A 49,174-nucleotide genomic window follows, 5' to 3' on the forward strand; every position below is an offset into this window, starting at 1 on the left:
TCGGCTTCCCTTGGGCAACAACGGGTCAGCGATACGGTCGATGCCATCGGCGCCTTGGCTAACGATGTGCAGGTGACCGGCGGCTTGGTGCAGTCTTTGGCCAACCAGTCGCAGGATATCGGCAAGGTACTGGACGTGATCCGCGCCATTGCCGAGCAAACCAACCTGCTGGCCCTCAATGCGGCCATCGAAGCCGCCCGTGCCGGCGAGAGCGGGCGCGGGTTTGCGGTGGTGGCTGACGAAGTTCGTGCGCTGGCTTATCGTACGCAACAATCGACCCAGGAAATCGAGCAGATGGTCCAAGGCATGCGCAGCGGCGCGACCCAGGCGCTGGACTCCATGCAGGCGAGCTCCACGCGCGCTGCCAGCACCTTGGCAATGGCGGAGCGGGCGGGGGAAGCGCTGCAGACGATCACGTCGTCGGTCAATGAAATCCACGAACGCAACCTGGTGATCGCCAGCGCCGCCGAAGAGCAGGCGCAGGTGGCCCGCGAGGTGGACCGCAACCTGGTCAATATTCGTGATTTGTCCGTGCGCTCGGCCACTGGCGCCGACCAGACCAGCGCGTCCAGCCATGAACTGTCGCAGTTGGCGAACTCGCTGCGCACGATGGTGCAGCGGTTTCAGGTTTGATCGGGCTGTGTTCCCACGCGCCGCGATGATCGCTCCCACGCAGAGCGTGGGAACGATCGTCAGTAAGGCTCAGTGCAGCTTCAACCGAGGCTCGGTCCCGCGCCCGATCTTGCTGCCAAGCATCAACATCGCCGTGCGGAACATGCCGTATAGCGCCATCTGGTGCATGCGGTACAGCGACACGTAGAACATCCGCGCCAGCCAACCTTCGAGCATCACGCTGCCGGTGAGGTTGCCCATCAGGTTGCCGACCGCCGAGAAACGCGACAGCGAGATCAGCGAGCCGTAGTCGGTGTACTTGTAGTGAGGCAGGGCCTTGCCCTCGATCCGCAGCTTCAGGGATTTGGCTAGCAGCGAGGCTTGCTGATGCGCGGCCTGGGCGCGGGGTGGGACGTTGCGGTCGCTGTCGGGTTGCGGGCAGGCGGCGCAATCGCCGAAGGCGAAAATGTTCTCGTCGCGGGTGGTCTGTAGCGTCGGCAGCACTTGCAGCTGATTGATCCGGTTGGTTTCCAGCCCGTCGATATCCTTGAGGAAGTCCGGCGCGCGGATCCCGGCGGCCCAGACCTTCAGGCTCGCATCGATCACCTTGCCATCCGCAGTGATCAGGCTGTCGGCGGTCACCTGGCTGACGGCGGCGTTGGTCATGACATTCACCCCGAGTTTTTCCAGGGTCTTGTGCACCGGCCCGCCGATCCGCTCCGGCAGCGCCGGCAGGACCCGTGGCCCAGCCTCGATCAGGGTGATTTGCATGTTTTCCGGCTTGATCCGGTCCAGGCCGTAAGCGTGCAATTCATGGGCGGCATTGTGCAGTTCCGCCGCCAGCTCGACGCCGGTAGCGCCCGCGCCGACAATCGCAACGCTGATGCGCTCGACGATATCGGTCTGCCCGGCGTGGGCACGCAGATAATGATGGAGCAATTGCTGATGGAAGCGCTCGGCCTGCTTGCGGGTGTCGAGGAACAGGCAGTGTTGCGCCGCGCCTTCGGTGCCGAAATCGTTGGTGGTACTGCCGACGGCAATCACCAGGCTGTCGTAGCCCAATTCCCGGGCCGGCAGCAGCTCGATGCCCGCCTCGTCATAGGTGGCGGCCAGTTGGATTCTCTTGCGCTCGCGATCCAGGCCGCTCATGCGCCCCAGTTGGAACTCGAAGTGGTTCCATTTCGCCTGGGCAACGTAGTTGAGTTCGTCTTCAGAAGAGTTCAGGGATCCGGCGGCCACTTCGTGCAGCAGGGGTTTCCAGATGTGGGTCAGGTTCGCGTCGACCAGCATTACGCTGGCCGTACCGCGCTTGCCCAGAGTCTTACCCAGACGGGTAGCCAACTCCAGACCGCCGGCGCCGCCGCCAACGATGACAATACGATGAGTCATGGGGATATCTCGCAAGGCTAAAGGAATTCGGTGCCGTTACCTGCGCGAGCATCAATCGGCTCACAGCGTCAGGTAACTGATCAGTCGGCTCAACAGGCCCAGGCCAATCGTGATGGCCAGTACCACCACCAGGAGCATCCACGGCCGGAAAGGCCGGCGCTCGACTCGGTGCTGGGACAGTTGCAGGTACTCTTCGACATGCTTCTGGTCATCTGGGTTCAGGCGGCTGGTCATAAAGGCCTCGTCAGGTAGACGTTGCGAAATGTGAAGACGTTACAGCGTCCGGCTATCCGGCATTGAAAGCAGAGTAGCCGCTCGTCAGTCCAACGTACACTGCGGGCTCACAAGCTGATCCCGACGTCGAAGACGATGCTGCGACCCAGATTGCCCCGCAGGAAATCCGGTGCGTCGGGATGGGCGAACAACACCCGGGCAAACGTCGGCCCTACCAAAGACAGCGAACGCCAGCCCTGGCGCAGATATTCGGTGGGCGGTGGAAAGTGGCTGTTGAGGTCCAGCACTTCGCGTTTGAGGCTGGCGAAGGCGATGATGTCCAGTTCCCCCAAGTCCATGCCGCGCTCGGTGTAGTTATGGGCTTTCTTGCGCAAGGTCGGTGCCAGTCTCAGCAGGAATTCATTGGCCGGGATGCGCCGGGGCTTGGCTTCACGGCGCACCAGTTGGCTCAGGGAAAAGGCGCTGCGGCGACGTTGCAACTCGTCGCGCCATTCATCGTTGAGGCGCCGGCCTTCATCGAGCACAAAAAATACCTCGAAATTGGCATCGCGAAACAACACGTCTGGAGGCTCCCCGGCGGGCGCGAACTCATCGGCGCGATAAGGCACGTTCAGCCCTTGCAACAGGCGCTGGCAGACCCAACGCTCACGCTCCCATTTGCGGGCGTTGGAGAGAAAGGCGTTGGCTTGCTCGGCCGCGATGGTCAGCAAGCGTAAATAATCGGAATCATCCATGGGCCCTAGCTTAGCGTTCAATTACGACAAGCCCAAAGCGTTGCGTTGATAAATGGCGGTCGGGTGGGGTGTAGACTGCCGGCTTGAATCCCAGGCTTATCACAGGGTCTTTTGATGCAAGGGCAAATCAAAGGAGTCGCTCAATGATCGGTGCCCAATTGCTCTCGTCCCAGACCCTGGCGGCCGGCTGGCTGATTTATCTGCCGGTTTTGGTCTGGGCCGTGCTGCGTGCGCCGTGGGTCGAGTTGTTTACCGACAGCCGTCGCCAGCATTTGCTGTTCGGCACGGTGTTCGCGCTGTTCATGTTGTGGCTGGTACGCCGCGACTTCGACACGGGTGTCTCGTATCACTTCATCGGCATGACGGCCGTGACCCTGCTGCTGGACTGGCCGCTGGCGATCCTCGGCGGGCTCCTGGCCCAGCTCGCGCTGGTGCTGCTGGGGCGTCAGGACTTGGCGGCGGTGGGGATCAATGGCGCGTTGCTGGTCTTGCTGCCGGTGCTGATCACCGAATGCTGCGCGATCCTGGTGGAGCGTGCCCAGCCGCGCAATCTGTTCGTGTACATCTTTTGTTCGGGGTTCCTCGCAGCTGCGCTTTCGGCCTTGATATGCCTGCTGGTGGGGCTCGGCCTGTTGTGGCACGACGGCCTGTTCGCGATGCCTTACTGGCTGGAGGATTTCATTGGCTACCTCTGGCTGATTATTTTTCCCGAGGCCTTCATCAACGGCATGGTGGTCAGCGCACTGGTGGTATTCAGTCCCGAATGGCTGGAGACCTTCAACCGCACGCGCTACCTGTCGGCTCCCTGGAATGACGACGACCAGCCTTGATTCACGTCAAGGCCGGCCCAGCGGGGCCCCGGCATGCTCTAAAAAATTTCCAGGAGTACCGTCATGAGTGTTTATGAGTGGGCGAGACAAGAGATTCGGCGCAGCCACGATGCCGCCATGGAAATCGGTTTCGACCCGGGCTTGAGCCTGCGGGCCTTGCTCAGTGCAATCGTGCAACAGAGCAAGACCGTGCGCAGCGTTGATGATTTGGCCGATGAGTTGAGTTTCCTGGCGGAAAATCTCGACGACAGCCAGGACTACGGTTTCATGCGTCCTTAACGACCTTAATGATGGGAGCGAGGATTGAAGTCTTCGCTGAACAGCTCATCCTCGGCGTCTGGGGCAACGGGAATCTTGTGCTCCTCCGACGCCCAGGCGCCCAGGTCGATCAGCTTGCAACGATCGGAACAGAACGGCCGGAATTTATTCTCCGGGGTCCATTCCACAGGGGCGCCACAAGTTGGGCAATCAACGGTTGGGGCTTGGCTCATGATTGGCCTCCACGCAAAGTCAGGTAAAAGTGATGCAGGCGCTCGACCTCGCTATGCAGCCATGCGAGGTCGCGGTCGTTGACCAATACGTCGTCGGCATGGCTCAGGCGGTCCTGGCGGCTGGATTGGGCCTTGAGAATCGCCTGGACCTGCTGCTCGCTGGTCTGGTCACGCTGCAAGGTGCGCTCGATCTGCAACTGCTCCGGCGCATCGATCACCAGGATCCGCTGGGTCATGGCGTACTGGCCTGACTCGATCAGCAGCGGCGAGACCAGGATCGCGTAGGACGATTTTGCCTGGGCTAGATGAAGGGCGATTTCCTCACCAATCAACGGGTGCAACAGCGCCTCGAGCCAGCGGCGCTCTTCGGCATTTTCAAAGATCAGTTTACGCAGCGCCGCGCGGTCCAGCGCGCCGTCTGCCTGCAATACGCCAGGGCCGAAGTGCTCGGCGATTTTTGCCAGTGCCGGGCGCCCGGGTTCGACGACCCAGCGCGCCGCGTGGTCGGCGTCGATGACGTGCACGCCCAGGTCGATGAAATGCTCGGCCGCCGCGCTCTTGCCGCTGCCGATGCCACCGGTCAGGCCGAGAATCCAGGGTTTTTGCGCAGAGCTTTTCATTAGAAACCGACTGACTGCCAATAGAAGTCGGTTATTTGACCACCCCAGAGCAAGGCAATCCAGCCGGCAATTGCCAGATAGGGGCCGAACGGTATTTGTGTCGACGTTGGCGCGTCGCGCAGGCGCAGCACAATGACCCCGATAACCGCGCCCACCAGCGAAGACAAGAGCAGCGTCAGCGGCAGGATTTGCCAGCCGCCCCAGGCCCCCAGCATCGCCAGCAACTTGAAATCGCCGTAGCCCATGCCTTCCTTGCCAGTGATCAATTTGAAGACCCAGAATACCGACCACAGGACCAGGTAACCGGCCACCGCGCCCCACAACGCCTGGTTCAGCGAGACGAACAGCTCGAAGCTGTTGACGATCAAGCCCAGCCACAGCAGCGGCAGTACCAGCGAATCGGGTAGCAGTTTATGTTCGGCGTCGATCAGGCTCATGGACAGCAAGCCCCAGCCCAGCACCATCACCATCGCGGCCTGCCAGCCGAAGCCGAAGTGCCAGGCGACGAATGCCGACAAGACGCCGCAAGCCAATTCGGTCAGCGGATAGCGTTTGCCGATGGGCGTGGCGCAACTGGAACAGCGGCCGCGCAACATCAGGTAGCTCAACAGTGGAATATTTTCCCAGGCCCGGATGCGATGGCCGCAGTGAGGACATTGGGAATGGGGCAGTATCAGGTTATAGGTCTGGCCGGGGGCTTCGGCAGGAAGACCAAGGAGGTCATGGGCCTGCAGGCGCCATTCGCGATCAAGCATCTTGGGCAGGCGCCACACCAGGACGTTGAGGAAACTGCCGATGACCAGCCCGAGCAACAGGGCCGTCAGCACGAAGGCTGCGGGGTAAAGCACGAAGAATTCGCTCAGGGGCATGTCAGATCGCAGAGCCGAGTTGGAAGATGGGCATGTACATCGCGACCACCAGGCCACCGACGACCACCCCCAGGACCACCATGATGAAGGGTTCCATCAGGCTGGTGAGGTTGTCCACCAGATTATCCACTTCGGCTTCATAAAAACTCGCCACTTTGTCGAGCATGTCGTCCAGCGCGCCGGATTCTTCGCCGATGGCGGTCATCTGGATCGCCAGGTTCGGGAAGATGCCGGACGTACGCATCGAGAAATTCAGCTGCATGCCGGTCGAGACATCCTGTCGAATGCGTTGCACCGCGCGCTTGAACACCACGTTGCCGGTGGCGCCCGACACCGAGTCGAGGGCTTCGACCAGCGGCACGCCGGCCGCGAAGGTGGTCGAGAGCGTGCGAGCGTAGCGGGCCACGGCGGACTTGTACATCAAGGTGCCAATCAGCGGAAGCTTGAGCAGCCATTTGTCTCGCCAGTCCCGAAACGCCTCGGAGCGCCTGAGGGCATATTTCACACCGAAGAATGCCCCCACCGCCCCGCCAACCAACATCCACCACCACTCTTGCATGAATTCCGACAGGCCGATGACCATCAGCGTGAAGGCCGGCAGTTCAGCGCCGAAGCCGGAGAACACCGATTCGAACTGCGGCACCACTTTGATCAGCAGGATGCTCGTGACCACGGCCGCGACGAGGATCACCGCCGCGGGGTAGGTCATGGCTTTCTTGATCTTGGCCTTGAGGGCTTCGCTCTTTTCCTTGTAGGTCGCGACTCGATCCAGCAACGTGTCCAAGGCACCGGCTTGCTCGCCGGCATCCACCAGGTTGCAGTACAACTCGTCGAAGTATTGCGGGCACTTGCGCAGCGAGGCGGCGAAGCTGTTGCCAGCGGCGACTTCCTGTTTCACCTCGTCTACCAGCTTGCGCATGTTGGCGTTGTCGAAGCCTTCGCCAATGATGTCGAACGCCTGCAGCAGGGGCACGCCGGCCTTGAGCATCGTCGCCATCTGCCGCGTGAAGAGGGCGATGTCCAGCGGCTTGATGCGCTTGCCTTTACTGAATATCGACGTGGACTTCTTGCGCACCTTGCCTGGATTGATGCCCTGTTTGCGTAACTGCGCCTTGACCAGCGCCGGGCTCTGGCCGGTCAGTTCGCCGGACATCTTCGTGCCTTTGCGGTCCTTGCCTTCCCACGTATAGACGTCGGTTTTTACTGCCTTGACCGCCATGTTCAATCCTTGGTGACCCGGTTGATTTCTTCGAGGCTAGTGATGCCTTGCATCACTTTGACCAGCCCCGAGGTGCGCAAGTCGTTGAAGCCGTCCTTGCGCATCTGCAGGTCGATTTCCAGGGAGTTGCCTTCGGCCATGATCAACCGTTGCAGCTCAGGCGTGTTCTTCACCACTTCGTAGACCCCCAGGCGACCTTTGTAGCCGTTGTTGCATTGCTCGCAACCGACCGGCTCATAGATCGTGAACGAGCCAATGCGTTCCCGAGGGAAGCCTTCCTTGAGCAAGGTTTCCTCGGGAATCTCGATGGCCCTCTTGCAGTGGGTGCACAGTTTGCGTGCCAGGCGCTGGGCAATGATCAGGTGCACTGCCGTGGCGATGTTGAAGCCGGGGATGCCCATGTTCTGCAAGCGGACCAGGGTTTCGGCGGCGCTGTTGGTGTGCAGCGTGGACAGCACCAAGTGCCCGGTCTGCGCCGCCTTGATGGCGATTTCGGCGGTTTCCAGGTCGCGGATCTCACCGACCATGATCACGTCCGGGTCCTGGCGCAGGAACGAGCGCAGGGCATGGGCAAAGTCCAGCCCCTGGCGCGGGTTGACGTTGACCTGGTTGATGCCTTCCATATTGATTTCCACCGGGTCCTCGGCAGTGGAAATATTGATGTCCACGGTGTTGAGGATGTTCAAGCCGGTATAGAGCGACACGGTCTTGCCCGAGCCGGTCGGCCCGGTCACCAGGATCAGGCCTTGCGGCTGCTTGAGGGCCGCCATGTACAGGTCTTTCTGTTCCGGTTCGTAGCCCAGGGCATCGATGCCCATTTGCGCGCTGGAGGGGTCGAGGATCCGGATGACTACTTTTTCGCCCCAGAGGGTGGGAAGCGTGTTGACCCGGAAATCGATGGACTTGGTTTTCGACAGGCGCATCTTCAGCCGGCCGTCCTGGGGTTTGCGTCGTTCGGAAATATCCAGACTGGCCATGACCTTGAGGCGTGCGGCGATGCGGTTGGCCAACTGGATGGGCGGCTTGGCGACCTCGCGGAGCATGCCGTCGGTGCGCACCCGCACCCGGTAGCTTTTTTCATAAGGCTCGAAGTGCAGGTCGGAAGAACCACCCTTGATCGCGTCCAGCAACATCTTGTTGACGAAGCGCACCACCGGTGCGTCGTCGCCGTCCTGTCCGGCGATGGCGTCTTGCTTGCGGTCGTCGATCGATTCGATGTCCAGGCCGTCGAGGTCGACATCCGCCATGCCTTCCAGGCCCGTGCTGCTGGATTCGAAGAATTTTTCGATGGCATCGCTGAGCTTGTCGTCCTCCACCAGGATGGCTTCGGTGGTCAGGCCGGTGCTGAACTGGATGTCATTGATGGCTTGGTGATTGGTCGGGTCGGAAATACCTACAAATAGCTTGTTGCCGCGCCGCCACAACGGCAGGGCGTGATGCTGGCGCACCAGTTTCTCGCTGACCAGTCCGGCGGGCTGGGTGTCCTTGTCCAGGCTGTTGAGGTCGAGCAGGGCGATGCCGAAATGCTCCGAAGCGATTTCTGCTACCTGGCGGCTTTGGACGAGTTTGTTCTGCACCAGGTAACTGACCAGGGGCAGGCGATTGCGCTGGGCCTGTTGATAGGCCTGCTGGGCACTTTGTTCGGTGATCAGTTCGGCCAGCACCAATTGCTTGGCCAGGCCACTGAGGGCGATGTCATTCATGGGGATACCGGACGCGGGCTGTTCATGTCTTATAGCCTAGTCAAGCCTCGGCGCCTAACCAGTGGGGGCAGGTGACAAAAAGCGTCAGATAGTGCGGTTGTTGGGGTAGGACGTTGCCGTTCGCTGGCCCGGATGCCAGCCGCGACGGGGGCGCGCGGGTTGGCATGTGCCGTGCAACGGCCGTTTCAGGTCATGAGATTTCGGCTCATGCAATGGGAGATCTATATGAATAAGCAGAAGGGTTTTACGCTGATCGAGCTGCTGATCGTGGTGGCGATCATTGGTATTTTGGCGACGTTCGCGTTGCCGCAGTATTCGAGGTATCAGGCGCGGGCGAAGGCGACGGCGGGCTTGGCGGAAATTTCTACCTTGAGGGTGGCGTTCGAAGATGTCATGAATCAAGGAACGGCCCCCACGCTGGCCAACATTGGCGGCACATCCCCTACCAGCAACTGCACTATTACGGCGGAAGGGGTGGCTAACACTGGAGTAGGCACGATCGTTTGCACTCTTGTTAACGCACCTGCTCCTGTACTCGGCAGGACTATTACGCTCAGTCGAGCGGCTACAGGGGTCTGGACCTGTACTTCAACCGCTGCTCAAGAATTCTTGCCAGCAGGTTGTGACGGCGCATAACCACGGCTGTTGACTTGGCCCCGATTAACCACCGGGGCTTTTTTATGGGCGTAAAAATATTCGGGAATTCAGGAGGTTAGTGGGCGGGGCGAAACCCGCAAGTTGCATGCGCGAAATCCTCAAGTCATGCAATTTGCATGATTGTGAAAAAAGCCGCTTCGCTTAACCGCATGATTTAAAAGAAAAAATTTATTGTTTCAAAACTGGCACAGCGTTCGCACTACTCCTGGCAACCTGCCGAGATGCATTTGCGGCAGTTTCTGAGAAAAACAGGAGTTACTCGTATGAAAAAGTTCGCTATCACTGCCGCTGCTGCCACTGCACTGACCCTGTCCATGGCTAGCGCTTTCGCCGAGACCACTCAAGCTACTCAGGCCCCGATGATGCTGGCTGCGGGCGAAGTGACAGAGGCTAAGGAAGACGTTTCCGATACCTGGATCACCACCAAGGTCAAAGCTGACCTGGTCACCGAAAAAGGCATTCCAGGCAGCGACATCAAAGTCGAAACCAACAAAGGTGTTGTGTCCCTATCTTCGATGACCAAGGTCACTGAGGCACAAAAAGACACCGCTGTGGCAATCACCAAGAAAATCAAAGGCGTCAAGGCCGTATCGGCTGACGGCCTGAAAGCCGAGTAAGGCTAAGGCTTCTCGCCTGGACTGGGAGAAGGCACGGCAAGCGGGCTGAGATATACGTTTGCCGTTGCTTTGGAGTTCATGCGAAAGGCCACACGGATGTGGCCATTACAGGCCCCCGGCATTCGTGCCGGGGGCCTGTTCTATTCTGGGGTGGGGCAAGGCGCTGATTGTGAAGTGACGGTCAGCGCCCACGCTTGCTGGTGATCTCCACCAGCCGATTGCCCTCGAAGCGCAGGTATTGATACATGCCGCTATGGGGTCCGTAGGTCCATTCCTCCACGGGGTATTCTTCCCGGCGATTGACGCTGCGCTTGTAGCCCAGGTCATCGCGCGCTGCGGGCTGACCGCACTTTTGCAGCACCTCGCTGGAGCGATCACCGACGCTGATCAACTGGCTGCCGCAGCGCAGCGTATTGGCAGCCGACACGTGGCCAGCGGCCAATAACAAACCCAGGCCAAGTCCGCACAGGCGCTTCATGTCATTCGGCATCCAGATGCATCGGTGTGATGACGGTACCGTCGCTCTCGGCTTGGCCGAGGCTGGCGTCGATGAAGTACACGCGGTCGTCGGCCAGCTTGCCCTTGTCCACCAGGAAATCCTTGATGCTGCTCGCCCGCTCCTGACCCAGTTCGCGCAGCAACGGGTCGCTGCCGCTCCAGAAATTGATGACGCCTTCACGGAGTTTGTCGATGCGGGCCTTTTTATCCAGTTGCGTCCATTCGGCTGGCGGTTGGGTCTTCAGGCGGGTGCGGTAGATTCCTTCCAGCAGCGGGGCCTTTTCATCCTCCGGCACTTCCAGCAACGAAGCCTTGGCCGGGACTTTGTCGCCCCGACGCTGGAGCATCTTGTAGTAGTTGTACTGGTATTCGCGTTCCAGGCGCTGGGCAGCGAGCAGCGGGCCATCGCTGCTTTGGGCGGCGGTGCCTTCGATCTCCAGCTTCAACTCCGGACGTTTGCCCAGGGCTTCGGCCAATTTGAGCAATACGCTTTCGTTTTCCTTGCTCAGCTCACTGGCCCCCGGCGCGAAAGCCACGCTGCCAAGGTCTTCCGAGCCACCGCCCGCCACCAACCCGCCGATGAGCTTGAACGGCGCCTGGGCCGCGCGCACCACCAGATTGCGCAGGGTCTGCCAGACAATCGGCATCACGCTGAACTGCGGGTCGTTGAGGTTGCCGGACACCGGCAGCTCGATGGTAATCCGGCCCTCGGAATCCTTGAGCAGGGCAACGGCCAGCTTGAGCGGCAGGCTCACGGCATCCGGGCTGTCGACCTTTTCCCCCAGCTGCAATTGCTCGACCACGACTTTGTTGTCGGCCTGTAGCTGGCCCTTGGTGATTCGATAATGCAGGTCGAGATTGAGCCGGCCCTTACGGATGCGATAGCCGGCAAATTTACCGGAGTAAGGCGTCAGGGTCGTCAACTCGACCCGCTTGAAGCTGGTGGCGATGTCGAGGCTGGCCATCGGGTCGAAGGGGTTGACCGCGCCCTTGATCGTCACAGGTGCGTAGCGGTCGACCTTGCCTTTCACGTCCACGGTGGCCGGCTTGGCCTGGCGGCTGTCGATGGTGCCGATCTCACCGTTGAGCTGCTGGATGGCCGTGGCGAAGTTGGGCGTCAGGCTGAAGTCGGCGAAATTGGCCGAGCCGTCATTGATGGCGATGCCGCCGATGTGGATACCCAGCGGCTTTTCCTTCGAGGCCGGTTTGGCTCCGGCGGTCTTGGTCGCGCCGTCGGCCGGTTGTGGTATGAGCAGATCATCGACGTTAGTGGTGCGGTCGTCGTTGATCATGAAGCGCGCATACGGCTGGAACAGGTTGACCTTGTTGATCGACAGGCTGTCGCCATGCTGGTAGTTGAGGCCCTGGATTTCCAGGCGCTGCCATTTGAGGAAGTCGCGGGTCTTGAGCGTGTCGAGGGTATGCAACTGGTCGACCTGGGCGCGGCCCGTGACGGCCAATGTCAGCGGCTCGGTGCTCTTGAGGTCTACTACCAGGTCGCTGCCGAGCATCCCGGAGCGCAGTTCCAGGCGAATGAACGGGTTGATATAGGACTGGGCAACCCGCAGGTCGATGTCCTGGGTCTTGACGTTGAGCTTCGCCGTGACCGGATTCAGGTTAACCACGCCGTCGGCCTGGATCTTGCCCTGCTTGCCCAGGCCGGTGTCGAGCTTGAGGTTGAAAGGCGAGTCGTTGAGCGTGTCGTAATTCTGCAAGTCGAGGTTCAGCGGGCCGACATCCAGCGCCACGGCCGGTTGTGCCTGGCGGTCGGCCAGATGCACGTGGTAATCGCGCAGTTGCACGTCCTTCAACAGCACCTGCCACGGTTTGCCTGGCGCTGTAGGCTCCGCTTTGGGCGAGTCGGCGGCTGCCGGGGCCGATGCCGGTTCAGCCTTGACCTCAGGCTTGGCCGGTTGGCTGGCGAAGAGTTTCTGCCAGTCCAATTGCCCGTCCGCTTCCCGTGCTGCCCAGGTGTCCAGTTTCTGGCTGCGGATCTTGCCGACGATCACTTGCTGCTTGGCCAAGTCCAGTGAGGTCTCGCTCACGTCCAGGCGCTCCAGCTTGACCAGCGGGCGACCATCAGGCGCCTTGATGGCGAAGGGCGCGACACTGACGGCGGCGTTGCTGAGCAGCAGTTCCGTGCCTTTGGCGAGGTTGAGCTTGTAGTCGGTGCTGAGGTCCAGTACACCGTTTTCCAACACCAGGGGCACCGCGTCACGCACGTAGGGCCAGAACGCTTTCATTTGGCCGCGAGTGATTTTCAGCGTGCCCTCGGAGGCAATCGGCGCGAGGCTGAAGTTACCGGTCCAATCGATCTGTCCGCCTTGGGGGCCTGCCGCCACCAGGGTCATGTCGGCGCTGTCATCGGGCAGGGTGCTGAGGTTCTTCAGCTCGAAATCGAGGGTGTCATACAGGAATTCGATGGGCTCGCTGGGACGCAGGTCCTGAAAGTGAACGTAGCCGCTGGCAAGTTTGATCCGGTCGACTCGCAACGGGAACGGCTTGGCGTCGGGATCTGCCGGGGTCGGCTCGCTGGGCGGCAGCTTGAACAGTCCCAGCAGGTTCAGCTGACCGTCCTTGGCGAACACGACTTCGGTCTTGGGCTTGTCCAACTCGATGTCGGCCAGATGCAGGGCGCCGGACCACAAGCTGTCGAGTTGCAGGTTTGCGTACAGCCGTTCGAAACCGAGCTGCTCCTTGCCGGGCTCGCCGACATTCAGGCCCCAGAGCGTTACTTCAAGGCTGAAGGGATTGAGTTCTATACGCTGGATCTGAGCGGGCACCGTCGCGTGGGCGGCCAATTGCTGGTTGGCGATGCGCAACGCAATGCCCGGCAGGATCAGGAAGCCCAACAGGCTGTAGAGGGCCAGTGCGGTCAACAGGGCGCCGATAGCGCGAATCAATCCTTTGGGCATGTGTGGCTTCATCTGGTGTGAATCGGAGTGCCTTGGAGTATGGCATGCGTTTACGGTTCCGAAGCCACTGTGTTTTATCAGATTTGTCCGTTTTTTCGTGGGATTGCCGAGGCGCGATCAGAACTGGAGGATCAGGGTTTTCAGCGGTGGCTGTTGATCGCGTGACGGAAAATCGTCACCGGGCGCCAATGTGCTCCACTCACGCACCGGGCGGCCGGCCTTTTGCGCGCAACGCAACACTTGTTCGCGCCAGTCATCCATGGACACTTTCGCCAGGTTGTTGCAGCAGATCAGCACGCCGTCTTCAGCGGTCGTGAGCAATGCCGGCTTGAGCAGGCTTTGATAGTCGCGCAACAGATCGACCGTGCCGAATGCGCTCTTGGCCCAGGCGGGCGGATCGAGTAGCACGAGGTCATATTGGCGTTGTTCCAGGCGCACGTAGGTGGGCAGTTTCTGTCCGCGCCGCTGACTGATGGGCAGGCCGGCCAGTTGGCGGATCGCCGGAAAATAATCCGATTGCACGAACTCCATCGCCGGCAGATCGGGGTTAAGCAGGCCGTTTTCGCGCCCCACCGCCAGGTTGCCCTCGGCAAAATCCAGATTGCACACCTCGCGCGCGCCACCTGCCGCCGCGCTGAGGCCCACGCCACAGGTATAGGCGAACAGGTTCAGGACACTTTTGTTCCGGCTATGGTCCTTGACCCAGCCACGGGCGTTGCGCAGGTCGAGGAACAGCAACGGATCCTGCCCGGCATGCCGCCCGCGGACGCGGTAATTGAGGCCCCATTCATGCCCGACCAAGTCTTGCAGCGCGGCCTCGTCAGCCTGATAGACGTTGTCCTGGCGATCGACGCGCGAGTTGCCCCGGGCGCGGTCGTTATAGACAAGCAGGGTGTCCAGGCCCAGCCGTTCGTTGACGATGGCGTGCAACTGCAGCAAGTCCTCTCGCGCCAGCGATTGGTGAAAACTTTGCACCAGCAGCTGCGGGCCGTAGCGGTCAACGGTCAGGCCGGGCGCGCCTTCCTGGCTGCCGTGGAACAGGCGATAGCAGTCGGTGCCTTGCTGGTGCAGTTGGCCGAGAAGCGGCTGACGCTGGTCGAGGGCGGCGCGCAGCGCCAGATTCAAGGAAGACATGCCGTGCGCGCCTTAAGGAAATGAGGCGCGGGAGTTTAGCAGTTATGCATACTCGGGTATTGCCTGAAGGTTTGAGTCAGGCAGCGCTTTTGTGGCGAGGGAGCTTGCTCCCGCTGGGGTGCGAAGCGCCCCCCCTGTTTTCCAAGGGCGACCGCGATTTTGCGTCTGCTGCGCAGCCGAGCGGGAGCAAGCTCCCTCGCCACGGGAGGTTTATGTTGTCTCAGCGGTTCAGGCGGGTGTCGATCAACCCCTCCACCACGCTCGGATCGGCCAGGGTCGAAGTGTCGCCGAGGCTGTCGAGTTCGTTGCAGGCGATCTTGCGCAAAATCCGTCGCATGATCTTGCCCGAACGGGTCTTGGGCAGGGCTGGCGCCCATTGGATGAGTTCCGGCTTGGCGAAACTGCCGATTTCCTTGCTGACATGGGCGAGCAGTTCCTTTTTCAGCTCATCGTTGGCTTCCACCCCATCCATTGGCGTGACAAAGGCATAGATGCCTTGACCCTTGAGGTCATGGGGATAGCCGACCACCGCCGCCTCGGCAATGTTGTCGTGCAGCACCAGCGCACTTTCCACCTCGGCGGTGCCGATGCGGTGGCCCGAAACGTTGATTACGTCGTCGATGCGCCCGGTGATCCAGTAATCGCCATCTTCGTCGCGACGGGCGCCGTCGCCGGTGAAGTAGTAGCCGGGGTAGGGCTTGAAGTACGTATCGACCATCCGTTGATGGTCGCCATAGACGCTGCGAATCTGCGCCGGCCAGCTGGATTTGATCGCCAGCACGCCGCTGCCGGCGCCGTTGATTTCCTTGCCCGTTTCATCCAGCAGCACAGGCTGCACGCCGAACATCGGGCGGGTGGCGCAGCCTGGCTTGAGCCGTGGAGCACTGACCAGGGGGCTGAGCATGATGCCGCCGGTTTCGGTCTGCCACCAGGTATCGACAATCGGGCAGCGCTGCTCGCCGACCACGTTGAAATACCATTCCCACGCCTCCGGGTTGATCGGCTCACCGACGCTGCCGAGCAATCGCAGGCTTTTGCGGGACGTATCCTGCAACGGCCCGGCCCCTTCGCGCATCAGCGCGCGCAGGGCGGTCGGAGCGGTGTAGAAGATATTGACCTGATGCTTGTCGATGACCTGCCAGAAGCGCGAACTGCTCGGATAGCTCGGTACGCCCTCGAAAATCAGCGTGGTGGCACCGTTGGCCAGCGGGCCGTAGACGATGTAGCTGTGGCCGGTGACCCAGCCGACGTCGGCGGTGCACCAGAACACTTCGTTGTCGCGATAGTCGAGTACGTATTTGAAGGTCATCGCTGCTTGCAGCAGATAACCGCCGGTGGTGTGCAGCACGCCCTTGGGCTTGCCGGTGCTGCCGGAGGTGTAGAGGATGAACAACGGGTCTTCGGCATCCATCGGCTCAGGCGGGCACTCGTCGCTGATATCGTGCATCGCCTCGTGATACCAGAGGTCACGGCCTTCGACCCAGTTCACCTCGCCCTGGGTGCGCTCGACCACCAGCACGGTACTGACGTTCGGGCAGCTTTCGAGCGCCTTGTCGACGTTACGCTTGAGCGGTATGAACCGCCCGCCGCGCACGCCTTCGTCGGCAGTGATGACGGTGCGGCAATCGGCGTCGAGGATCCGATCACGCAATGAATCCGGGGAAAAACCGCCGAACACCACAGAGTGCACCGCGCCAATGCGAGTGCAGGCAAGCATGGCGTAGGCAGCCTCAGGAATCATCGGCATGTAGATGCAGACCCGGTCGCCTTTCTTCACGCCACGGCTTTTCAACACGTTGGCCAACCGGCAAACGTGATGGTGAAGTTTTTTATAGGTGATTTCTGCTGATTCGGCGGGATCGTCGCCTTCCCAGACGATTGCGGTCTGGTCACCGCGCGTATCCAGATGGCGGTCGATGCAGTTGGCGCTGACGTTCAGCTTGCCGCCGGCGAACCAGTTGGCTTCACCGCTCTTGAGGTCGTAGCGCTGGACAGTCTGCCAGGGCGTCATCCAGTCGAGAAAACGCGTGGCTTGCTCAGCCCAGAACGTGCTGGGGTGTTCGATGGATTCTTTGTAGAGCCGCTTGTACTCGTCCTGACTCAGTTGCGCAGCCCGGCGGACGGCATCGGCGTGGGGGTACTGGCTGATATCGAACATGACGGTTCCTTATTCTTGTTTTGCGACAAGACATAAAGATGCGCCGAGTGAATAGCCAGTTCAAGTTGTACATGGAAACAGTGTGGGGGCGAGCAAACCCGCCCCCGCAGTGTGTCTGGCCAGGGTCAGCCGCGATGACGCCCACGGAAGTAGTTGATCAGGCCTTGGGTCGAAGCATCTTCGGCGGCGGTTTCTTCGCTGCCCACCAGGCGGTTGTAGACGCCCTTGCCCAACTCCTTGCCCAACTCCACGCCCCATTGGTCGAAGGCGTTGATGCCCCAGACCACGCTTTGGACGAAGACCTTATGTTCGTACAGCGCAACCAGTGCACCGAGGCGCCGCGGGCTGATGCGTTCGACCACCAAGGTGTTGCTTGGGCGGTTGCCCGGGATGACTTTGTGGGAAGCCAGTTTCTGCACTTCTTCTTCGCTGGCGCCCTTGTCTCGTAGCTCGGCCTCGGCCTCGGCGCGGGTCTTGCCGAGCATCAGCGCCTGGCTCTGGGACAGGCAGTTGGCGTACAGCCATTGGTGATGGTCGGAAACCGGGTTGAAGCTGACGATCGGCACGATGAAGTCGGCCGGGATGAATTGGGTGCCCTGGTGCAGCAACTGATGGTAAGCGTGCTGGCCGTTGCAGCCGACGCCGCCCCAGATCACCGGACCGGTGTCGGTGGAGACCGGCGTACCGTCCTGGCGCACGCTCTTGCCGTTGGATTCCATGTCCAATTGTTGCAAGTGCTTGGTGATGTTGCGCAGGTAATGGTCGTACGGCAGGATCGCATGGCTCTGCGCACCCCAGAAGTTGCCGTACCACACGCCCAGCAGCGCCAGCAGCACCGGCATGTTCTGCTCGAACGGCGCACTCTGGAAATGCTGGTCCATGGAGTAGGCGCCGGACAGCAGTTCCTTGAAGTTCGACATGCCGATGGCCAGGGCAATCGGCAGGCCGATGGCCGACCACAGCGAGTAGCGCCCGCCGACCCAGTCCCACATCGGGAAGATATTTTCTTCGCGAATACCGAAGGCCACGGCGGCGGCGTTGTTGCTCGATACCGCGATGAAGTGGCGGTAGAGCTCCGCTTCCGAGCCACCCTGGGCCAGATACCAGGCACGTGCCGCCTGGGCGTTCTTCAGGGTTTCGAGGGTGTTGAAAGATTTCGACGAGACGATGAACAGCGTGGTCTCGGCGCGCAGCTTCATGGTCAGCTCATGGAACTCGCTGCCGTCGATGTTCGCCAGGTAATGACAGCGAACGCCTTTATGCGTGTACGACAACAGTGCTTCGGACACCAGCTGCGGGCCGAGGAAGGAGCCACCGATGCCGATGTTCACCACGTCGGTGATGGGCTTCTCGGTGTAGCCGCGCCATAGGCCATCGTGGATGCGGCCCACCAGGTCGGTAATCTGGTTCAGCACTTTGTGCACATCGGGCATCACGTTGGAGCCGTTTACCAGCAGCTTGTCGCCCACCGGCCGACGCAGGGCGGTATGCAGGGCCGGACGGTTCTCGGAGGCATTGACGATTTCACCTTCGAACAGCGCCTTGATTGCGCCCTGGAGGTCGACTTCGTTAGCCAGGCCCACCAGCAGGTCGCGGGTCTGGGCATTGATCAGGTTTTTCGAGTAATCGAGAAACAAGCCACAGCTGGAAAGGGTGAACTGATTGAAACGCTGCGGATCGGCATTGAACGCTTCGCGCATGCTGAAATCCTGCATGGCTTTGCGGTGGTCATTCAGCGCTTGCCAGGCGGGCAGAGCGGTCACGTCTTGAGGAGTTCGGTAATACGCCATCGCTGCGGGTTTCCTTTTTACTTGAACGACCTTTTGTACACTAAAAATTCCGGCGAGGCCCGCGGAGGGCGTCCGGACAACTGCGTCGACACGATCGCCGGGCACAGGGCGAATACAGTAAACCTCGCGTTGCGATCTGTCTTGACTTTGTCTGACCGCTTCCCGGTACTTTTTTATACAAAAGGGGTGGGAATGGTCCGACAGGCGGGAACGAAATGCTCCCGGCTGGAAGGGGAAAGCAGGCGGGACTGGTCAGGCAACCTGGACCGGAATGGCGTTGCTGGTGTGGCTCAGTTCGTTGCCCGGTGCCATGTACAGCATGCGCGGCTTGAAATTGAGCAGCTCCGCCTCGCTGTAATGGGCGTAGGCGCAAATGATCACGCGGTCGCCCACCTTGGCCTTGTGCGCCGCGGCGCCGTTGACCGAGATCATCCGCGAGCCTTCCTCGCCACGGATGGCGTAGGTGGTGAAGCGCTCGCCGTTGTCGACGTTGTAGATCTGGATCTGTTCGTATTCACGGATGCCCGACAGGTCCAGCCATTCACCATCAATGGCGCAGGAGCCTTCGTAATCGAGCACGGCGTGAGTGACTTCGGCGCGGTGCAGCTTGGCCTTGAGCATGATGGCGTGCATGAGTGTTTCCTCTGGTCGGGTCCAAACGGCGGGCAGTTTGCCCGAAGGCTGTCGAGGCGGCAATAACACTGCGCAGCCCCTGTGCAAGCCTGTTCGCTTACACAGGGGATCAGGGCTCAGGCGGGCGCGTCGAGGTCCAGGTGCAGGTTGTCGATCAACCGGGTGGTACCCAGGAAGGCGGCCACCAGGATCACCAGGTCGCGATCCTCGGCCACGGCTGGGCGCAGCGTCTTGGCGTGGCGGATTTCCAGATAGTCGGGACGCAGGCCGGCGGTTTCGAGTTGCTTGAGCTGCTCGGCGATCAACGCCGGATAATCCCGTTGGCCCTGCTTGATCGCCTCGGCGATCTGGCCCAGGGCACGGTAGACCACGGGCGCGACGGCGCGCTGTCCAGCACTGAGGAAGCCGTTGCGCGACGACAGCGCCAGGCCATCTTCGGCGCGCACGGTTGGCTCGCCGATGATCTGGATCGGCATGTTCAGGTCATGGACCAACGCGCGGATCACCGCCAGTTGCTGGAAGTCCTTCTGACCAAACACCGCCAGATCCGGCTGGACCATGTTGAACAGCTTGCTGACCACCGTCGCCACGCCCTCGAAATGCCCTGGCCGGCTGGCACCGCACAGGCCTTCGGACAACTGCGGGACGCTGACGCGGGTCTGTCCGGCCATGCCGTCGGGATACATTTCCTCGACGCTTGGCGCGAACAGCAAATGGCACCCGGCCTGGAGCAGCTTCTCCTGATCGGCCGCCAGGGTGCGGGGGTACTTGTCGAGGTCTTCGCCAGCGCCGAATTGCAGCGGATTGACGAAGATGCTCGCCACGACAAAGTCGGCCCGTTGCGCCGCCTTGGTCACCAGCGCCATGTGGCCGCTGTGCAGGTTGCCCATCGTCGGGACGAAAGCGATACGTTTGCCTTCGCTGCGGGCACGGGCCACGGCGGCCCGCAGTTCGCGTACGGTCTTGACGGTGTTCATGCAGAGAATCCGTGTTCGGCGCCCGGGAAGGTCACGCCCTTCACTTCGGCAACATAAGCGGCGAGCGCGGCCTGGATAGTGCTTTGCCCGGCCATGAAGTTCTTCACGAACTTGGGCACGCGACCGGTGATCGACAGGCCGAGCATGTCGTGGAGCACCAGCACCTGGCCATCGGTGGCGCTGCCAGCGCCGATGCCTATTACCGGGATCTTCACCGCCTGGGTTATTTCTTCAGCCAGCTCGGTGGGAACGCATTCGAGCAGCAACATCGCGGCGCCCGCCTGCTCCAGGGCAATGGCATCGGCGCGCATCTGCCGTGCCTGGTTTTCATTGCGCCCCTGGACCTTGTAGCCACCGAGGATATTCACCGCCTGCGGGGTCAGGCCCAGGTGCGCGCACACGGGAATGCCGCGTTCGGCCAGCAGGCGGATCGAGTCGGCGAGCCACAGCGCGCCTTCGACCTTGACCATGTGGGCACCGGCCTGCATCAGCATGGCGCTGTTGGTCATGGTTTGATCGAGGGTGGCATACGCCATGAACGGCAGGTCGGCGAGGATCAACGCATCGGTGTTACCGCGTTTGACGGCGGCTACGTGGTAGGCCATCTCGGCGGTGGTCACCGGCAATGTGCTGTCGTGACCTTGCAGCACCATGCCGAGGGAGTCGCCCACCAACAGCACCTCGACACCAGCCTCATTGCAGGCATGGGCGAAGGTGGCGTCATAGCAGGTCAGCATGGTGATTTTTTCACCTTTTTGCTTGAGACCTTGCAGCGTGGTCAGGGTAATAGCTGGCATGTAAAGTCCTCATTAGGCGCTTGAATACAGGCGCACCCTCTATGCGTGGTGCTTGTAAGGCCCGGATTGCGCCCTTTAGCGCCGCGTTGGCGGCAACGGGACGCCTATAGTCGTGAGGAGTAACGGGGAAGTCAATTGGATGTGTTACCGCCGGGTGTTACCGAGGTGACTGATGCGTTTCAGCTGGGAGGCGCGCCCAAATTGTGACCGGCTGGTACCTCAACCTAAGGATTTGCCAGGCGCTCGAGGCCGAGAAATGGGCACTCGGCGAGCAGGTCCTTGAGCAGGCGACCGTCGGCCAGGCGCAGGTCGGCGGGCGCCAACTCTGCCAGCGGATAGAGCACGAAGGCCCGGGCTTGCATGTGGTAGTGAGGGACTTTGAGGCGGGGCTCGTCGATCAGCCGATCACCGAACAGCAGGATATCCAGATCGAGGGTGCGCGGGCCCCAGCGCTCCAGGCGCTCGCGGCCCTGGCCGGTTTCGATGGCTTGCAGCGCATCGAGCAAGTCCAATGGCGCAAGGCTGCTGTGCAGCGCCGCCACGGCATTGGTGTAGCGCGGCTGGCCGGGGAGCAGGGAGTCGCTTTGATAAAACGCTGAAACCCCCACCAGTCGAGTCTCGGACAGTCGCGCCAGCGCTTCGATGGCGCTGCGCAACTGTTCGGCGGGTTCGGCCAGGTTGCTGCCCATGCCGACGTAGATGCGTTCCATCGATTACTCGTCCGAGGCGCTTGGCACACCGGCACGTTTACGCTTGGCGCCACTGCTGCGCCGACGCTTGCGGGGGCCGCTGGCGCCGTCGTCCTTGCCGCTGAGCTCGCGGATCATGTCGCGGCGTTCGCTGTCGTTGGCATCTTGGTAATCAGTCCACCATTCGCCCAGGCCATCGGTCTGCTCGCCGGCGCTTTCGCGCAGCAGCAGGAAGTCATAGCCGGCGCGGAAACGCGGGTTGTCCAGCAACAGATCGGCACGTTTGCCGCTGCGCCGTGGCAGGCGCTCCTGCATGTCCCAGATCTCGCGGATCGGCATCGTGAAACGTTTGGGAATCGCGATGCGCTGGCACTGTTCGGCGATCAGCTCATGGGCGGCTTCCTGCATTGCCGGGATCGGTGGCATGCCGCGCTCCTGCAAGCGCAATACCCGGGCGGGCAGGGCAGGCCAGAGCAAGGCGGCGAACAGGAACGCTGGGGTCACCGGTTTGTTCTGCTTGATGCGCAGGTCGGTGTTGATCAGCGCTTCGCTGATCAAGGTGTGGGTGTAGGTCGGGTTGTATTCCAGCGCCTCGGCACTGGCCGGGAACAGGGGGTCGAACAACTGCAGGTCCACCAGCATCTCGAAGGTATCTGCCGCGTTACCCGACAGGAACAACTTGAGGACTTCCTCGAACAGGCGCGCCGAAGGAATCTCCCTCAGCATCGGGGCCAGTTCGCGAATCGGCATGGCGCTGTGCTTCTCGATGCCGAAATCCAGCTTGGCTGCGAAACGCACGGCCCGCAGCATCCGCACCGGGTCTTCCTGGTAGCGCTGCTTGGGATCGCCGATCAGCCGGATGAGACGGTTGCGGATGTCATGTACGCCGTTGGCGTAATCGAGAATGCGCTCGCTGACCGGGTCGTAATAGAGGGCGTTGATGGTGAAGTCGCGGCGTTGCGCATCTTCTTCCAGCGTGCCGTAGACGTTATCGCGCAGGATGCGTCCGCTCTCGTTGCGAGAAGACTGGTTGCTATCTTCTTCCTCGTCACTTTGCGGATGGTTGGCGCGGAACGTCGCCACCTCGATGATTTCGCGGCCGAAGTGGATGTGCACCAGCTTGAAACGGCGCCCGATGATTCGCGCATTGCGAAACTCGGCCCGTATCTGCTCAGGCGTGGCGCTGGTGGCGACGTCGAAATCCTTGGGGGTGATGTTCAACAGCATGTCGCGCACGCACCCGCCGACCAGATAAGCCTGGTAGCCGGCGTTCTGCAGGCGTTCGACGATGTTCACCGCATAACGGCTGAATTGGGCCTTTTGCAATGAATGCTGGCCGCTGTTGAGCACTTCAGGCGTGCTGCGAATATGTTGCGTACGACGCAAGGGAGAACGGAATGACTGGAACAGCTTCTTCAGCATGGGAGGCACTGTTTGAAGGAATATTCGGCCACAAACAAGGAATGACCGCATGATGGGCGGGGATTCTAGCATTTAGTCGAGGGATGGTGTAGGACACAGGAGTTTTGAGCTGCAAGCTTTAAGCGACAAGCTCTGTAGGAGGCTTCGGGGCAGGGAATGACAGAAACCACAAGGGGAGCCGAAGCTCCCCCAGAATTAGTTGCGTGCTCGTTTTTATTATTGGTTTCGGGCTTCTTGTTTTTGTTGAGTGCCCGCGCCACGAGGTTTTCCCTTCGTGACCCTCCCAATCGGGAGCCAAGAGCAAACGGATTGCTTTGGTCGCTGTGTTGCAGTGATCAATCGATCCAACCAGTTCAGGCACCTGTCTTGAGACAGTTTTATTGTTCTCAGCCTGGTTGCGGGGCAAGCCCCAAATACAACGCCTCTCCAAAAGAATCAGTTAGCTGCGCCTCTCGCCGTCTTGTTTTTATTGTGCGTGAGTCGATTCGTCTTATTTTTATTGTCTTGTGCATTGCTTGTTATTGTTCTTGTACCAAAGCTATAGCAGGGTGCGTGCCAACTTTTGTCAGGCCCAGAGAAACCGGGGGTTCTATGGTTATAGCGGTTTTTTCAGGGCGAAAAAAAGCCGGGGTTTCGTTACCGTAAACCCCGGCTTCTGTTACGTGAAAAAGCTGGGGTAACAGTTTTTTCACATTCGACCGTGTTACCCGCACGGGTCAGCTCTCGCTGGCGACCCCGGTCTTGCGCCGTGGGATACCCAGGCGTTGGCGGCGTTCCCACAGGCATTTGCGACTCACGCCCAGCTTGCGAGCCAGTTCGGTCTCGGTCATGTGATCCTGGTGTTCCAGGACGAAATGCTGGAAGTAGTCTTCCAGTGACAGGTCTTCGGTAGGCTCGTGGCTGTTGTTGTTCGCGCCGCCTTGCTGAGGTGCGAGACCGATGAACTCGTCATCGTCCAGGTCGCTCAATTCAATGTCGATACCCAGCAGGTCAGCGGAAATTTCCGGGCTTTCGCACAGGATTACCGCTCGCTCCACAGCGTTTTCCAGTTCGCGGACGTTACCAGGCCAGGCGTAGTGACGAATGGCCTGCTCGGCGTCCGGGGCGAATTTCAGGTCGGTGCGGTTGACGCGCGCGCTCTGACGGGCAAGAAAGGCGCCTGCGATCTCGTTGACGTCTGCGCCGCGTTCGCGCAGGGGCGGCAGCTTCAGGGCGATCACGTGCAGCCGGTAATACAAGTCTTCCCGGAACTGGCCGATTTTAGCCAGGCTCTTGAGGTCTCGGTGGGTCGCCGCGATCAGGCGTACATCGACCTTTTGCGACTGGACCGAACCGACTCGACGAATTTCGCCTTCCTGGAGCACCCGCAGCAATCGCGCCTGGGCTTCCAGCGGCAGTTCACCAATTTCATCGAGGAACAGCGTGCCGCCATCCGCCGCTTCCACCAGGCCGGCGCGTCCGGCGCTAGCGCCAGTGAACGCGCCTTTTTCATGACCGAACAGCTCGGACTCGATCAGGCTTTCCGGAATGGCTGCGCAGTTCACCGAAATCATCGGTGCCTTGGCCCGACGGGAAAGATTATGCAGCGCCCTGGCCACCAGCTCCTTGCCAGTACCGGACTCGCCCTGGATCAGGACATTGGAGTCGGTCGGTGCCACTTTGCGAATCTTGCTGTAAAGGTCCTGCATGGGCGGGCAAGAACCGATGATGCCGATTTCGCCGTTACTGCTGCTGGCGCCTGCCTTGCCTGAGGCCGCCTTGCCGTTCGTCGGTTCCGAAGGTTGGCTGGTCGCCGTTTGTCGATCGCGCAGGATGCGGGCCACGGCCTGGAGCATTTCGTCGTGGTCGAAGGGTTTGGCGATGTAGTCCACGGCACCCATTTTCATCGAGTCGACCGCCGAGCGCAGGCTGGCGTAACTGGTCATGATCAGCACAGGCGTGCCCTGGCCGAGCTTGATCAGTTCGGTGCCGGGGGCGCCAGGCAGGCGCAGGTCGCTGACGATCAGGTCAAACGTTGGAATGCTGAAACGCTCTTGTGCTTCCTGCACAGAACCGGCTTCGCTGACCTGGTACTGGTTGCGTTCCAGCAGGCGGCGCAAGGCGGAGCGGATAATTGTTTCGTCTTCGACGATCAAAATGTGCGGCATTGATTCGATTCTCTCGACGGTCTCAGTTCACAGCGGACGTCGCTTCGACATGACGTGGCAAGGTTACCCGGATACGGGTGCCGCGTTGGCCCTGAACATCGGCCGGGCTGTCGATGGTGATTTGTCCATAATGCTCTTCAACGATGGAATAGACCAGTGCGAGGCCCAGACCGGTGCCCTCGCCAGGATCCTTGGTGGTGAAGAAAGGTTCGAACAATCGATCCATGATGTTCTGTGGGATGCCGCTGCCTTCGTCTTCGACGATCAGGTCGACCGTATGTTCGAAAGCTTCGCTCTTGACGCGGACCGCACTGCCGGCCGGTGAAGCGTCGCGGGCGTTGGACAACAGGTTGATCAGCACTTGGGCGAGGCGCTGGGGGTCGCCATCGACCCAATGATCCGGATCGCACAGGTTGAAAAACTGGACTTCGAAATTGCGTCGGTTGAGCGCCAGCAGGCCTATGGCGTCCTGGGCCACTTCGGCCAGGCAGACCGGTTCGTCGTTGTGCTGGTGGCCGCCGGCATGGGCGAAACTCATCAAGGACTGGACGATGCGTGACACGCGCTTGGTCTGTTCGAGGATCTGGCCGCTGATTTCCGTCAGCTCGCCGTCGTCCTCGCGCTCTTCGCGCAGATTCTGGGCCAGGCAGGCGATGCCAGTGATGGGGTTGCCGATTTCGTGGGCGACGCCGGCGGCCAGTCGACCGATGCTGGCCAGCCGCTCGGAGTGGACCAGCTTGTCTTCGAGCATCTGGGTGTCGGTCAAATCTTCCACCAACAGCACCAGCCCGCTGTTACCCGGTGCCAGCGGCTCGTCGATGGCCGCTTTGTGCAAGTTCAGCCAACGGGTCTGGCCGTCGAGCGCCAGGTGTTGTTTATGCAGGTGTTCGTCGGGCAGGTCGATGAAGCCTTGCAGCAAACCTTTCCACGGCTCGCCCAAGGTGCTCAGGCGTGAGCCGACCACGCGCTGGGCGGCGATCCCGGTCAGTTCTTCCATGGCCTTGTTCCACATCAGGATTTCCTGGTCCTTGGCCAGGGAGCACACGCCCATCGGCAGTTCCTGCAAGGTCTGGCGGTGGTAACGGCGCAAGGCGTCCAGTTCGGCGGCCAGGCCGGTAAGGCGCGAGTGGTAATCCTCGAGGCGGCTTTCGATGAAGTGGATGTCTTCGGTGACATAGTTCTCGCCGCCGGCCTTGTAGGGCAGGAACGTCTCGACCATGTCCTGGGCCACGCTTGGGCCCATCAGGCCGGACAGGTTGGCCTCGATCCGGTCGCGCAGGCGCCGCAAGGCATACGGGCGGCGTTCATCGAATGGCAGGTAAAGGTCGCGCAGGGCCTGTTCGACTTCCTTTTGCGCGGCCTTGGCGCCGAGGGGCTTGGCCAGTTGCGTGGCGAACTCTTGCGGTGAGGCGGCATGCAATTCGCGGCGTTGCGGGCGGCGAACGTTATCCACCGCGCAGGCTTCGGCGGCGCTGGCTTCTTCACTGCTGGCGTTGGTGAACAGTGAAATCAGGGTAAACGTCAGCACGTTCGCCGCCAGCGAGGCGATGGCTGCCATGTGCCAACTGGTGTCGTCGAGCACGTAGATCATGTTCAGCAGCGGAATATAGAAACCTTGCAGGTTGCCGAGCAGCGGCAACAGCATGGCGACCAGCCAAACCAGGATCCCCGCCAACAGCCCGGCGATAAAGCCTCGACGGTTGGCGGTTGGCCAATACAGCACCGACAGCACGCCGGGCAGGAACTGCAAGGTTGCGACGAACGCGACGATGCCCAGGTTAGCCAGGTCCTGCCCGTCGCCCAGCATCAGGTAGAAGCCGTAGCCAGCCATGATGATCGCCACGATCAACGCCCGACGAGTCCATTTCAGCCAGCGGTAGATATTTCCCTCCGCTGGCGGCTGGTACAGCGGCAGCACCAGATGATTGAGGGCCATGCCCGACAGCGCCAGCGTGGTCACGATGATCAATCCGCTGGCCGCCGACAGGCCGCCGATATAAGCCAGCAAGGCCAAGGCTTTGTTGTTCGCGGCGATGCCAATGCCCAGGGTGAAGTATTCCGGGTTGGTACTGGCGCCCAGCTTCAGCCCGGCCCAGAGGATCAGCGGCACGGCCAGGCTCATCAACAGCAGGAACAGCGGCAGGCCCCAGCTTGCACTGACCAGCGAGCGCGGGTTGAGATTTTCGGTAAAAGTCATGTGGTACATGTGCGGCATCACGATCGCCGAAGCGAAGAACACCAACAACAGTGTGCGCCACGGGCCTTCTTGCAAGGGCGTGTGCAAGGCGGCGAGGGCGGTCTGGTTCTGCAGCAGCCAGAGCTCAAGCTGCTGCGGACCGTCGAATACTCCGTACAAGGCATAGAGGCCGACACCGCCGATGGCGATCAGCTTGATCACCGACTCAAAGGCGATCGCGAACACCAGGCCTTCGTGCTTTTCACGGGTGGCGATGTGCCGGGAGCCGAAGAAAATCGTGAACAGGATGATCAGGACGCAAAAGCTCAACGCCACGCGATGCTGCACCGGTTCGCGGGTCAGGATACTGATTGAGTCAGCCACGGCCTGCATTTGCAGGGCCAGCAGAGGCAAGACGCCGACCAGCATGAAAATGGTGGTCAGCGCGCCGGCCCAGGTGCTGCGGAAACGAAAGGCGAACAGGTCGGCCAGCGATGAGAGCTGGTAGGTGCGGGTGATCTTCAGGATCGGATAAAGCAGCACCGGCGCCAGCAGGAATGCACCGGAGACCCCGAGGTAGCTGGACAGAAAACCGTAGCCGTACTGATAGGCCAGGCCAACCGTGCCATAGAACGCCCAAGCGCTGGCATACACGCCCAGCGACAGGGTGTAGGTCAGCGGATGGCGGATGATTGCCCGTGGGATCATGCCTCGTTCGCTGATCCAGGCCACGCCGAACAGCACCGCCAGGTAGGCGGCGCTGATCAGGATCATCTGGGTCAGGCTAAAGCTCATCGGCATCTTTTTGGCTCTGAAGGATGAAGGTCACGACGATCAGGATCAGCCAGAGCAGATACGGCCGATACCAGGCACCCGTGGCGTCGATCCACCAATCCATGATGGCCGGGGAGAACAGGTAAATCCCCACTACCAGGAGCAGGACCAAGCGATAGATGTACATCCCGGCCTCTCTTGTTTATGCGCGTGCCCGAAAACGTGCGGCGATGGTAACGGATGGGCGCCAAGCTGCAAGGGCCGTCAACGTAATTGCGCTTCGGGCAAGGTCAGCGTGCGCGGGATCAACGTCGCATCCCAGTGACGCGAGCCCCAATCCAGCAGCTCCCGAGGGTTGGCGTCGTCCAGTTCGCAAGGCGGTTGTTGGCCCAGCGCCCTTAATGCTCGCAACAGCAGCGGCGCGGCCTGATCGGCGGCCAGCGGTGGCGAGCGGTAGCTTTTGCCGAGCTTGTGCCCGTCCGGCTGGGTAATCAACGGCACGTGCAGGTAACGCGGTTGCGGCAATCCGAGCAGCTCTTGCAAGTAGAGCTGGCGCGGCGTGGAGTCCAGCAGGTCGGCGCCCCGCACGATATCGGTGACGCCCTGCCAGGCATCGTCCAAGACCACGGCCAACTGATAAGCGTAGAGTCCGTCGCGACGGCGGATCACGAAGTCACCGGCTTCGCGACCCAGGTGCTGGCGGAACTCGCCCTGGACCCGATCGATGAAATGATATTCGAGCTCGGGGACGCGCAGGCGGATGGCGGCGTCCTCAGTGTCGTGGCCGGCGTTACGACAGAGTCCCGGGTAAACGCCTTGATACGGTTCCAGTTGCTTGCGCGAACAGGTACAGGCGTAAGCCAGGCCTTGGCTGAGCAAACGATCGATAACCTGCTGGTAGGCTTCATGGCGGTCGCTCTGGCGCACCATTTCGCCGTCCCATTCAAAGCCGTAGCTTTCCAGCGCCTTGAGGATTGCCATTTGCGCGCCGGGCTCTTCCCGTGGCGGATCAAGGTCCTCCATGCGCAGCAACCAGCGCCCGCCCGTCGCCCGGGCGTCCAGGTATGAGGCCAGTGCGGCGACCAGCGAGCCGAAATGCAGGTGGCCGCTTGGTGTAGGGGCGAAGCGACCGATATAGGAGGCGGTGATGGTCATAGGGCGCCGGTTACTGAGTCCAATCAGGCAGAAATACACATTTGCGATCCGATTGTCCCCGACTGGGTTTTGCCAGCTGGCGAAACGTCGGAAACAAAAAACGGAGCGTATGAACGCTCCGTTTCAATGACAGCCCCGGCGATTATTTGCCGACCTGTTTTTCCTTGATTTCCGCAAGGGTCTTGCAGTCGACGCACATGTCAGCGGTCGGGCGTGCTTCCAGTCGCTTGACGCCGATCTCGACGCCGCACGACTCGCACCAGCCGTACTCTTCGTCTTCGATCAGTTGCAGGGTCTTGTCGATTTTCTTGATCAGCTTGCGCTCGCGATCGCGGGCGCGCAATTCAAGGCTGAATTCCTCTTCCTGGCTGGCACGATCGGCCGGGTCAGGGAAGTTGGCAGCGTCGTCTTTCATGTGATCAACGGTGCGGTCGACTTCCTGCATCAAGTCCTGTTTCCACTTGTTCAGGATCTTGGTGAAGTGCGCGCGCATCGGGGCGCCCATGTACTCTTCGCCCGGTTGCGGCACGTATGGCTCAAACCCGCTGAGCGACTGATTTTGATTCTGCTTTGCTTGGGTGGGCATGAATGGACCGCCTCTACTCTTGTAATCCACTACGCAGGATTGCTCCATCACCGACACCTGCCGGCCCTGCGGCTGCAAGCGGGCGAACTTACCAGATCAAATCGGGCCGCGCTACTCCCGGTTGTCGAGCCTGGGACGCTCGGGGCCTGCAAAAGGTGGCCAGGTTCGCTTCGGTGGGGACGGAATCCTGCTCAATGCTTGATTCTAGTCAAGCCTGGGCCAATCGCCGGAACCATTTCCAGCGATCTACGGGCTAGGACCGTTTTCGATTCGCGCTCGTTCCCGCACCGGTTCCGGAGTTGGGTAGAATCGGTTCTTTTCAGGCGAAGGAAGGCTAATGGCCCAGCCCTACAGTGCACGCAGCCGTGCCATCGAACCTTTCCATGTCATGGCGCTGCTGGCGCGGGCCAACGAATTGCAGGCCGCCGGGCACGATGTCATTCACTTGGAGATCGGCGAGCCGGACTTCACCACCGCCGAGCCGATCATTCGTGCCGGCCAGGCCGCCCTGGCAGCGGGCAAGACTCGTTACACCGCTGCGCGCGGCATTCCCGAACTGCGCGAGGCGATCGCCGGTTTTTACGCTCAGCGCTACGGCGTAGACATCGATCCCCGGCGCGTCCTGGTCACTCCGGGTGGCTCTGGCGCGTTGCTGCTGACCAGCGCCTTGCTGGTGGATCCAGGCAAGCATTGGCTGTTGGCCGACCCTGGCTATCCGTGCAACCGCCATTTCCTGCGCTTGATCGAAGGCGCGGCGCAACTGGTGCCGGTGGGGCCGGACGTGCGCTATCAGTTGACCCCGGACCTGGTGGATCGCCACTGGGACCAGAACAGTGTTGGCGCGCTGGTGGCATCGCCGGCCAATCCGACCGGGACGATCCTCAGCCGCGATGAACTGGCCGGCTTGTCGAAGGCGATCAAGGCGCACAAAGGCCATCTGGTGGTGGATGAGATCTATCACGGCCTGACCTATGGCACCGATGCCGCCAGCGTGCTGGAAGTCGATGACGATGCCTTTGTCCTCAATAGTTTTTCCAAGTATTTCGGCATGACCGGTTGGCGGCTCGGTTGGCTGGTGGCTCCTTCGGCAGCCATCGGTGAGTTGGAGAAACTCGCACAGAACCTCTACATCAGTGCGCCGAGCATGGCCCAGTACGCGGCCTTGGCCTGTTTCGAACCGGCAACCATCGAGATTTTCGAGCAACGTCGGGCCGAGTTCGCGCGGCGCCGCGACTTCCTGCTGCCCGCCTTGCGTGGAATGGGGTTCGGCATTGCGGTCGAACCCCAAGGCGCGTTTTACCTGTATGCCGACATCAGCGCATTCGGCGGCGATGCCTTTGCGTTCTGCCAGCATTTTCTTGAAACCGAACACGTGGCGTTCACGCCGGGACTGGATTTCGGTCGCCATCAGGCCGGCCATCATGTGCGTTTCGCCTATACCCAAAGCCTGCCGCGGCTTCAGGAAGCAGTGGAGCGAATTGGACGTGGATTACGGAGCTGGCAAGGCTGATGCGTTTTTCCCCTGATTTGGAAGAAGGACGGCTGATTCGACGTTACAAGCGTTTCCTGGCCGATATCGAGACCGTTCACGGCGAACTGTTGACGATTCACTGCCCTAACACCGGTTCGATGCTCAATTGCATGGCCGAGGGCGCACGCGTCTGGTTCAGCCGCTCCAGCGACCCCAAGCGCAAATTGCCCGGCACATGGGAGATCGGTGAAACCCCACAGGGACGGTTGGCCTGCATCAATACGGCGCGGGCCAACGCCCTGATCGAGGAAGCGCTACGCGCCGGTGTCATCCGCGAACTGAACGGTTTTACCGGGTTGAAGCGGGAAGTCGCCTATGGCGTGGAAAACAGTCGTATCGACTTTCGATTGGACTACGCTGATCACAGTTCGGCCTGGGTCGAGGTCAAGAGCGTCACCCTGGGTTTCGCCGGGACTAACGTGGCGGCGTTTCCCGATGCGGTGACACTGCGCGGTGCCAAGCACCTGAGGGAGCTTGCCTGTCTGGCTCGGCAAGGCGTGCGGGCGGTGCAGTTGTATTGCGTGAACCTGAGCGGCATCGACGCGGTGCGCCCGGCGCAGGAAATCGATCCTGGCTATGCTGCCGCGTTGCGCGAGGCGGTGGCAGCAGGGGTGGAAGTACTGGCTTATGGCGTGACCTTGACGCCGCAGCAGATGTGGGTGGATCGCCCGCTGCCGGTGCTGTTGGAACCGCTACAGGTCGACCCAGAGGCCTTGCTCGTCCTCCCGACTTTCTAGCGCCGCGAGGGATTGGCCTGCGCAAGGCCCCGCGACGCATTCGCCGCTTTCAATCAGAAACAGCGCGCCATGGGTGGCGCACTGGATCAGGCTGGCGCTGGCGTCGAGGAACTGGTCGGGCCGCCATTCCAATGGCACGCCGCGATGCGGGCATCGATTCAAATAGACATACGCCTGGCCTGCACGGCGCACGGCCAGCAACTTGCGCCCCTCGATGTCGAAGCCGCGACTGCCGTTGTCGGGCAGCTCGGCGGCGGCACACAGAAATTTCATGTCGTTCTCGAACGGTGAGCGGGCTCGCTCGATTTGGATGTGTCGGGAAGTGTCTGCGCTTGACGGTCAAATGAAAACAATTATCAAATGGCGCCTCCTTTGCAGGTGACAAGGATACTGGGTCCGAAGGGGTCCATGTTCAGCCCTGCGAAAAACATCCTTGAGGAAGCTGCCTGATGCGCCTGAATGTTCGCGTTGCTGCGCTCTGTCTCGTCCTGCTCGCCAGCCAGCAAGCGCTGGCGGCCGATCTGCCGCAACGCTGGGTAAGCGCTGGCGGTGCCTTGTCGGAGTGGGTCAGTGCGCTGGGCGGGGAATCGAAACTGGTGGGGGTGGACACCACCAGCCAGCATCCCGAATCGTTGCGGTCGCTTCCCAGTATTGGCTATCAGCGACAGCTCTCGGCAGAGGGTGTGCTGAGCTTGCGTCCGCAGATCCTGGTGGGCACTGAGGAAATGGGGCCGCCTCCGGTGCTGGCGCAAATCCGCAGCGCCGGAGTGCAAGTCGAACTGTTCTCGGCGGCGCCGAGCCTGGCGGCGCTGCAAGCCAACTTGCGACACTTGGGACAATTGTTGGGCGCCGAGACCAGGGCCGCGGCCTTGTTCGATGGTTATCAACAGCAACTCGCCGAGCACGGCGCCCGGTTAAACGAAGTCCGGCTCAAGCAAAAGCCGCCGGGCGTATTGCTGCTGGTGGGCAATGCTGGCGGCAAGACGCTGATCGCTGGCAAGGACACCGCCGCCGATTGGCTGCTGCATCAGGCTGGCGGCGAAAATTTGGCGACTCACAGCGGTTACAAACCTTTTTCCGTGGAAACCTTGGCCAGTCTGAATCCTGAAGTGCTGGTCTTCGCTGATCGTGCCTTGAGCGGAAACGAAGCCCGCGTGGCGCTGTTCAGGGAAAACCCAATCCTGTCTTCGACCCCAGCCGCCAAGGACGGGCGCGTCATGGAGCTGGATCCGACGTTGCTGGTCGGCGGATTAGGCCCGCGATTGCCGCAAAGCCTGGAGGCGTTGACGAGCGGGTTCTACCCGGCCAAGAAGCCATGACCGCATTGGTCAAGCCGCGGGCGTTGTTCATCGGCCTGGGACTGCTGTGTCTGTTGGCGATCTGGCTGTCCCTGGCCTTGGGGCCAGTAAGCTTGCCCCTGTTCGATACCGCGCGTGCCGCCTTGCGCCTGTTGGGACTGCCGGTTGCCGCCGATGGGCTGGAGCAGGCCGAGCTGATCCTTGGCCAGATTCGCCTGCCGCGCACCTTGCTGGGGCTGGCAGTGGGCGGCGTATTGGCGCTTTCCGGTGTGGCGATGCAGGGGCTGTTTCGCAATCCCCTGGCCGATCCGGGGCTGGTAGGCGTATCCAGTGGTGCGGCGCTGGGTGCCGCTTTTGCGATTGTCGGTGGCTCGGCGCTGGGCGGGTTGCCCGAAGCGTTGGGGCCCTACGTGTTGTCGTTGTGTGCGTTTATCGGCGGGCTCGGGGTGACGGCGCTGGTCTATCGCCTTGGCCGGCGCAACGGCCAGACGCATGTCGCCACCATGCTTCTGGCGGGTATTGCCCTGACCGCGCTGTCCGGCTCGGCGGTCGGCTTGTTCACTTACCTGGCGGACGATGCGACGTTGCGGACCCTGACGTTCTGGAACCTGGGCAGCTTGAACGGTGCCAGCTATGCGCGGTTATGGCCTTTGCTGCTAGTCAGCGCTGGCGTGGCAATCTGGTTGCCACGTCGAGCGCGGGCACTCAATGCATTGCTGCTCGGCGAGTCTGAAGCCGCGCACCTGGGCATCGATGTCGAACGGCTCAAGCGGGAGTTGGTGTTGTGCACGGCATTGGGCGTTGGGGCAGCGGTCGCGGCGGCTGGAATGATCGGCTTTGTCGGGTTGGTGGTGCCGCATCTGGTGCGGCTGATGGCCGGCCCCGACCATCGCATCCTGTTGCCCGCCTCCGTGCTGGCCGGCGCGAGCCTGCTGTTGTTTGCCGACCTGGTGGCGCGCCTGGCGTTGGCTCCCGCGGAGTTGCCGATTGGCATCGTCACGGCTTTCATAGGGGCGCCGTTCTTTCTTTATCTATTGCTAAGAGGGCGCGCCTGATGTTGCGAGCGCAGGACTTGCACATCCATCGCGGCCGGCAAACCGTATTGGCGCAGGTCGACTTGGAACTCATTCCCGGCGAAGTGCTGGGTGTGCTCGGCCCCAATGGCGCGGGTAAAAGCACTTTGCTCGCCGGGTTGTGCGGCGAGTTGCGCCCGGACCAGGGACAGGTTTGGCTGGATGACCGGTCCTTGGCCCAATGGGACGGTACCGAGCGTGCGCGGCGCCTGGCGGTGTTGCCACAATCCTCGACGCTGGATTTCGCATTCCGTGTAGAAGAGGTGGTCGGCATGGGACGCCTGCCTCATCAGAGCGGCCGGGTACGTGATGCGCAGATCGTCGAGTCGGCATTGCAGGCCGCCGACGCCGCGCATCTGCAAGGCCGTAACTACCTGACCCTGTCTGGCGGCGAGCGCCAGCGGGTGCACCTGGCGCGCGTGCTGGCGCAGTTATGGCCGGGAGAAGCAGGGCAAACCTTGTTGCTGGATGAGCCGACCTCGATGCTCGATCCGCTGCACCAGCACACCATCTTGCAAGCGGTGCGCGAGTTTGCCGGTCGCGGCGCTGCGGTGTTGGTCATCCTGCATGACCTGAACCTGGCGGCGCGCTACTGTGATCGGCTGTTGCTGCTCGCCTCGGGCCGTCCGGTGGCCCTGGACACGCCTCGGCAAGTGCTGCGCCCGGAGCCGCTCAAAGCGGTGTTTGGCCTGGAGGTGCTGGTGCAATCTCATCCTGAGCGCGGGCATCCATTGATCATCGCCCGCTGAGGCTATTGGAGAACGTCGATGCGCCTGTTGCTTGTCATGGCTTTGAGTCTGTTGTCGGCGTGTCAAACGGTTGCACCGCCACCGGTTGACGGGCGGATCCGCGATTTGCACAACGGCCAGTCCGTCACACCACAAATGCTGGTAGAACGGCTGGCGAAGGCTCCTCGGGTGGTGCTGGGGGAACAGCACGACAATCGTCACCACCATGCGCTGCAAGGCTGGTTGCTCCAGGCCTTGGCCGACCAGCGTGCCCAAGGCAGCGTGCTCTTGGAAATGCTGACGCCGCGCCAGCAGCCGCGGGTCGACGCGGTTCGCCGGTTACCTGCCTTGCCTGAGAGTTTGCCCGATGCACTGGATTGGTCACCGGGTTGGGATTGGAGCCTGTACGGGCCAGTCGTCGAGTTCGTCCTGGCGCAACCTTATCCGGTATTGGCGGCGAATCTTGATAACGACGAAGTCCGACAGGTCTATCGCCGGCCTCCCGCCTTGAGCGGTGTCCATGCCAATACGGCCGCTGTGAGAACCGTGCTGCTGGAGCAAATCCGCGAATCCCACTGCGACCTGCTGCCGGAATCGCAAATGCCGGCGATGTTGGCTGTCCAGCAGCAGCGTGACCGGCGCATGGCCGAGCGATTGCTTGAGGCGCCGACACCTGCCTTGTTGTTCGCCGGCGCCTGGCACGCCAGAAGGGATGTCGGCGTGCCGTTGCATGTACTTGATCTGGGGAACAGCGACGCGCCAGTTGTCCTGATGCTGGCCGAGGAGGGCAGTGAGGTCACGGCGGCCATGGCGGATTATGTGTGGTACACCCCGGCTACGCCCCCTCAGGATTACTGCGCACAGATGCGCGAACAGCAGCAAAAGTGATTCTTGCAGGCAAAAAAAGACCCGGCAAAAGCCGGGTCAAATAACCGTGATTAGCCTGATGAGGAGATATCTGAGAGTCCGAACCAAGGGCTATTCAAATATCGACCAGTCTCGCGACCGGATGTGGTAATCATAGCGATTCTCATTACCAAGTCAAACACTGTTTTTCGATTTCCCGAATTCTTGGGTTGCAACAATGCGCATGGGTACTAAATGGTCAGGCTTTGTGGCGCGCCGCCAGGGCGTCGAGCTGTTTGTTAAGGGCTTCCTTGCGCTCTGGGGGGATATCATTCCAATGCATGTCCATCAGCGCGCCCTCGATGGCGTACAGCAATACCTTGGAAGCGCGAAAGCCGCGAGTGCGAACGGCGCGATAGGCGTCCACCGCACCGAGCCGACGAAGGTCCGAGGCGCTGTGAATTCCGGCGGCGTGCAGCCACTGGGCTGATGTCTTGCCCAGATTCTTCATGTGTTGCAGTTCATCATTCATCGAGCCTCCTTGCGAACGGCCGACAGGTGCAGTGGGCAAGCTTCACAGGAGTGTAGCGCTCAGTAGGAAAAGCGTGATTCTTTGGTGGGATGCGGCGCAAAAGCTTCTAATGCATTACGCACGATAAGGGCGGAACGTAAGCAAGGCGTGTCGTCCAGCGCGGCGGGGGCGCTGGAGATCGTGGGGAGTCGCAGGCGCGATTATTAGGGGTTCAGCGAGTGCGATAGCGCAGCCGAGTACCAAAATTCATCGACATCAGGATTTCGTCGGCAGACAGCTCGGGCGGAAAGTAAGCACCGGAAATCTGGGCGTGGGCGAGGCTCGCGCCTTCCAACGACGACTTGCGAAAGTCGACGCCACGCAGATCGGCGGAACGGAAGTAGGCGTCAGTGAAATCCACGTCTTCGGCGTTCAGTTCGCGAAGGTCAAGGCCACGGAAGTCGCCGCCGCGCATGTCGATCGGACCCTTTGGGCGTTCGGTGTTGAAGCCTGTAATGTCGTCTTTGCGCAACAAGGCATATAGCGGCGTGTCGAGAAGCTTGGGATGGCTCATGTCATATCACCGGTTGGTTTTATGACGCCAGTATACTGCCACTATTTGACGACCGTGAAGCCAGGTGTCGCTTCACGGTCGAAATAGTTGCTTACAAGCCTGGCAAGCGTTGGCGGATTTGTGCGACCACGACATCCAGCGTGCCGCTTTCGTTGGTCTGAACCCGCTTGCTGCAGAGGATTTCAGCCGGGGTCAACGCTTCGCGGCTGGCCTGTTGGGTGGCAATGACGGCCAGGTTTGCGTCGGAGGGATCTTTCTGGTCCGCTTGGCGCTGGGCGAGCCTGCTTTCGATCACTGCTTGCGGTGCGTCGCAGTCGAGGATCAGGAAAGGCGCGCCAGTGCCCTCGGCAACCTTGGCCGCCGCGTCGCGTTGGCCTTGCTTGAGGTAAGTCGCATCGACCACCACTGGGAACCCGGCATGCAGGATCACGTCGGCGATTTCATGCAGGCGGGCGTACGTCGCGCTGCTGGCGTCGCTGCTATAGATGCCGGCCTGTGGGTCGTTCGCTACTTGCTGCTCACCGAACAGGCGCTTGCGCTCCACGTCCGAGCGCAGGCGAATCGCACCCAGTGCCTCAACCAGGCGCATCGCAACGTGGCTTTTGCCGACGGCCGAAAGGCCGTGGGTAATAGCAAGGAAGCGCGATGGAATGGTGCTATAGCTTTCGGCCAGGTTGGCGTAGTTGCGGTATTGGCGCAGGGTGGTGGCGCGTTGTACCGGATCGGCTTCGGCGGGCATGCTGAACAGCGCGACCTTCGCGCGGACCAGGGCGCGGTAGGCTTTATAGAAGTTGAGCAGCTCCAGGCCCCGGTAATCGCCTGTCAGTTCCAGGTACTGGCTGACGAACCGCCGCGCCAACGACTTGAGGCCGCGGTCTTCCAGGTCCATCGCCAGGAATGCGGTGTCGGCGTAGACGTCGGTGAAGCGGAATGGCTCGTTGAATTCGATGCAATCGAAGATCACCACGTTGCCGTCGATCAAGGTGACGTTGCCCAGATGGATGTCGCCGTGGCATTCACGGGTGAAGCCTTCGGCCTTGCGCTGTGCCAGCAGCGGCTCGAGGCGTTCGAAGCTGCTTTGGGCCCAGGCTTGCAGGGCGTCAAGTTGCAGCAGGTCTGCCTTGTCGCTGAGGAATGGACGGATCTGTTCGAAGTTCTGCCGCACTGGCGCCATGACGCTGTCCGGCGTACCTGCGGCGTTATCGGCGGGCACTTTGGGCGTTGAGAGGTGGAACTGGGCAATCTGCGCGGCCATTTCGTCGATATGCGCAGTGGTCAGCTCGCCGTTGGCTTGCAGCGTGCTGAGCAATTGGCTCTGTGGGAACTGACGCATCTTCAGGGCGTATTCGATGGCCGGGCCGTCGCCGCCCAGGCTTGGCGCTTCGGCGCTGCCGGTAATAGGCAGCACTTCCAGGTACAGATCCTGGGTCAAGCGCTGGTTCAGGCGCAACTCTTCGCCACAGAAATGCTTGCGTGCCTCGAGGCTGGTGAAATCCAGGAAGCCGAAGTTGACCGGCTTCTTGAATTTGTAAGCGTAGGGCCCCGTGAGCAATACCCAGGAAATATGGGTCTCGATGACCTGGAACCCTTCGACGGGATGCGGGAAAAGGGCAGGGTTTTGCAGGGCAGCGATCAGTGATTGGCTCACGGGCGATCCTTCAGAGTCTGGAAAAATTCAAGGCCGTCATTATGGCGGCAAGCGGCGCTAACGCAAACCGGATGGCCTGTGTGGTTGGGCTCATGTTGAAGCGCTGCAAAGTGCGTATAATCCGCCGCCATGACTCGTACCCGATCCCCCCGCACCCCTAAAAAACCACCCGCCAGCCGCTTGCGGCCTTGGCTGGGCTGGGCCCTTAAACTCGGCCTGGTGGGCCTCGTCGTGCTCGCCGGTTTTGCCGTTTACCTCGACGCCGTGGTCCAGGAGAAATTCTCCGGCAAGCGCTGGACCATACCGGCCAAGGTCTACGCTCGGCCGCTGGAGCTGTTCGTCGGACAAAAGCTGAGCCGGGATGATTTCCTGACCGAACTCGATGCTTTGGGTTATCGCCGTGAAAGCGTTGCCAATGGCCCGGGCGCGGCCTCGATCAATGGCAATACCGTCGACCTCAATACTCGCGGCTTCCAGTTTTATGAAGGGATGGAGCAGGCGCAACCGGTGCGGGTGCGCTTCTCCGGCGACTACGTGGCAGCGCTGACCGGCGCCAACAACGCCAAGCTGTCCGTGGTGCGCCTTGAGCCTCTGTTGATCGGCGGCTTGTACCCCAAGAACCTCGAAGACCGGATTCTGATCAAGATCGACCAGGTGCCGCCGTTCTTGCTCGAGACCCTGATCGCTGTCGAGGACCGGGATTTCTATCATCACTTTGGCGTCTCCCCCAAGTCGATTGCCCGGGCCGTGTGGGTCAATACCTCCGCCGGCCACATGCGCCAGGGTGGTAGTACGCTGACGCAACAGCTGGTCAAGAACTTCTACCTGACCAACGAGCGCAGCCTGACCCGAAAGCTGACTGAAGCCATGATGGCGTTGTTGCTGGAGCTGCACTACAGCAAGCCGGAAATTCTTGAGGCCTACCTCAATGAAGTGTTTGTCGGTCAGGACGGCCAGCGGGCGGTGCACGGCTTTGGCCTGGCGAGCCAGTTCTTCTTCAGCCAGCCTTTGTCGGAGCTGAAGCTGCATCAGGTCGCGTTGCTGGTAGGCATGGTCAAGGGGCCGTCTTCCTACAACCCGCGTCGCAATCCGGAACGTGCGCTCGAGCGACGCAACCTGGTGTTGGATCTGTTACAGCAACAAGGCGTGGCAACAGCCGAGCAGGTCGAGGCGGCGAAAAAGATGCCGTTGGGCGTGACCAAGCGCGGCAGCCTGGCGGACAGCTCGTTCCCCGGCTTCATGGACCTGGTCAAGCGTCAGCTGCGCGAGGACTACCGTGACGAAGACTTGACCGAAGAAGGCCTGCGAATCTTCACCAGTTTCGACCCGATCCTGCAGATGAAGGCTGAGGCTTCGGTCAACGATACCTTCAAGCGATTGGCGGGGCGCAAGGGCTCCGATGAAGTCGAAGCTGCCATGGTGGTGACCAACCCGGAAACCGGTGAAGTGCAGGCGATGATCGGCAGCCGACAGGCCAGTTATGCTGGCTTCAACCGGGCATTGGACGCCGTGCGCCCGATCGGCTCGTTGATCAAGCCCGCCGTTTACCTGACCGCCCTGGAAAAACCGAGCCAATACACGCTGACCAGTTGGCTGTCCGACGAGTCATTCTCGATCAAGGGCGCGGACGGTCAGGTCTGGACGCCGCAAAACTACGATCGTCGTCCCCACGGGACGGTGTTCTTGTATCAAGGCCTGGCGCATTCCTACAATTTGTCGACTGCTCGGCTCGGGCTGGAAGTCGGTGTGCCAAACGTGCTCAAGACCTTGGCGCGCCTGGGAGTGACTCGTGAATTCCCGGCGTTCCCATCGATGCTGTTGGGGGCTGGTGGTCTTACGCCAATCGAAGTGGCGGCCATGTACCAGACCCTGGCCAACGGCGGCTTCAATACCCCGATGCGCGGCATTCGCAGCGTGCTCACAGCTGATGGCGAGCCACTAAAGCGTTATCCGTTCCAGGTCCAGCAGCGCTTCGATCCTGCTTCCATTTACCTGATCCAGAGCGCCATGCAGCGGGTCATGCGTGAAGGCACCGGCAGCTCGGTCTACAACGTACTTCCCCGGACCCTGACGCTGGCGGGCAAGACCGGCACCAGTAACGATTCGCGCGATAGTTGGTTTGCCGGTTTCAGCCAGGATTTACTGGCGGTGGTCTGGCTTGGACGTGACGATAACGGCAAGACGCCGTTCACCGGCGCCACTGGTGCGTTGCAGGTGTGGACCAGTTTCATGCGCAAGGCCGATCCGTTGCCGCTGGATATGCCGCAGCCGGACAACATCGTCCAGGCCTGGGTCGACTCGCGCACCGGACAAGGCTCCGACGCCAATTGCCCGGGCGCCGTCCAGATGCCGTATATTCGCGGCAGCGAACCGCCGCCCGGCCCAGCATGCGGCGGTCAGAATCCCGCCGAATCGGTGATGGATTGGGTCAAGGACTGGATGAATTAAGCAAAGAGGGTTTCAAGTGAACAAGTGGTTGATTCCAGCGGTAACCGCCGTGGCTTTGCTCAGTGGCTGCTCTACCGTACAGCGCGGTTCGATTCCGGTTGTCGACTCCGGCACCGCCGTGTCCAATAGCGAGCGCGTCTCGGCCAACGGTGGTTTCCGTCAAACGACGGTGAAGCGGCCAGTGCAGGGCCAGACGCAGGCGATCCCGCAAGGCGACACGGGTGTCGTGGTGATGGTGCCCGGTGGCGGTGCGACAACTTCGGCGCCGATCAGCAGCGCGCCGATTACCCCAGGCCCTATCACGCCGGGGCCTATCGAAACCTCGCCGATCGACCAGGGCAGCTACAACATGCCGTCGACGCCGAGCAGCATTCCTTCGGCCAGTTCGGGTGGTTTGTCAGCCGATGAGCAACTGGACGGCCCGGTATTGGCGCTCTTGACTACGGCTCAGCAGCAGCAGGCCGGAGGCGACCTCAATGGTGCTTCTTCCAGCCTCGAGCGCGCCCAGCGTGTAGCGCCGCGCGAACCTCAGGTCCTTTATCGACTGGCGCAGGTGCGCATGGCCCAGGGTGATGCGCCGCAAGCCGAACAACTGGCCCGTCGCGGCCTGACATTCTCCAGCGGTCGCCCGGCACTTCAGGCAAGTCTTTGGGAGCTGATTGCCCAGGCTCGCGAGAAGCAAGGCGATTCCGCAGGCGCGGCATTGGCTCGCCAGAAGGCCAAGGTTTCACTCTGATGGACGTGCGTTTTCTCCAGATTGCCGATCAGTTGCTGCTGATCGAGCGTGAACTGCGTGTCCAGGGTTGGTGGAGCAGCGTTTCGCCTTCGGCCGAGGCGCTGGCGAGTGTCGAGCCGTTCGCGGTCGATACCTTGGATTTCGAGCAATGGCTGCAATGGATCTTCTTGCCGCGGATGAAGGCTATCCTCGAAAACGACCTGCCGCTGCCCAATGCCTCAGGCATCCTGGCCATGGCGGAAATGGTCTATGCGCAGCGGCCAGGGCAGGGCGTCGAGTTGCAGCGACTGTTGGCGCAGTTCGACCAGTTGATCAGTGACGCCAGCTGACTGCCTTTATTGGCAGTGTTCTTCGACCTGGGTACGGGTCTCATCGATGCGCTGGCGCCGTTCTTCATCAGTGAGGCGGCGCATTTCGCCTTCCACGTCCTCCCGCACCCTGGGGTTGTTCTGCAGTTGCGCCAGGTTGGTCCGGGCTTGCTCGCAGAACGCCTTGAGTTGGGCTTCCTGTTCCTCGACTTGCTGTTTCACCTGTTGGTCGATGGCTTTCTGGTCGCCAATTACCCCGCCCGACGCGGGCGCCGGTGGTTTGGGCGCCGGAGGGGAAGATTTGCCCACCGTCGTGGCCTGCACCCCTTCGGGCGGCTGGGCGCCAAAGTGCGTAACGCCTTGGTTATCCACCCATTTATAGATCTGGCCGGCCATGCTCATCGAGCTCAGGCCAACCAGCAGGCTGGCCGTCAATAACATCATTCGCATGCTGTTTCCTTGTCCTGGGTTGCGCAATTGAAGCTAACAGAGTAGCCGTTTAAAGGTTTTTTCTTGCGTTCTCATGTGCTTACTTCAATAAAGCACATTGACGACTTGACTTGCAGAGGGCGAAACAGAAGAATCCAAAGTCCGCTGTAGAGGGACTGCCAGAAGCAGACCCACTCGGCAGATCATGAGGCGCACATCCGCGCCGACCTGTTACACCCGCAACGCGTTACCTCGCGCTGGGTGGGAAAGGCCCGCAACACTTGGGACGATCCCAATACTTGCTCAGTCAGTGCTGACGTAGTCGGCGACCACCGTCGCTCATGCTCTGCCGAGAAGTAAACCTATTAAGACCCGTCCCCTTTTCGTGGGTCGGTATTCTGGCGTTTTAGAGGTGAACAACGTGGAGCTTTTATCTGGCGGTGAGATGCTCGTCCGCTTCTTGCGTGACGAAGGCGTCAAATATATCTACGGGTACCCCGGTGGTGCTCTTCTTCATGTCTACGATGCCCTGTTCAAAGAACCGGAAGTGACCCACATCCTGGTTCGTCATGAGCAAGCGGCCACCCACATGGCTGACGGCTATGCCCGTGCCACCGGCAAGGCCGGCGTGGTTCTGGTGACATCCGGCCCTGGCGCCACGAACGCCATCACCGGTATCGCCACGGCCTACATGGACTCGATTCCCATGGTGATCATTTCCGGCCAGGTGCCTAGCACCATGGTGGGTACCGACGCGTTCCAGGAAACCGACATGATCGGTATCTCCCGGCCGATCGTGAAGCACAGCTTCATGATCAAGCATGCGTCGGAAATCCCGGAAGTCATGAAGAAAGCGTTCTACCTGGCCGAGTCCGGTCGTCCGGGCCCGGTGGTGGTCGATGTGCCAAAAGACATGACCAACCCGGCCGAGAAGTTTGAATACATCTACCCGAAAAAAGCCAAGCTGCGCTCCTACAGCCCGGCGGTACGTGGTCACTCGGGGCAAATTCGCAAGGCCGCCGAAATGCTGCTGGCGGCCAAGCGCCCTGTGCTGTACTCCGGTGGTGGTGTCATCCTCGGTGGTGGCTCCGCGCCGCTGACCGAGTTGGCCAAGATGCTCAACCTGCCGGTCACCAATACGCTGATGGGCCTCGGCGCCTACCCGGGCACCGACCGCCAGTTCATCGGCATGCTCGGCATGCATGGCAGCTACACCGCCAACCTGGCGATGCACCATGCCGATGTGATCCTGGCGGTGGGCGCGCGTTTCGACGACCGCGTCATCAATGGCCCGGCGAAATTCTGCCCGAATGCCAAGATCATCCACATCGACATCGACCCGGCGTCGATCTCCAAGACCATCAAGGCAGACGTGCCGATTGTCGGTCCGGTCGAGAGCGTGCTGACCGAGATGGTCGCCATCCTCAAGGAAATCGGCGAGGCTCCGAACAAGGAGTCCGTGACCGCCTGGTGGAAGCAGGTTGATGAGTGGCGTGGCGATCGTGGCCTGTTCCCTTACGACAAGGGCGACGGCAGCGTGATAAAGCCGCAAACCGTCATCGAGACCCTGTGCGAAGTGACCAAGGGCGATGCCTTCGTGACCTCCGACGTGGGGCAGCACCAGATGTTCGCGGCGCAGTACTACAAGTTCAACAAACCCAACCGTTGGATCAACTCCGGCGGCCTGGGCACCATGGGCTTCGGCTTCCCGGCGGCCATGGGCGTCAAGTTGAGCTTCCCGGATAATGATGTCGCCTGTGTCACCGGTGAAGGCAGTATCCAGATGAACATCCAGGAGCTGTCGACCTGCCTGCAGTACGGTTTGCCGGTGAAGATCGTCAACCTGAACAACGGCGTGCTGGGCATGGTTCGCCAGTGGCAGGACATGAGCTACGGCAGTCGTCACTCGCATTCCTACATGGAATCGCTGCCGGACTTCGTCAAGCTGGTCGAGGCCTATGGCCACGTGGGCATCCGCATCACCGACCTGAAAGATTTGAAATCCGGGCTTGAAGAAGCATTCGCGATGAAGGATCGCCTGGTATTCCTCGACATCAAGGTCGATACCAGCGAGCACGTCTACCCGATGCAGATCAAAGACGGCTCCATGCGTGATATGTGGCTGAGCAAGACGGAGCGTACCTAATCATGCGACACATTATTTCCTTGCTACTGGAAAACGAACCGGGTGCGCTGTCTCGTGTTGTAGGCCTGTTCTCGCAGCGCAACTACAACATCGAAAGCCTGACCGTGGCGCCAACCGAAGACCCGACCCTGTCGCGCCTGACGCTGACCACCGTGGGCCACGATGAAGTCATCGAGCAGATCACCAAGAACCTGAACAAGCTGATCGAGGTGGTCAAGCTGGTGGACCTGTCGGAAAGCGCTCACATCGAGCGCGAGCTGATGCTGGTCAAGGTCAAGGCCACCGGCGCCCAGCGCGCCGAGATCAAACGTACTACCGATATTTATCGTGGGCAGATCGTCGATGTCAGCGCCAGCGTCTATACCGTTCAGTTGACCGGTACCAGCGACAAGCTCGACAGCTTCATCCAATCGATCGGCACTGCCTCGATTCTCGAAACTGTACGCAGTGGCGTCACCGGGATTGCCCGTGGCGACAAAGTACTGAGCATCTAAACCAAATTAGCGAATGGCCTGAATGGCCGGATATAGGGGAAATTCATGAAAGTTTTTTACGATAAAGATTGCGACCTGTCGATCATCCAGGGCAAGAAAGTCGCCATTATCGGCTACGGCTCCCAGGGTCACGCCCAGGCGTGCAACCTGAAAGACTCCGGCGTTGACGTGACCGTGGGCCTGCGTAAAGGCTCGGCCACCGTTGCCAAGGCCGAGGCCCACGGCCTGAAAGTCACCGACGTGGCTTCCGCTGTCGCCGCTGCCGATCTGGTCATGATCCTGACCCCGGACGAGTTCCAGTCCGCGCTGTACAAGAATGAAATCGAGCCGAACATCAAGAAGGGCGCCACCCTGGCCTTCTCCCACGGCTTCGCGATCCACTACAACCAAGTCGTGCCACGTGCCGATCTCGACGTGATCATGATCGCGCCGAAGGCCCCGGGCCACACCGTACGTTCCGAGTTCGTCAAGGGCGGCGGCATCCCTGACCTGATCGCGATCTACCAGGACGCGTCCGGCAACGCCAAGAACGTAGCCCTGTCCTACGCTGCCGGTGTCGGTGGCGGTCGTACCGGCATCATCGAAACCACTTTCAAGGACGAGACTGAAACCGACCTGTTCGGCGAGCAAGCCGTTCTGTGCGGCGGTACCGTCGAGCTGGTGAAGGCCGGTTTCGAAACCCTGGTCGAAGCGGGCTACGCGCCAGAAATGGCTTACTTCGAGTGCCTGCACGAACTGAAGCTGATCGTTGACCTCATGTACGAAGGCGGTATCGCCAACATGAACTACTCGATCTCCAACAACGCTGAATACGGCGAGTACGTGACCGGTCCGGAAGTCATCAACGCCGAATCCCGCCAGGCCATGCGCAACGCCCTGAAACGTATTCAGGACGGCGAATACGCCAAGATGTTCATCAGCGAAGGCGCTACCGGCTATCCTTCGATGACCGCCAAGCGTCGTAACAACGCCGCTCACGGTATCGAAATCATCGGTGAGCAGCTGCGCTCCATGATGCCGTGGATCGGTGCCAACAAGATCGTCGACAAAGCCAAGAACTGAGTCGCGAGCTTGATTGAAGAAACGCGGCCCAGGCCGCGTTTTTTCGTTTGGGCATCGGCTTCTGGTATAAAGCTGCATCGTTTGCGGCCGAACCGTCGTCCCAGACATCTGTCGAATTTTTCACACCGTTGCAAGGTATTGTCCATGAGCGAACGTCCCGACGAGCCGAACCAGGCTCCTGACGCCGAAAGCCTGTTGCCTATCGACGAGCATGTCGAAGAAGGCCATGACGCTGAAGGCCGTAAGGTCCGGCATCGTGGCATCTATCTGCTGCCGAACCTGTTCACCACCGCGAACCTGTTCGCCGGTTTCTATTCCATCATCAGTTCCATGAGCGCCCAGGCTGCATTGAGCGCTGGCGACAGCGCCGGTGCGAGTCGCTATTTCGCTTTTGCCGCCATCGCGATATTTGTCGCCATGGTGCTTGATGGCCTGGACGGGCGCGTAGCCCGCATGACCAATACCCAGAGCGCATTCGGCGCCGAATACGATTCGCTATCCGACATGGTTGCGTTCGGTGTTGCCCCGGCCTTGCTGGCGTTTGGTTGGGCCCTGGGCGACATGGGCAAGGTCGGCTGGATGGTTGCCTTCATCTATGTCGCCGGTGCTGCACTGCGCCTGGCGCGTTTCAACACTCAGGTTGGCACTGCCGACAAGCGTTACTTCATTGGTCTTGCCAGTCCGGCGGCGGCGGGTGTCGTGGCGGGGGTGGTCTGGGCATTCAGCGACTTTGGCATCCAGGGGTCGAAAATGTCCTTCCTGGTGGCTTTGCTGGTCGCGGCGGCGGGGATGTTGATGGTCAGCAACATCAAGTACAACAGCTTCAAGGAGCTCGATCTCAAGGGGCGCGTGCCATTCGTGGCGATCCTGGCTGTGGTGCTGGTCTTTGCCGTGGTATTCAGTGATCCACCACGTATCTTGTTGTTGGTATTCCTCGCCTATGCGGCTTCCGGCCCAGTGCAATATTTGCTGCGTCTTCGCCGACGCTAAATGTTGCCTTAATGTAATTTCACCCATACTCCGCAGTCTATTGGTGCATCTGCCCCCAACGCTGCGGAGTCGTCATGCTGATCAAGATCCCCAAGTCGTCCGACTGTCGCGAGTCGGACGTCACGCCTGAATCGATCTATCTTTCCCGTCGCCAGATGCTCGGTGCAACCATGGCGGGTCTCGCCGTGAGCAGCTTGCCGCAGTGGGCCAGTGCTGCCGATGCGGCGCGTTATGCCGATGTCGAGCCCGGCAAGGCGCCGTCCTGGTTAGCCGAGAAACTTACTTCTACCCAATGGGGCGCTGTGACGGTCAAGGATGAACCGATCACGCCGTTCAAGGATGCCACCCACTACAACAATTTCTATGAGTTCGGGACCGATAAGGGTGATCCGGCGGCCAACGCTGGATCGCTGCAAACCGAGCCCTGGAGCGTGGTTGTGGACGGTGAGGTAAGCAAGCCGGGGCGCTATGGGTTGGAAGACTTCATGAAGCCTTATCAGTTGGAGGAACGGATTTACCGACTGCGCTGTGTCGAGGCCTGGTCGATGGTTATTCCTTGGGTCGGCTTCCCAATCTCCGCATTGCTCAAGCAAGTCGAGCCTACATCCAGCGCCAAGTACATTCGCTTCGAAACCTTGCAGGACCCCAAGGTCATGCCGGGGCAGCGTTCAGGCTTCGCGTTAATCGACTGGCCATACGTAGAAGGCCTGCGATTGGACGAGGCAATGAACCCGTTGGCTATCCTGGCGGTTGGCATGTACGGGCGGGAGTTGCCGAACCAGAACGGCGCGCCCCTGCGGTTGGTGGTTCCATGGAAGTACGGTTTCAAAAGCGTGAAGTCCATTGTGCGCATCAGTTTGGTGAGCGAGCAGCCGAAGACCACGTGGCAAAGCATTGCGTCTGACGAGTACGGCTTCTATGCCAACGTCAATCCAACAGTCGATCATCCGCGCTGGACCCAGGCGCGCGAACGTCGCCTGCCGAGCGGGCTGCTCCGTCCCAATGTCCGCGATACATTGATGTTCAACGGCTATCAGGATGAAGTCGCTTCCTTATATGCGGGGATGGATTTGAGGAAGGACTACTGATGCGTTTCCTTGCGTGGCGGATCGGCGTCTTCCTCGGGACGGCAGTCTGGCCGTTGCTTTGGCTCTACGAGGCTTTGGTAAATTCGCTGGGGCCGGACCCGGGCAAGGTGCTGGTGGATCGGCTCGGGTTAGGGACGCTGATCCTGTTGTTGATCACCTTGAGCATGACACCACTGCAAAAGTTGACGGGGTGGGCGGGGTGGATCGCGGTCAGGCGCCAGTTGGGGTTGTGGTGCTTCGCTTATGTTGTGCTGCATTTGAGCGGATACGCGGCGTTCATACTAGGTTTCGACTGGTCGCAGTTGGGAGTCGAGCTGAGTAAGCGGCCTTACATCATCGTTGGGGCGCTTGGGTTCCTCGGTTTGCTGGTGTTGGCGGTCACGTCCAATCGTTATAGCCAGCGGCGACTGGGTGTCCGCTGGAAGAAATTGCATCGCCTGGTTTATCCAATTCTAGGGCTTGGGTTACTGCATATGCTGTGGATCGTGCGTGCGGACCTCAAGGAGTGGGCGATATACGCCTTGATAGGAGCCTTGCTATTAGTGTTGAGGCTCCCTTCGGTTACGCGCCGGATCCCGCGTTTGCTGGGTAAGAAAGTCCCTTCTGCAATAAAAGCGAAATAAAGGGTTGACGGCAAATCCTGGGTGTCTATAATTCGCCCCACTTCCGGCGCAGTCGAAACGGAAAACTCCTTGAGTTTC

At 60.8% G+C, this 49,174-nt stretch carries 48 protein-coding genes (1 of these 48 only partly in view); 20 read left to right on the plus strand and 28 right to left on the minus strand.

Annotation, left to right across the window (positions count from 1 at the left end; genetic code table 11):
- Positions 1-633, plus strand: the 3' portion of a protein-coding gene (locus HU806_RS18435) for a methyl-accepting chemotaxis protein (protein WP_186613080.1). The gene continues 993 nt to the left of window position 1, outside the view; the window shows 633 of its 1,626 coding nt (coding positions 994-1,626); its start codon lies beyond the left edge, outside the window; it ends in the stop codon at positions 631-633.
- 69 nt (positions 634-702) lie between these two features.
- On the opposite strand, the gene HU806_RS18440 is transcribed toward HU806_RS18435, so the two are convergent.
- From HU806_RS18440 to HU806_RS18450, 3 genes are all read right to left on the minus strand, one after another.
- Entirely contained in the window at positions 703-2,001 is a 1,299-nt protein-coding gene (locus HU806_RS18440; RefSeq protein WP_186613082.1) for an NAD(P)/FAD-dependent oxidoreductase, read from the minus strand.
- 60 nt (positions 2,002-2,061) lie between these two features.
- Positions 2,062-2,235, minus strand: coding sequence for a DUF3094 family protein (locus HU806_RS18445; protein WP_039593877.1), 174 nt, complete (start codon positions 2,233-2,235; stop codon positions 2,062-2,064).
- Between the two features lie 107 nt (positions 2,236-2,342).
- Positions 2,343-2,969, minus strand: coding sequence for a DUF1780 domain-containing protein (locus HU806_RS18450; protein ID WP_003185538.1), 627 nt, complete (start codon positions 2,967-2,969; stop codon positions 2,343-2,345).
- A gap of 143 nt (positions 2,970-3,112) precedes the next feature.
- Here HU806_RS18450 and HU806_RS18455 point away from each other — a divergent pair, with 143 nt between their 5' ends.
- Positions 3,113-3,799 (plus strand): energy-coupling factor ABC transporter permease, encoded by a 687-nt coding sequence (locus HU806_RS18455; protein WP_186613084.1) that lies wholly within the window; start codon positions 3,113-3,115, stop codon positions 3,797-3,799.
- Positions 3,800-3,862: 63 nt separating this feature from the next.
- Positions 3,863-4,078 (plus strand): hypothetical protein, encoded by a 216-nt coding sequence (locus HU806_RS18460; protein WP_030140257.1) that lies wholly within the window; start codon positions 3,863-3,865, stop codon positions 4,076-4,078.
- Between the two features lie 5 nt (positions 4,079-4,083).
- Here HU806_RS18460 and yacG read toward each other — a convergent pair whose 3' ends face one another.
- The 5 genes from yacG to pilB are packed head-to-tail and all read right to left on the minus strand — an operon-like array spanning position 4,084 to position 8,701.
- Positions 4,084-4,290, minus strand: coding sequence for a DNA gyrase inhibitor YacG (gene yacG / locus HU806_RS18465; RefSeq protein WP_186613086.1), 207 nt, complete (start codon positions 4,288-4,290; stop codon positions 4,084-4,086).
- Positions 4,287-4,910: a dephospho-CoA kinase gene (gene coaE, locus HU806_RS18470; protein ID WP_186613088.1), complete on the minus strand. Its 624-nt coding sequence runs from the start codon at positions 4,908-4,910 to the stop codon at positions 4,287-4,289. Before coaE ends, yacG begins: the two co-directional genes overlap by 4 nt.
- On the minus strand, positions 4,910-5,779 hold the full coding sequence (locus HU806_RS18475) for a prepilin peptidase (protein WP_186613090.1): 870 nt from the start codon (positions 5,777-5,779) through the stop codon (positions 4,910-4,912). Before HU806_RS18475 ends, coaE begins: the two co-directional genes overlap by 1 nt.
- 1 nt (position 5,780) lies before the next feature.
- On the minus strand, positions 5,781-6,998 hold the full coding sequence (locus tag HU806_RS18480) for a type II secretion system F family protein (RefSeq protein WP_186613092.1): 1,218 nt from the start codon (positions 6,996-6,998) through the stop codon (positions 5,781-5,783).
- 2 nt (positions 6,999-7,000) lie between these two features.
- Positions 7,001-8,701 (minus strand): type IV-A pilus assembly ATPase PilB, encoded by a 1,701-nt coding sequence (pilB, locus tag HU806_RS18485; protein ID WP_186613094.1) that lies wholly within the window; start codon positions 8,699-8,701, stop codon positions 7,001-7,003.
- A gap of 225 nt (positions 8,702-8,926) precedes the next feature.
- Here pilB and HU806_RS18490 point away from each other — a divergent pair, with 225 nt between their 5' ends.
- The gene (locus HU806_RS18490) at positions 8,927-9,337 is read left to right on the plus strand and encodes a pilin (protein ID WP_186613096.1); all 411 of its coding nucleotides are present in this window, start codon (positions 8,927-8,929) and stop codon (positions 9,335-9,337) included.
- A gap of 284 nt (positions 9,338-9,621) precedes the next feature.
- Positions 9,622-9,975, plus strand: coding sequence for a BON domain-containing protein (locus tag HU806_RS18495; protein WP_186613098.1), 354 nt, complete (start codon positions 9,622-9,624; stop codon positions 9,973-9,975).
- A gap of 181 nt (positions 9,976-10,156) precedes the next feature.
- Here the strand turns inward: HU806_RS18495 and HU806_RS18500 are convergent, their stop codons facing one another.
- The 15 genes from HU806_RS18500 to dksA all read right to left on the minus strand — a co-directional run bounded on the left by HU806_RS18500 (position 10,157) and on the right by dksA (position 29,826).
- Positions 10,157-10,453: a DUF2845 domain-containing protein gene (locus HU806_RS18500; protein WP_186613100.1), complete on the minus strand. Its 297-nt coding sequence runs from the start codon at positions 10,451-10,453 to the stop codon at positions 10,157-10,159.
- 1 nt (position 10,454) lies between these two features.
- Positions 10,455-13,388 (minus strand): DUF748 domain-containing protein, encoded by a 2,934-nt coding sequence (locus HU806_RS18505; protein ID WP_186613102.1) that lies wholly within the window; start codon positions 13,386-13,388, stop codon positions 10,455-10,457.
- A 117-nt stretch (positions 13,389-13,505) separates the two neighbouring features.
- Positions 13,506-14,522, minus strand: coding sequence for a class I SAM-dependent rRNA methyltransferase (locus tag HU806_RS18510; RefSeq protein WP_186613104.1), 1,017 nt, complete (start codon positions 14,520-14,522; stop codon positions 13,506-13,508).
- A gap of 220 nt (positions 14,523-14,742) precedes the next feature.
- Positions 14,743-16,680: an acetate--CoA ligase gene (gene acs, locus HU806_RS18515; protein WP_186613106.1), complete on the minus strand. Its 1,938-nt coding sequence runs from the start codon at positions 16,678-16,680 to the stop codon at positions 14,743-14,745.
- 125 nt (positions 16,681-16,805) lie between these two features.
- Complete coding sequence (gene pgi / locus HU806_RS18520) at positions 16,806-18,470, minus strand: glucose-6-phosphate isomerase (protein WP_186613108.1); 1,665 nt, start codon at positions 18,468-18,470, stop codon at positions 16,806-16,808.
- A 252-nt stretch (positions 18,471-18,722) separates the two neighbouring features.
- A complete protein-coding gene (gene panD, locus HU806_RS18525; protein WP_003228271.1) occupies positions 18,723-19,103 on the minus strand; it encodes an aspartate 1-decarboxylase in 381 nt (126 codons plus the stop codon).
- A gap of 116 nt (positions 19,104-19,219) precedes the next feature.
- A complete protein-coding gene (panC, locus tag HU806_RS18530) occupies positions 19,220-20,080 on the minus strand; it encodes a pantoate--beta-alanine ligase (protein ID WP_186613109.1) in 861 nt (286 codons plus the stop codon).
- Complete coding sequence (gene panB / locus HU806_RS18535; protein WP_186613110.1) at positions 20,077-20,877, minus strand: 3-methyl-2-oxobutanoate hydroxymethyltransferase; 801 nt, start codon at positions 20,875-20,877, stop codon at positions 20,077-20,079. The genes panC and panB overlap by 4 nt, the downstream gene beginning before the upstream one ends.
- Before the next feature lie 224 nt (positions 20,878-21,101).
- Positions 21,102-21,587, minus strand: a complete 486-nt coding sequence (folK, locus tag HU806_RS18540; RefSeq protein WP_186613112.1) for a 2-amino-4-hydroxy-6-hydroxymethyldihydropteridine diphosphokinase — start codon at positions 21,585-21,587, stop codon at positions 21,102-21,104.
- A 3-nt stretch (positions 21,588-21,590) separates the two neighbouring features.
- On the minus strand, positions 21,591-22,988 hold the full coding sequence (locus HU806_RS18545) for a polynucleotide adenylyltransferase PcnB (protein ID WP_186613114.1): 1,398 nt from the start codon (positions 22,986-22,988) through the stop codon (positions 21,591-21,593).
- Positions 22,989-23,704: 716 nt separating this feature from the next.
- Positions 23,705-25,135 carry a sigma-54-dependent transcriptional regulator gene (locus HU806_RS18550; protein ID WP_186613116.1) on the minus strand — a complete coding sequence of 477 codons (1,431 nt, stop codon included), beginning with the start codon at positions 25,133-25,135 and terminating at the stop codon, positions 23,705-23,707.
- A 22-nt stretch (positions 25,136-25,157) separates the two neighbouring features.
- Positions 25,158-28,112, minus strand: a complete 2,955-nt coding sequence (locus tag HU806_RS18555; protein ID WP_186613118.1) for a sensor histidine kinase — start codon at positions 28,110-28,112, stop codon at positions 25,158-25,160.
- Positions 28,096-28,272 carry a hypothetical protein gene (locus HU806_RS18560; RefSeq protein ID WP_003176118.1) on the minus strand — a complete coding sequence of 59 codons (177 nt, stop codon included), beginning with the start codon at positions 28,270-28,272 and terminating at the stop codon, positions 28,096-28,098. Before HU806_RS18560 ends, HU806_RS18555 begins: the two co-directional genes overlap by 17 nt.
- Before the next feature lie 77 nt (positions 28,273-28,349).
- Positions 28,350-29,234, minus strand: coding sequence for a tRNA glutamyl-Q(34) synthetase GluQRS (gene gluQRS, locus HU806_RS18565; RefSeq protein ID WP_186613157.1), 885 nt, complete (start codon positions 29,232-29,234; stop codon positions 28,350-28,352).
- 148 nt (positions 29,235-29,382) lie between these two features.
- Complete coding sequence (dksA, locus tag HU806_RS18570) at positions 29,383-29,826, minus strand: RNA polymerase-binding protein DksA (protein ID WP_186613120.1); 444 nt, start codon at positions 29,824-29,826, stop codon at positions 29,383-29,385.
- A 337-nt stretch (positions 29,827-30,163) separates the two neighbouring features.
- Between dksA and HU806_RS18575 the strand changes: the two genes are divergently transcribed.
- A complete protein-coding gene (locus HU806_RS18575) occupies positions 30,164-31,336 on the plus strand; it encodes a pyridoxal phosphate-dependent aminotransferase (RefSeq protein ID WP_186613122.1) in 1,173 nt (390 codons plus the stop codon).
- A complete protein-coding gene (sfsA, locus tag HU806_RS18580; protein ID WP_186613124.1) occupies positions 31,336-32,094 on the plus strand; it encodes a DNA/RNA nuclease SfsA in 759 nt (252 codons plus the stop codon). Before HU806_RS18575 ends, sfsA begins: the two co-directional genes overlap by 1 nt.
- Here sfsA and HU806_RS18585 read toward each other — a convergent pair.
- The gene (locus tag HU806_RS18585) at positions 32,050-32,367 is read right to left on the minus strand and encodes a Rieske (2Fe-2S) protein (protein WP_186613126.1); all 318 of its coding nucleotides are present in this window, start codon (positions 32,365-32,367) and stop codon (positions 32,050-32,052) included. The two genes, sfsA and HU806_RS18585, sit on opposite strands and share 45 nt — an antisense overlap.
- A gap of 176 nt (positions 32,368-32,543) precedes the next feature.
- On the opposite strand from HU806_RS18585, the gene HU806_RS18590 reads away from it, so the two are divergent.
- The 4 genes from HU806_RS18590 to HU806_RS18605 are packed head-to-tail and all read left to right on the plus strand — an operon-like array spanning position 32,544 to position 36,081.
- The gene (locus HU806_RS18590) at positions 32,544-33,413 is read left to right on the plus strand and encodes a heme/hemin ABC transporter substrate-binding protein (protein WP_186613128.1); all 870 of its coding nucleotides are present in this window, start codon (positions 32,544-32,546) and stop codon (positions 33,411-33,413) included.
- A 50-nt stretch (positions 33,414-33,463) separates the two neighbouring features.
- Entirely contained in the window at positions 33,464-34,447 is a 984-nt protein-coding gene (locus tag HU806_RS18595; RefSeq protein ID WP_186613159.1) for a FecCD family ABC transporter permease, read from the plus strand.
- Positions 34,447-35,214, plus strand: coding sequence for a heme ABC transporter ATP-binding protein (locus HU806_RS18600; RefSeq protein ID WP_186613130.1), 768 nt, complete (start codon positions 34,447-34,449; stop codon positions 35,212-35,214). The genes HU806_RS18595 and HU806_RS18600 overlap by 1 nt, the downstream gene beginning before the upstream one ends.
- A gap of 18 nt (positions 35,215-35,232) precedes the next feature.
- Entirely contained in the window at positions 35,233-36,081 is an 849-nt protein-coding gene (locus HU806_RS18605) for a ChaN family lipoprotein (protein WP_186613132.1), read from the plus strand.
- 217 nt (positions 36,082-36,298) lie between these two features.
- Here HU806_RS18605 and HU806_RS18610 read toward each other — a convergent pair whose 3' ends face one another.
- The 3 genes from HU806_RS18610 to HU806_RS18620 all read right to left on the minus strand — a co-directional run bounded on the left by HU806_RS18610 (position 36,299) and on the right by HU806_RS18620 (position 38,772).
- On the minus strand, positions 36,299-36,571 hold the full coding sequence (locus tag HU806_RS18610) for a TfoX/Sxy family protein (RefSeq protein WP_186613134.1): 273 nt from the start codon (positions 36,569-36,571) through the stop codon (positions 36,299-36,301).
- Between the two features lie 211 nt (positions 36,572-36,782).
- Entirely contained in the window at positions 36,783-37,124 is a 342-nt protein-coding gene (locus HU806_RS18615) for a pentapeptide repeat-containing protein (RefSeq protein ID WP_186613136.1), read from the minus strand.
- A gap of 91 nt (positions 37,125-37,215) precedes the next feature.
- Complete coding sequence (locus HU806_RS18620) at positions 37,216-38,772, minus strand: AAA family ATPase (RefSeq protein WP_186613138.1); 1,557 nt, start codon at positions 38,770-38,772, stop codon at positions 37,216-37,218.
- Between the two features lie 129 nt (positions 38,773-38,901).
- Here HU806_RS18620 and mrcB point away from each other — a divergent pair, with 129 nt between their 5' ends.
- The 3 genes from mrcB to HU806_RS18635 are packed head-to-tail and all read left to right on the plus strand — an operon-like array spanning position 38,902 to position 42,285.
- On the plus strand, positions 38,902-41,220 hold the full coding sequence (mrcB, locus tag HU806_RS18625) for a penicillin-binding protein 1B (protein ID WP_186613140.1): 2,319 nt from the start codon (positions 38,902-38,904) through the stop codon (positions 41,218-41,220).
- 16 nt (positions 41,221-41,236) lie between these two features.
- Positions 41,237-41,956, plus strand: coding sequence for a hypothetical protein (locus HU806_RS18630; RefSeq protein WP_186613142.1), 720 nt, complete (start codon positions 41,237-41,239; stop codon positions 41,954-41,956).
- Positions 41,956-42,285: a YqcC family protein gene (locus HU806_RS18635; protein WP_186613144.1), complete on the plus strand. Its 330-nt coding sequence runs from the start codon at positions 41,956-41,958 to the stop codon at positions 42,283-42,285. The genes HU806_RS18630 and HU806_RS18635 overlap by 1 nt, the downstream gene beginning before the upstream one ends.
- 6 nt (positions 42,286-42,291) lie before the next feature.
- Here HU806_RS18635 and HU806_RS18640 read toward each other — a convergent pair whose 3' ends face one another.
- Positions 42,292-42,714, minus strand: coding sequence for a DUF4124 domain-containing protein (locus HU806_RS18640; RefSeq protein ID WP_186613147.1), 423 nt, complete (start codon positions 42,712-42,714; stop codon positions 42,292-42,294).
- A gap of 400 nt (positions 42,715-43,114) precedes the next feature.
- Here HU806_RS18640 and HU806_RS18645 point away from each other — a divergent pair, with 400 nt between their 5' ends.
- From HU806_RS18645 to msrQ, 6 genes are all read left to right on the plus strand, one after another.
- Positions 43,115-44,839 (plus strand): acetolactate synthase 3 large subunit, encoded by a 1,725-nt coding sequence (locus HU806_RS18645; protein ID WP_186613149.1) that lies wholly within the window; start codon positions 43,115-43,117, stop codon positions 44,837-44,839.
- A gap of 2 nt (positions 44,840-44,841) precedes the next feature.
- A complete protein-coding gene (gene ilvN / locus HU806_RS18650; RefSeq protein ID WP_003176102.1) occupies positions 44,842-45,333 on the plus strand; it encodes an acetolactate synthase small subunit in 492 nt (163 codons plus the stop codon).
- Between the two features lie 45 nt (positions 45,334-45,378).
- Positions 45,379-46,395: a ketol-acid reductoisomerase gene (gene ilvC / locus HU806_RS18655; protein ID WP_003185459.1), complete on the plus strand. Its 1,017-nt coding sequence runs from the start codon at positions 45,379-45,381 to the stop codon at positions 46,393-46,395.
- A gap of 144 nt (positions 46,396-46,539) precedes the next feature.
- Positions 46,540-47,385, plus strand: a complete 846-nt coding sequence (gene pssA / locus HU806_RS18660; protein WP_186613151.1) for a CDP-diacylglycerol--serine O-phosphatidyltransferase — start codon at positions 46,540-46,542, stop codon at positions 47,383-47,385.
- Positions 47,386-47,459: 74 nt separating this feature from the next.
- The gene (gene msrP, locus HU806_RS18665) at positions 47,460-48,473 is read left to right on the plus strand and encodes a protein-methionine-sulfoxide reductase catalytic subunit MsrP (protein ID WP_186613153.1); all 1,014 of its coding nucleotides are present in this window, start codon (positions 47,460-47,462) and stop codon (positions 48,471-48,473) included.
- Entirely contained in the window at positions 48,473-49,096 is a 624-nt protein-coding gene (msrQ, locus tag HU806_RS18670) for a protein-methionine-sulfoxide reductase heme-binding subunit MsrQ (RefSeq protein WP_186613155.1), read from the plus strand. Before msrP ends, msrQ begins: the two co-directional genes overlap by 1 nt.
- Positions 49,097-49,174: the final 78 nt, after the last annotated feature.

It is taken from the genome of Pseudomonas sp. SWRI154 (genome assembly GCF_014268645.1).
Lineage (GTDB): Bacteria > Pseudomonadota > Gammaproteobacteria > Pseudomonadales > Pseudomonadaceae > Aquipseudomonas > Aquipseudomonas marvdashtae.

What these genes read in the sequence shown, in the direction of transcription:
- HU806_RS18440 (WP_186613082.1), bottom strand. Translation starts at nt 2,001, where the DNA reads ATGACTCATCGTATTGTCATCGTTGGCGGCGGCGCCGGCGGTCTGGAG.
- HU806_RS18445 (WP_039593877.1), bottom strand. Translation starts at nt 2,235, where the DNA reads ATGACCAGCCGCCTGAACCCAGATGACCAGAAGCATGTCGAAGAGTAC.
- HU806_RS18450 (WP_003185538.1), bottom strand. Translation starts at nt 2,969, where the DNA reads ATGGATGATTCCGATTATTTACGCTTGCTGACCATCGCGGCCGAGCAA.
- HU806_RS18455 (WP_186613084.1), top strand. Translation starts at nt 3,113, where the DNA reads ATGATCGGTGCCCAATTGCTCTCGTCCCAGACCCTGGCGGCCGGCTGG.
- HU806_RS18460 (WP_030140257.1), top strand. Translation starts at nt 3,863, where the DNA reads ATGAGTGTTTATGAGTGGGCGAGACAAGAGATTCGGCGCAGCCACGAT.
- yacG (WP_186613086.1), bottom strand. Translation starts at nt 4,290, where the DNA reads ATGAGCCAAGCCCCAACCGTTGATTGCCCAACTTGTGGCGCCCCTGTG.
- coaE (WP_186613088.1), bottom strand. Translation starts at nt 4,910, where the DNA reads ATGAAAAGCTCTGCGCAAAAACCCTGGATTCTCGGCCTGACCGGTGGC.
- HU806_RS18475 (WP_186613090.1), bottom strand. Translation starts at nt 5,779, where the DNA reads ATGCCCCTGAGCGAATTCTTCGTGCTTTACCCCGCAGCCTTCGTGCTG.
- HU806_RS18480 (WP_186613092.1), bottom strand. Translation starts at nt 6,998, where the DNA reads ATGGCGGTCAAGGCAGTAAAAACCGACGTCTATACGTGGGAAGGCAAG.
- pilB (WP_186613094.1), bottom strand. Translation starts at nt 8,701, where the DNA reads ATGAATGACATCGCCCTCAGTGGCCTGGCCAAGCAATTGGTGCTGGCC.
- HU806_RS18490 (WP_186613096.1), top strand. Translation starts at nt 8,927, where the DNA reads ATGAATAAGCAGAAGGGTTTTACGCTGATCGAGCTGCTGATCGTGGTG.
- HU806_RS18495 (WP_186613098.1), top strand. Translation starts at nt 9,622, where the DNA reads ATGAAAAAGTTCGCTATCACTGCCGCTGCTGCCACTGCACTGACCCTG.
- HU806_RS18500 (WP_186613100.1), bottom strand. Translation starts at nt 10,453, where the DNA reads ATGAAGCGCCTGTGCGGACTTGGCCTGGGTTTGTTATTGGCCGCTGGC.
- HU806_RS18505 (WP_186613102.1), bottom strand. Translation starts at nt 13,388, where the DNA reads ATGCCCAAAGGATTGATTCGCGCTATCGGCGCCCTGTTGACCGCACTG.
- HU806_RS18510 (WP_186613104.1), bottom strand. Translation starts at nt 14,522, where the DNA reads ATGTCTTCCTTGAATCTGGCGCTGCGCGCCGCCCTCGACCAGCGTCAG.
- acs (WP_186613106.1), bottom strand. Translation starts at nt 16,680, where the DNA reads ATGTTCGATATCAGCCAGTACCCCCACGCCGATGCCGTCCGCCGGGCT.
- pgi (WP_186613108.1), bottom strand. Translation starts at nt 18,470, where the DNA reads ATGGCGTATTACCGAACTCCTCAAGACGTGACCGCTCTGCCCGCCTGG.
- panD (WP_003228271.1), bottom strand. Translation starts at nt 19,103, where the DNA reads ATGCACGCCATCATGCTCAAGGCCAAGCTGCACCGCGCCGAAGTCACT.
- panC (WP_186613109.1), bottom strand. Translation starts at nt 20,080, where the DNA reads ATGAACACCGTCAAGACCGTACGCGAACTGCGGGCCGCCGTGGCCCGT.
- panB (WP_186613110.1), bottom strand. Translation starts at nt 20,877, where the DNA reads ATGCCAGCTATTACCCTGACCACGCTGCAAGGTCTCAAGCAAAAAGGT.
- folK (WP_186613112.1), bottom strand. Translation starts at nt 21,587, where the DNA reads ATGGAACGCATCTACGTCGGCATGGGCAGCAACCTGGCCGAACCCGCC.
- HU806_RS18545 (WP_186613114.1), bottom strand. Translation starts at nt 22,988, where the DNA reads ATGCTGAAGAAGCTGTTCCAGTCATTCCGTTCTCCCTTGCGTCGTACG.
- HU806_RS18550 (WP_186613116.1), bottom strand. Translation starts at nt 25,135, where the DNA reads ATGCCGCACATTTTGATCGTCGAAGACGAAACAATTATCCGCTCCGCC.
- HU806_RS18555 (WP_186613118.1), bottom strand. Translation starts at nt 28,112, where the DNA reads ATGCCGATGAGCTTTAGCCTGACCCAGATGATCCTGATCAGCGCCGCC.
- HU806_RS18560 (WP_003176118.1), bottom strand. Translation starts at nt 28,272, where the DNA reads ATGTACATCTATCGCTTGGTCCTGCTCCTGGTAGTGGGGATTTACCTG.
- dksA (WP_186613120.1), bottom strand. Translation starts at nt 29,826, where the DNA reads ATGCCCACCCAAGCAAAGCAGAATCAAAATCAGTCGCTCAGCGGGTTT.
- HU806_RS18575 (WP_186613122.1), top strand. Translation starts at nt 30,164, where the DNA reads ATGGCCCAGCCCTACAGTGCACGCAGCCGTGCCATCGAACCTTTCCAT.
- sfsA (WP_186613124.1), top strand. Translation starts at nt 31,336, where the DNA reads ATGCGTTTTTCCCCTGATTTGGAAGAAGGACGGCTGATTCGACGTTAC.
- HU806_RS18585 (WP_186613126.1), bottom strand. Translation starts at nt 32,367, where the DNA reads ATGAAATTTCTGTGTGCCGCCGCCGAGCTGCCCGACAACGGCAGTCGC.
- HU806_RS18590 (WP_186613128.1), top strand. Translation starts at nt 32,544, where the DNA reads ATGCGCCTGAATGTTCGCGTTGCTGCGCTCTGTCTCGTCCTGCTCGCC.
- HU806_RS18600 (WP_186613130.1), top strand. Translation starts at nt 34,447, where the DNA reads ATGTTGCGAGCGCAGGACTTGCACATCCATCGCGGCCGGCAAACCGTA.
- HU806_RS18605 (WP_186613132.1), top strand. Translation starts at nt 35,233, where the DNA reads ATGCGCCTGTTGCTTGTCATGGCTTTGAGTCTGTTGTCGGCGTGTCAA.
- HU806_RS18610 (WP_186613134.1), bottom strand. Translation starts at nt 36,571, where the DNA reads ATGAATGATGAACTGCAACACATGAAGAATCTGGGCAAGACATCAGCC.
- HU806_RS18615 (WP_186613136.1), bottom strand. Translation starts at nt 37,124, where the DNA reads ATGAGCCATCCCAAGCTTCTCGACACGCCGCTATATGCCTTGTTGCGC.
- mrcB (WP_186613140.1), top strand. Translation starts at nt 38,902, where the DNA reads ATGACTCGTACCCGATCCCCCCGCACCCCTAAAAAACCACCCGCCAGC.
- HU806_RS18635 (WP_186613144.1), top strand. Translation starts at nt 41,956, where the DNA reads ATGGACGTGCGTTTTCTCCAGATTGCCGATCAGTTGCTGCTGATCGAG.
- HU806_RS18640 (WP_186613147.1), bottom strand. Translation starts at nt 42,714, where the DNA reads ATGCGAATGATGTTATTGACGGCCAGCCTGCTGGTTGGCCTGAGCTCG.
- ilvN (WP_003176102.1), top strand. Translation starts at nt 44,842, where the DNA reads ATGCGACACATTATTTCCTTGCTACTGGAAAACGAACCGGGTGCGCTG.
- ilvC (WP_003185459.1), top strand. Translation starts at nt 45,379, where the DNA reads ATGAAAGTTTTTTACGATAAAGATTGCGACCTGTCGATCATCCAGGGC.
- pssA (WP_186613151.1), top strand. Translation starts at nt 46,540, where the DNA reads ATGAGCGAACGTCCCGACGAGCCGAACCAGGCTCCTGACGCCGAAAGC.
- msrP (WP_186613153.1), top strand. Translation starts at nt 47,460, where the DNA reads ATGCTGATCAAGATCCCCAAGTCGTCCGACTGTCGCGAGTCGGACGTC.
- msrQ (WP_186613155.1), top strand. Translation starts at nt 48,473, where the DNA reads ATGCGTTTCCTTGCGTGGCGGATCGGCGTCTTCCTCGGGACGGCAGTC.